General features: G+C 70.8%; 36 protein-coding genes and 1 pseudogene. 9 read left to right on the top strand and 28 right to left on the bottom strand.

All coding sequences use genetic code 11. The features are described from left to right. The first annotated feature begins 1,238 nt into the window (after positions 1 to 1,238). Complete coding sequence (locus ACZ6EM_RS34930) at positions 1,239 to 2,366, top strand: NADAR family protein (RefSeq protein ID WP_465774179.1); 1,128 nt, start codon at positions 1,239 to 1,241, stop codon at positions 2,364 to 2,366. Between the two features lie 367 nt (positions 2,367 to 2,733). Here ACZ6EM_RS34930 and ACZ6EM_RS34925 read toward each other — a convergent pair whose 3' ends face one another. The 9 genes from ACZ6EM_RS34925 to ACZ6EM_RS34885 all read right to left on the bottom strand — a co-directional run bounded on the left by ACZ6EM_RS34925 (position 2,734) and on the right by ACZ6EM_RS34885 (position 14,575). Beyond that, entirely contained in the window at positions 2,734 to 3,204 is a 471-nt protein-coding gene (locus ACZ6EM_RS34925) for a hypothetical protein (protein WP_465774178.1), read from the bottom strand. Positions 3,205 to 3,220: 16 nt separating this feature from the next. Beyond that, on the bottom strand, positions 3,221 to 3,433 hold the full coding sequence (locus tag ACZ6EM_RS34920) for a hypothetical protein (RefSeq protein ID WP_452178750.1): 213 nt from the start codon (positions 3,431 to 3,433) through the stop codon (positions 3,221 to 3,223). A gap of 117 nt (positions 3,434 to 3,550) precedes the next feature. Continuing rightward, on the bottom strand, positions 3,551 to 4,183 hold the full coding sequence (locus tag ACZ6EM_RS34915) for a hypothetical protein (RefSeq protein WP_465774177.1): 633 nt from the start codon (positions 4,181 to 4,183) through the stop codon (positions 3,551 to 3,553). A gap of 3 nt (positions 4,184 to 4,186) precedes the next feature. Continuing rightward, positions 4,187 to 6,139 (bottom strand): helix-turn-helix domain-containing protein, encoded by a 1,953-nt coding sequence (locus ACZ6EM_RS34910; protein ID WP_465774176.1) that lies wholly within the window; start codon positions 6,137 to 6,139, stop codon positions 4,187 to 4,189. Between the two features lie 183 nt (positions 6,140 to 6,322). Further along, on the bottom strand, positions 6,323 to 6,499 hold the full coding sequence (locus ACZ6EM_RS34905) for a hypothetical protein (RefSeq protein ID WP_465774175.1): 177 nt from the start codon (positions 6,497 to 6,499) through the stop codon (positions 6,323 to 6,325). A gap of 1,133 nt (positions 6,500 to 7,632) precedes the next feature. After that, complete coding sequence (locus tag ACZ6EM_RS34900) at positions 7,633 to 7,836, bottom strand: hypothetical protein (RefSeq protein ID WP_465774174.1); 204 nt, start codon at positions 7,834 to 7,836, stop codon at positions 7,633 to 7,635. 357 nt (positions 7,837 to 8,193) lie between these two features. Continuing rightward, positions 8,194 to 9,075 carry a Mu transposase C-terminal domain-containing protein gene (locus ACZ6EM_RS34895; RefSeq protein WP_465774173.1) on the bottom strand — a complete coding sequence of 294 codons (882 nt, stop codon included), beginning with the start codon at positions 9,073 to 9,075 and terminating at the stop codon, positions 8,194 to 8,196. 396 nt (positions 9,076 to 9,471) lie between these two features. Then, positions 9,472 to 11,439: a B12-binding domain-containing radical SAM protein gene (locus ACZ6EM_RS34890; protein WP_465774172.1), complete on the bottom strand. Its 1,968-nt coding sequence runs from the start codon at positions 11,437 to 11,439 to the stop codon at positions 9,472 to 9,474. A 796-nt stretch (positions 11,440 to 12,235) separates the two neighbouring features. Further along, complete coding sequence (locus tag ACZ6EM_RS34885) at positions 12,236 to 14,575, bottom strand: non-ribosomal peptide synthetase (protein WP_465774171.1); 2,340 nt, start codon at positions 14,573 to 14,575, stop codon at positions 12,236 to 12,238. A gap of 581 nt (positions 14,576 to 15,156) precedes the next feature. Between ACZ6EM_RS34885 and ACZ6EM_RS34880 the strand changes: the two genes are divergently transcribed. Then, on the top strand, positions 15,157 to 16,362 hold the full coding sequence (locus ACZ6EM_RS34880) for a MalY/PatB family protein (RefSeq protein ID WP_465774170.1): 1,206 nt from the start codon (positions 15,157 to 15,159) through the stop codon (positions 16,360 to 16,362). Further along, positions 16,359 to 17,651 carry a condensation domain-containing protein gene (locus tag ACZ6EM_RS34875; protein ID WP_465774169.1) on the top strand — a complete coding sequence of 431 codons (1,293 nt, stop codon included), beginning with the start codon at positions 16,359 to 16,361 and terminating at the stop codon, positions 17,649 to 17,651. Before ACZ6EM_RS34880 ends, ACZ6EM_RS34875 begins: the two co-directional genes overlap by 4 nt. 521 nt (positions 17,652 to 18,172) lie before the next feature. On the opposite strand, the pseudogene ACZ6EM_RS34870 reads toward ACZ6EM_RS34875, so the two are convergent. From ACZ6EM_RS34870 to ACZ6EM_RS34780, 19 genes and pseudogenes are all read right to left on the bottom strand, one after another. Beyond that, positions 18,173 to 20,830: pseudogene (locus tag ACZ6EM_RS34870) on the bottom strand (amino acid adenylation domain-containing protein); the annotation flags it as partial. 133 nt (positions 20,831 to 20,963) lie between these two features. Beyond that, the gene (locus tag ACZ6EM_RS34865) at positions 20,964 to 24,404 is read right to left on the bottom strand and encodes a non-ribosomal peptide synthetase (protein ID WP_465774168.1); all 3,441 of its coding nucleotides are present in this window, start codon (positions 24,402 to 24,404) and stop codon (positions 20,964 to 20,966) included. A gap of 55 nt (positions 24,405 to 24,459) precedes the next feature. After that, positions 24,460 to 25,212: a thioesterase II family protein gene (locus tag ACZ6EM_RS34860; protein ID WP_452178759.1), complete on the bottom strand. Its 753-nt coding sequence runs from the start codon at positions 25,210 to 25,212 to the stop codon at positions 24,460 to 24,462. Next, a complete protein-coding gene (locus ACZ6EM_RS34855; protein ID WP_401045699.1) occupies positions 25,209 to 25,424 on the bottom strand; it encodes an MbtH family protein in 216 nt (71 codons plus the stop codon). The genes ACZ6EM_RS34860 and ACZ6EM_RS34855 overlap by 4 nt, the downstream gene beginning before the upstream one ends. Positions 25,425 to 25,460: 36 nt before the next feature. Next, entirely contained in the window at positions 25,461 to 26,849 is a 1,389-nt protein-coding gene (locus tag ACZ6EM_RS34850; protein WP_465774167.1) for a condensation domain-containing protein, read from the bottom strand. 89 nt (positions 26,850 to 26,938) lie between these two features. Further along, a complete protein-coding gene (locus ACZ6EM_RS34845; protein ID WP_465774166.1) occupies positions 26,939 to 27,619 on the bottom strand; it encodes a 4'-phosphopantetheinyl transferase family protein in 681 nt (226 codons plus the stop codon). Between the two features lie 73 nt (positions 27,620 to 27,692). Next, a complete protein-coding gene (locus ACZ6EM_RS34840; RefSeq protein WP_465774165.1) occupies positions 27,693 to 28,421 on the bottom strand; it encodes a hypothetical protein in 729 nt (242 codons plus the stop codon). Continuing rightward, positions 28,421 to 30,127, bottom strand: a complete 1,707-nt coding sequence (locus ACZ6EM_RS34835) for a non-ribosomal peptide synthetase (RefSeq protein ID WP_452178764.1) — start codon at positions 30,125 to 30,127, stop codon at positions 28,421 to 28,423. Before ACZ6EM_RS34835 ends, ACZ6EM_RS34840 begins: the two co-directional genes overlap by 1 nt. Next, positions 30,127 to 30,309, bottom strand: coding sequence for a hypothetical protein (locus ACZ6EM_RS34830; RefSeq protein ID WP_465774164.1), 183 nt, complete (start codon positions 30,307 to 30,309; stop codon positions 30,127 to 30,129). Before ACZ6EM_RS34830 ends, ACZ6EM_RS34835 begins: the two co-directional genes overlap by 1 nt. Before the next feature lie 34 nt (positions 30,310 to 30,343). Then, a complete protein-coding gene (locus ACZ6EM_RS34825; protein ID WP_465774163.1) occupies positions 30,344 to 31,534 on the bottom strand; it encodes a cytochrome P450 in 1,191 nt (396 codons plus the stop codon). Between the two features lie 88 nt (positions 31,535 to 31,622). Further along, positions 31,623 to 32,318, bottom strand: coding sequence for a thioesterase II family protein (locus ACZ6EM_RS34820; protein ID WP_465774162.1), 696 nt, complete (start codon positions 32,316 to 32,318; stop codon positions 31,623 to 31,625). Further along, complete coding sequence (locus ACZ6EM_RS34815; RefSeq protein WP_465774160.1) at positions 32,315 to 33,982, bottom strand: non-ribosomal peptide synthetase; 1,668 nt, start codon at positions 33,980 to 33,982, stop codon at positions 32,315 to 32,317. The genes ACZ6EM_RS34820 and ACZ6EM_RS34815 overlap by 4 nt, the downstream gene beginning before the upstream one ends. Positions 33,983 to 34,014: 32 nt before the next feature. After that, positions 34,015 to 34,788: a thioesterase II family protein gene (locus ACZ6EM_RS34810; RefSeq protein WP_401054391.1), complete on the bottom strand. Its 774-nt coding sequence runs from the start codon at positions 34,786 to 34,788 to the stop codon at positions 34,015 to 34,017. 49 nt (positions 34,789 to 34,837) lie between these two features. After that, on the bottom strand, positions 34,838 to 36,595 hold the full coding sequence (locus tag ACZ6EM_RS34805; RefSeq protein ID WP_465774159.1) for an ABC transporter ATP-binding protein: 1,758 nt from the start codon (positions 36,593 to 36,595) through the stop codon (positions 34,838 to 34,840). Then, entirely contained in the window at positions 36,592 to 38,328 is a 1,737-nt protein-coding gene (locus ACZ6EM_RS34800; RefSeq protein ID WP_452178769.1) for an ABC transporter transmembrane domain-containing protein, read from the bottom strand. The genes ACZ6EM_RS34805 and ACZ6EM_RS34800 overlap by 4 nt, the downstream gene beginning before the upstream one ends. 211 nt (positions 38,329 to 38,539) lie before the next feature. Further along, positions 38,540 to 39,805, bottom strand: a complete 1,266-nt coding sequence (locus ACZ6EM_RS34795; protein ID WP_401052446.1) for a condensation domain-containing protein — start codon at positions 39,803 to 39,805, stop codon at positions 38,540 to 38,542. 20 nt (positions 39,806 to 39,825) lie between these two features. Beyond that, positions 39,826 to 40,968 (bottom strand): acyl-CoA dehydrogenase family protein, encoded by a 1,143-nt coding sequence (locus ACZ6EM_RS34790; RefSeq protein ID WP_465774158.1) that lies wholly within the window; start codon positions 40,966 to 40,968, stop codon positions 39,826 to 39,828. Positions 40,969 to 41,044: 76 nt separating this feature from the next. Next, the gene (locus ACZ6EM_RS34785) at positions 41,045 to 42,118 is read right to left on the bottom strand and encodes a threonine synthase (RefSeq protein ID WP_401044365.1); all 1,074 of its coding nucleotides are present in this window, start codon (positions 42,116 to 42,118) and stop codon (positions 41,045 to 41,047) included. A gap of 277 nt (positions 42,119 to 42,395) precedes the next feature. Next, positions 42,396 to 43,319 carry a TauD/TfdA dioxygenase family protein gene (locus tag ACZ6EM_RS34780; protein ID WP_465774157.1) on the bottom strand — a complete coding sequence of 308 codons (924 nt, stop codon included), beginning with the start codon at positions 43,317 to 43,319 and terminating at the stop codon, positions 42,396 to 42,398. Positions 43,320 to 43,585: 266 nt separating this feature from the next. On the opposite strand from ACZ6EM_RS34780, the gene ACZ6EM_RS34775 reads away from it, so the two are divergent. From ACZ6EM_RS34775 to ACZ6EM_RS34750, 6 genes are all read left to right on the top strand, one after another. Continuing rightward, positions 43,586 to 43,849, top strand: coding sequence for an acyl carrier protein (locus ACZ6EM_RS34775; protein ID WP_401044359.1), 264 nt, complete (start codon positions 43,586 to 43,588; stop codon positions 43,847 to 43,849). 327 nt (positions 43,850 to 44,176) lie between these two features. Further along, positions 44,177 to 46,168: a carbamoyltransferase C-terminal domain-containing protein gene (locus ACZ6EM_RS34770; protein ID WP_452178772.1), complete on the top strand. Its 1,992-nt coding sequence runs from the start codon at positions 44,177 to 44,179 to the stop codon at positions 46,166 to 46,168. Positions 46,169 to 46,431: 263 nt separating this feature from the next. Continuing rightward, positions 46,432 to 47,040: a class I SAM-dependent methyltransferase gene (locus tag ACZ6EM_RS34765; protein ID WP_465774156.1), complete on the top strand. Its 609-nt coding sequence runs from the start codon at positions 46,432 to 46,434 to the stop codon at positions 47,038 to 47,040. Positions 47,041 to 47,105: 65 nt separating this feature from the next. Continuing rightward, entirely contained in the window at positions 47,106 to 49,646 is a 2,541-nt protein-coding gene (locus ACZ6EM_RS34760; RefSeq protein WP_452178773.1) for a non-ribosomal peptide synthetase, read from the top strand. Continuing rightward, positions 49,639 to 54,255 carry a type I polyketide synthase gene (locus tag ACZ6EM_RS34755; protein WP_465774155.1) on the top strand — a complete coding sequence of 1,539 codons (4,617 nt, stop codon included), beginning with the start codon at positions 49,639 to 49,641 and terminating at the stop codon, positions 54,253 to 54,255. Before ACZ6EM_RS34760 ends, ACZ6EM_RS34755 begins: the two co-directional genes overlap by 8 nt. A gap of 32 nt (positions 54,256 to 54,287) precedes the next feature. Continuing rightward, on the top strand, positions 54,288 to 56,550 hold a 2,263-nt coding region (locus tag ACZ6EM_RS34750; protein ID WP_465774154.1), incomplete at its 3' end, for a type I polyketide synthase.

The following is a 56,550-nucleotide window of genomic DNA, read 5'->3' as shown; positions in this document are numbered from 1 at the left end:
GCGCGCCGTCTGCTCCGCAGACATGACGCGCCGTCACTAGCGTGACGGAGCGTTGCGGCGCCCCTCCGGGGCACAGTAGCGGAAAGTGATGGCGGCGCGCCGCGCCGCTGGTTCGTCGGGGTCGGGGCCCGTGGTTCAGTGCTGCTCGCTTCGGGGTGCCGGCGCTCCGCACCGGCGGGCCCATGACACCCCGTCCAGACCCGGCCTGGGCCGTATTTCTGCTGGTCAGTTGGGATTTTAGCGCACTCCGTGCGCCTGGCTGACTGGGAGGAGGGGGTGGGGCCCTTGCCTTCGACGCCGCCCACCCGCCCCACGATGGCCACGGCCCACACCCCGACCATCCTGCATAGTGTCACTGAACCCCCGGCGATGCAAGACCCGCTCTCCCCGTCCACCACTCCCCGTAACAGGTCCAAACCACACTTAGTGGTCTGGACCTGTCTGCCCCGATAGGACCCCCGCACACCCCGAAGAGTGCCTGTGACTCCGTATCAGAATGCCGCTGCCAGCAAATCCCGTCGCACCCGCTACCCCGCCCCGGCTGCACCCGGAGAGTGCATCAACCGAGGCCCTGTGTAGACCCAGGAATCCGCCCCACACCCCTTCAGCACGCCACCAAAACGAGCCCGCTGACGATATGGCGCGGAATTCCGGTGCAACCACAAACCCCACCCCCGAAAGCCCCATGCAAAAAGCCCATCACCACCCCCATGGAAAACCCCCATAAACCCGACGGCATCGAGCGGGCCCCGGCACAGCACTGAGCCGTCGGCAGACCGGCGGGACGGGCGACGAACAGACCCCACCGCCACCCCCAAGACCCAGGGCCCGGACGCAGCACCACCAGAACGGCGACCCGGACGCCAGCGCAGCCGACTCCGGCACGGACAGCCGGGGCGGGGGCGGGAGGTCCATCAACCGGGCCACCGATGCCTCACGCCCTGCTGCGGTGGCTGGCCGGAGCTGGTGCGATTCGAGCGACAGGGGCGCACCGTGCTGTTTCGGCTTCACGGCCACCTCCGGTCCGCTGAAAGAACGCCGTCGCCTGACGAAGGCGAACTGTCCCGTGGATGCAGAACCCATCCCGACACGCCGACCAGCACCACACAAACGACGGAACAGCGGCGACGCCCGGTTACGGCATACACGATCCGGGCGACAACAGCCGTTCAACAGCAAGGCGGCATCACCGATCAGTGGCCGGGCCCGCAGGAGGAGCGCGAACTGCGGCCTCTACGCTGGCGGGCGGGTCAGGATCTCGACGCACTTTCAGGCACGCGGACGGCGAACGCATCCTTGGTACGTGGCGGCACGTGTTCATCCGTAACGGCGGCAACTACTTCCTTACCGATCTACTCATCTACGCCGACGGGCTCATCGACTGCTGGGGCCTGGTCACGGTCGAGGAGTTCGCCGAGAAGCTGCGCAGCGAATGGGTCGCGACGACGTTCGAGGACGGTGCACGGGCATCGGCCCACCATGTGGCCGCGTGGAAGTTCGCGGAGGTCCAGTCGTGGACGACGCCGGAGGAGTTGCTGGGTGAGGTCGGCGACGAGATCGACCGTCTCAATGGCCGGCCTGACTCCACCGGCCGCTGTCTGGCCACCGTCACCGTATTCCGCGCCGAGCCGAGCGAGGAGCAGCGCGCGGTGCTGCGGGAGGCGTACCTGGCCATCCCCGAGCACCTGCGCCGCTACGCGCTGGGCGACATGGACTCCAAAGACTGGCCGCTGAAGGTCCTCGCCGCCGGCCCCGGGGCCCGCCTGCTCGGTGGCGGGCCGGTCGTCACCGACGAGATGTACCAGCATGCGTTGGAGTACTTCGCCGAGCGAGACCAGGCACGCACCCGAGCCGCCGCACGCCGCCCCGTGGACGGAGCGGACGTGGCGCACGCGCCTGCCATCGAACTGGGCCAGGTCGACTATCCCAACGACTGGCCGGCCGATCCAGGCGTCCTGGTCCTGCGCAACGAATACCCGGCACCGATCGAGATCGACGGTGTGGCGTACCCGACCGTCAGCCACGCCTACTGGGCCCTGTCCACCACGGATGACCAGCGCCGGGAGACGATCCGCGCCGCAAAAACCTCCTACGACGCACAACAGGCCGCCAAGGACGTTCCCCCTCGCTCCGGCTGGGAACAGGCCCGCGCTGCGGTGATGGCCCGGCTGCTGCGCGCGAAGTTCACCCAGCATCCGAACTTGGCAAACGTGTTGGTGGAAACAGGAGATGCCACGATCCTCTACACCGACATGCACTCCCGCTACTGGAGCCAGCACGACCGGACAGGGCGTAACTGGACGGGCCGCCTCCTCGAACTCGTCCGCTCCGAAATCGCTGCGGATCGGCATGATCTGGCCCACTGAACCCACAGGCCATGGTGGGGCCGGCAGCAGCCAGCCCCACCACCGGCCGCGCCAGCCTTCGTAGCAGGTGGCAGCAGAGCTTCACCGGACAACGACAGCGCGTTTCAACGCCAACATGCCACCACGCCACCATCTTTCAGGAGCTTCACGCCTTGACCAGCACCAACCAGAACAACGGCGGCCCGGCCGTGGGTGGACGGCGGGCTGGCGCAGCCGACGGGCGACGACGCCGTGTACGGGAGCCGCGGCCCGGCCCGGCCCGGCCCGGCCGGAACGGCGGGGCCGGGCGGGGCGGGGGCCGGTGGTCCGGCGGGAGGAGCGCCGGGGTGGTCGGCGTCCTACCCGTTGTCAGTACACCTTCGGGTGGTTATGAGCAGCGGTCCCCGAGGATGGTGAGGCGCGGTACGTACGGTTCCGACTGACGGGGCTGGCCGACCACCTGGCCCGTACGCGGGTGCTTCCTCGGCTTCGGTCCTGGCGAACGGGTCTCCGACTGGTCTCGGGCTAGGCGTCCTTCGCATCCGGGTTGTACGGATCCTTCCCACCTGGGACGGGTGCCGAGGGGCTCATCGGAATCGGCCGCCTCCTTGGCATCCGCGGCCTGTTCCCGCTCCGCTTCTTCCTCGGTCATGTCTCCCGTACTGACCTGGAAGTCCAACGAGTCCCCGGGGTTCACCGCGTTCATGATCTGGAACCGCGCGCGGTCCTCGGCCTCCTGGGCCTCCCTTTCCTGGGCCTCCTTCTCGCGCTCCGGTTCGTCCTCGCCTATCGGGCCTCTCACGATGTCGAAGTTCCGCTCTGCGAGCTTCGCGCGCAGTTCTTCCTCGTCACCGGCCATGTCTCCGGCCCTCCGGTCAGTCGCTCCTGCCGTCGCCAAGGGTCCAGCCCCGGCGCCCCCACGGGGACCGCGCGTCCTGGCCTTCGCGGTCGTTCTGTTCGTCGGCGTGCTGGGCCGGGGCGGTAGTGGCGAGGCGGCCCAGCAGGTAGAGGAGGCGGTCGGGGGTGCCGGGTGGGGTGGGCGTGCGGGGGCGTGCGGTGGTGGGGTGGAGGTCGGCGCGCCAGTCCAACGACGGCCGCCGTCCTGGCGGACGGTGGCCGCGGGTGCGGGTGCGGGTGCGGGTGCGGGTGCGCCGGGCCCGGCCGCCTGGGTTCCTGGAGTCCAGGGAACCCTGGGGGCCTTGGTGTCAGGCGCCGAGGCCGATGTGGGAGACGTAGGTGTAGGCGCCCCAGTCGGAGTCGAGGTCGGCGATGATGTCGTCCCAGATTTCCGCGAGTTTGGCGGCGTCGGCGGTGGCGAGGGCGTCGACGGCGTCGTCCCAGACGTAGCGGACCTGGATGGTGCGGGTGCGCAGGTTGTCGCGGCGGCGCTTCTCCTCGACCACCTGCTGGTTGATGGGGTGGATCTCCACCTTGGTGCCGCGGCCGTCGCGGTTGAGGTGGTCCTTGAAGATCTGGGGGTTGTTCAGGATGTTGCGGGCGCGCAGTGTCCAGTAGGCGGTGTCGATCGCTTCTTCATTGACGGGGAGGGGGTGCTGGGTGCCTTTGGTCCAGGCGCGGATGGTCTTGGGGACGGCGCTGCTGCCGGCGTCGGCGAGCGCGTCGGAGAGGGCCTCGGGGCCGCCCTGGTGGCTCATCAGGTAGCGCATGCGGGCGGTCAGGCCGCGGCGGGTGCTCGGCGGGGACTTGATCCCGCCCGCGATGATCATGCGTTCCACGGTGTCTTCCAGGGCGCGGGCGAGGGCGATTTTCCCGTGGACGTTTCCGGGGTCGCGGTTGGCGCCGTAGCGGCCGAAGTTTTTCCATCCGTCGGTCGACATTGTTCAGGCGCTCCGGGTGCTGGTGCGGGGCAGGGTGTACTGGTCCTTGAGTTTCATCTGGGTGGTCAGGCGGCCTTCCTCGAAAACACCGCCCGAGGCTTTGCGCCATTCCCCTCCGGTGATGTGGAGTTCGTCGGTGCCGCGCAGCGCGACAATCGTCAGTCCGGCTTTGTGGGCGCGCTGGGACTTGTACCAGAGGTTGGCGAAGGCCTGGGAGCGGATGATGTGCATCCAGTCGGGGCGGCGGAGGTCTCGGTTGAAGGCGGATTCGCCGATGGTCGAGGCGAATTTAGCGTAGATGGCCTTGACGTATTTCTCGGTGACGGTGTCGCCGTCGTGGATGGCGTTTTCGCGGGCCTGGGTGAGGACGCGTCGGAACTTTTCCAGCATTCCTTCGGTGGCGCCGCTGGTCCAGGCCTCGGTGATGTGCGGGGCCTCGGTCAGGCCGAGTTTGTGGCAGCGGATCAGCAGGCGCACGGTGGCCTCGTCCAGGAGCACCGGCCCGGCCTCGTGGCGATTGCCGATCGGGTCGGGCAGGTGCGGGTGGTCCCAGGCCGGGCGCTTGGGCAGGAGGTAGATGCCGGCGCGCTTGGGGTCCCAGCCGCCGTCCGGGCGGTGCTGCAAAGCACCGATCGGCAGGTGCGTCTTCAGCGCGGAGCAGTAGGCGGCGTTGGTGTCCAGGACATCCACCGCGATCTCGGCGAGGGTGCCGGCCTTCAGAGCAGCCATCAGCGGGGCGTTCTCCCACTTGTGGCGGCCCTCCCAGATATCGTCGGCGCCGTTCCGGGACTTCTTGCTCAGGAATTCCAGGCGCTCAGGGTAAACGGTGTGCTCGTACACCGCGCCCACGCGGGTCTTGTCGAAGAGGTCCATTCCGTTCGGAATGGCCTTCTTCTCCAGCGCGGCGGTAGCGGCCTCGGTATCGCCGCCGTGTTCCTCCAGCGCCTCCTCGACCGCCGACGTGATCATGTCGAGGTAGAAGGCCAAGGGCCGGCCAGTGCCCGCGTACTCGGCACGGAACCGCGCCGACGGCGTCGACGGCGTCGACGGCGCCGGGCCGGCCCGGTGAGGCGCAGCGGGAGCGGGCGCAGCGGCGGGGATGGCGGGGATGGCGGGGGCCTGGTCGACGACGGCGGCGGCTCCGACCGCGGGGGCCTGGTCGCCGAGGACGCTCTCGGCGGCTGGGGCGGTGCCCGGCACCGGGGCGGGGACGGTAGCCGGCGGCGCGGCGGGCACAACGGCGGAAGCGGCCGTGGCCTGGTCGGCTGCGGCCTGGACGGGCGCGGTCGCCGGTGCATCGGCGGCGGCGGGGACGCACCAGCCGCCCAGGTGGCTCGGCCGGCCGCCGATTCGGAACCGGACCGGGCGTCCGCAGCGCACGCACGGCGCGGGCGGGTAGGTCTCCGGGTGACCGTCGGGAACGCGGTCAGCGTGGGCGTCGTAGGTGACACCGGTCCCGGCCATGGCGGGGTCCGCCAAGGCTGCTGGCGTCGCCGGGGCGGGCGCGGCCCCGGCGGCCGGATCCGATGCCGCGGCGGGCGGGACCGGGACCGCCTCGTCGGCCTCGTCGGCCTGGGCAGCCGGGGCGGGCGCGGCCGGGGGCTGCTCGGGTGCCGGTGCCGGGAGGACGGTGGGCACCGGGGCGGCGAAGGCCGACGGGACCGGCACCGCGGGCGGCTGCGAGGCGGGCGCGGCGGGCGCGGCGGTACCGGGCGGCCAGGCCAGGGAGAGGGCGGCGTGGGTGGGGCCGGCGAGCAGGTCCAGCGGGCCCATCCCCCAGTGCCGGGCCAGGGCGTCGACCTCGTCCAGCGACCACGACTGCGCCCCGGACTGACGGCGGGACACCTTGTCCTGGGTCAGCCCGAGCGCGGTTGCCAGTTCCCGTTGGCTTTCTGCGGTGCGCTGTCGCAGTGCGGCTACGGTGAGTCGCAGGGTTTCCAGCGTGCTGAGCGTCATGAAAGGCATCTTATCAATCTTCTATGGAATTTTTCCATCAAGAAGTGATTCAGTCACTCGCTTGGATGACTGGACGAGCGGCGCCCAGGCGCCCGGTGTGCGGCATGTCCCCGGCGGCGTGCGCAGGAGGTGTCACCAGAGGCTGCTCCAACCGTCGGTGGACGGGGTTCCGGGCGGACCTGCTCATGCTCCCTTGAGGCGGTACCAGGCCCTGGCGAGCAGGGCGCTGCCGGAGCAGGCGAGCGGGTCGGTCAGGACCGTGTCGATGATGTGCGCGGTGAGCTGGGCGTAGGTGCGGAAGTTCCCTTGGGCTCCCCGGTCGTCGGTCGCGCGAGTTCGCGTGGCGGTATCCGTGCCCACAGGGGGTGGAACGCAGGGAGGACGGTCAGGTCCTGGGCCTGTGTCAGCGGGGGGGGATGGGACAGCGGGCCAGGACGCGGGAGGCCAGTTCCGGAACGCGTCGTACGGCCTCGGTGCCGGCTGTTCCGGCCAGGACCAGGGCGGTTGGGGCATCGGGGTCCTGGACCAGGCGGCACAGGTACTCCAGGCATGGCGGCGGCAGGCGCTGCGCGTCGTCGAGGACCAGCAGGTGCGGTGTCTGCAGGGGCCGCCGCGATCTTGTGGTCGGTGTCGCTTCGCCGATTGGCGTAGCGCACGGTGAGGGCGAGCGTCTCGGCGACAGCGTGGCGCAGGTGGGCGACTGTCGCTCCCACGGGTACCGGGATCCGGCGTACGGCGGGTCCTGCGGGCAGGAGGGAGAGGGCGTAGGAGGGCGACGGTCTTGCCGGCTCCCGCATCGCCGGTCATGCACATCACTCCGCCGGCGGCGGCGATATGCCGGAGGTCGGAGGCGGTGCGGTGGAGTGCTTCGGTCACCACCACGTCCGCTTCGGGCACGAGCAGGTCCACTCCGGGCCCGGCACTGTGGCCGGGGTCTCCTCGTTCGTCGCTGGGGCTGCGGCGGGCCCGGAACAGCGGTGCGTTCAGGTCCGCTGTGGGGCGCGGTCCCCGCTGCCGGCGGGAGCGCAGGCCGTGGTCAGCCGTCACCAGGGCCTCCATGCGGGCCCAGGCCGGCTCGTCCCAGGCGGGAGCGTTCAGGAACCACCCCGCGCGAGTGCAGGGGGACGGGTCGTCGGGGACGTCACGGGCCTGCCACAGCCAGCGCCCCACGGTCTTGTCCGGCACCCGGGCCAGCGCCGCCGCGGTGTTGCGGTGAGGCGGGAACAGGCGCCCGACCTCGTCGATCGCCAGCAGGCGCTGGACCAGCACGGTGTGTGCCAGCATCCCCTCACGGATGACCTGCAAGGGCTTCTCCTTCCGATCGGCGGCCCGAAACGGGCGGGGGTGGATCCCTCGGTGGCAGGCCGGGGGCCGGCCTGGATGGTGTGTCCCTTCGGGGCACGGGTCATCCGAGGCGGCTGAAGGCCCAGCGCAGGAGGTCCCGGTCGATCTTCGGGCGTTCCGTGCGGGCCAGGGCGGTACGGCGTGTGCCGTCAGCTGGGCCCAGGCGCGGAAGTTGCCGTGGGCGGCGTGCTGGTCGGCGAAGGAGATGTCGTCCGGGGTTCGAGTTCGCGCAGGCAGCTGGTCACCGCGACGGTCTTGCCGAAGCCGGCGCCGCCGTGGATGCCCATCATGGCGCAGGCGGCGATGGTGTCGGCGAGGTTATCGCGCACGGCGAGCAGCGCACGGGTGGCCACGACACGGGCCTCGGGCAGGGCGATGTACCGGTCGGTGGATGCGGGCGGCAGGCGAGGGTCACAGGGTGTCCTCGCGGTCGGTTAACGGGGCGGGCCGGGCGGCGGTTCTCACGGCGGCGGGGGTGACCCAGTGGACCGGTGGCGGAGCGGGTGGAATCAGCTCCGGCAGGGCCGGCGAGGCGAGGCCGCTCTCGTGGTGGCGGGACAGCTCCCGGGTCACCTCGGTGGCGGTAGCGGTGTCGAGGCGGTGTGGCGCGGTGGGGTGGTGGCGGGGGCGAAGCGTTCCTGGCGCAGCTGCTCGGCGGCCCTCGCTTCGGCCCGCAGGCGCCGGGTGCGGGCGCGGCGCAGCGCGGTGAGTTACTCGGGGGTGGCCTGGTCGGCGAGGTGGGCGGTGCCCAGGCGGCGGCCGGCGGGGTCGCAGATTTCGGTCTCGTGGGTGTGATGGGTCATGAACCGGACCCTGACCTCGCGGCTGGCCTGCCCGGCCATCCAGGCGGCGAGGTAGTCGCGGTTCGTGAAGCGGACCCCGTGGTTGGTGATGACGCGGGTGCGGCCGTCGTCCTCGAGCGTGAACGACCACAGGTCCGTAGGCGGAATGTCGGTGATGATCGGTGTCGGGTCGTGCGGCCAGGCCTGAAGCGGGGTGTGGCCGTTCAGGCCGTCCGGGTGGTGCTCGGTGTTCCACCAGGTGACCCAGGCCAGTACCTCAGCGGTGAAGTCCTCGAAGGACAGGGCCGGGGCCGTGGGCAGCCGGTCGGGGCGGCGGCCGGGCTGCTCGGTGCGGTAACCGGGCAAGGCAGCGAACAGCATCCGTATCGCGCTGCGGTTCAGGTTCTCGATGCCGCCCTTCGGATGGGGGCTGTAGGCCGGCAGGTCGTCCACGGTCGTTCCGAACGCGCCGAAGGCCGCGGTGACGGTGCGGGAGAGGAAGTCCTTGCCGCGGTCGATCCGCACGCTCTCCGGCCGGCCCCCGATCGGTCCGTAGGGCCCGGTGCGCAGCACCGCGGAGCGCAGCACCGCGGAGCGCAGCACCGCGGAGCGCAGCACCGCCAGGATCGAGGCACGTGAAGGACAGCCCGGCGTCACCGCCACCCCGGTGATTGCTTTGGTCGCACAGTCGATGAACCACGTGACGTACGGCCGCACCAGCTGGCCGTCCGCGTGCACGCGCAGCGGGGCCTGGACGTGATCTCCCTCCCAGACGTGGTTGCGCCAGGTCCGGGGGCGTTTGCCGAACACGTCCTCCGCCTCGGAGCCCTTGCGGTGCCCGGCCCGCTCCCCCGTGACCCACGCCCGGACAGGTGGGTTCGCGGAGGACGGCCCGGGAACAACCCCGGGCGGACGGCGGGCGGACGGCGCAGGCGGCCCGGCGACGGCGGACGGACCGGACGAAGCGGGCGGACCGGACGGCGCGGGGCGGAGGACGGGCCGGGAGAGGTCACTCCCCCCGCACCCGGCGGGGACGGCCCGGGTCGCGTCCCTCGACTCACATCGATCCCGCGGACGACCTCGCCGGCGTTGTCCTACAGCAGCGATCGAGTCGTCACGGGGCTCCGGGTGGGCAAGTCCCGTAGGCCGTCCGGCGGCTCAGCCCTTACAGCCGTGGCCGGAGCCTCTGGGCGCCTTCAGATGTCGTCATGGTCCGGCGTGGACATGCCGGGGACTGTCGGACTGCTCTTCCTGGACAGGAACTGCGGCAGCATCATTGCGGGCCCCGCCCCAGTGTTTCTCGGTCTCCCTGTGAATGTGCCAGATGTCGTCCTCGGTGAGGAGGACGGAGACGACACCGGGGAAAGCTTCCTCGAAGTAGATATAGGGCTTTCGGTTGTCGATGCGCGGGGAGTGGTAGTCGAGTTGGTCCTGCATGCCGTGCTGGCGCGTGACCGGTGTCGCGGGGTGATAGGTGAGTATGTTCGGGCTGGCCAGATCGATCAGCTTGTCGTCGATGAGACGGCCCACTTCATGGATGGTCTCGTCGATACTGTCCCGCGTCTCACCGTCGAGGCCGAAAAGAACGGAAGTTCCCAGCTGCAGGTCCTGCGCCTTGACGAGGGCCGCAGCTTCCCTGACCTTTTCCCCCCAGGGCTTCCGTTCGTCCCGGCGGATATTCTTGTGAATGTTGTTCATGACTTGCGTCGACATGCTCTCGATGCCGATGTAGATGTAGCTGCATCCGGCATCCTTCATCTTTCGCAGGATTTTTGACGACTCTTCAGCCGAATGCAGCGCGACGAGGGTGTCGACGGTCAGCTGAGCACCCCACTGGAGGTCGCGCAGCCGCTGGACATCGTCTTCCTCGCGAACGAATCTGCGGTAACGCGGTTCGAGTGAACCGCTCTCGTCCCGGCGGATCCGGCTGAGCTCTTCGCAGAAATTCTCGATGTCCCGGTACCGACCGCTCCAGAAGACGGAGTCGTCGAAGAAGAGCGACTCGGCGCCATAGCTGACGTATTCACAGACCCGCTCCGCCGCCGCACCTATCGCATCGTCCTTGAACCGCTTGAGCCCGGTGCCAAGTTGCGACGACTCGGAGCAGAAGTTACATCGGTACGGACAGGCGTTGGATACCATGAAGTGCGCGGTGCGCATCACCTCCCCCGTCCCGGGGCGAGTGAAGATGGGGAATCGGGATCGGATCGCGAATGCCTCGTACGGCGAGGGTAAGGACGCGAGGTCGAGCGTTCGGCCACGGAGCGGAACGGCGTCGAAGGTCTCCCCCGTCGCCAGGACGACGACCGACGAGCCGGACACGGGACCCTCTTCGGCGAGCAGCCCCTGCAGGCACGGCAGAACCTGGTCACGGTCCACCCAACGCCGGTCGAGATCGGTGGCAAGGGCGAGGGCCCGCATGAGCAGGTCCACAGCGAAGTAGGCCTCGCCGCCGACGACGGCGTCGACCACTCCGGGAGCCTTGCCCTCCTGAATGACTGTCACCGTGCTGCTGGGTTCGCACACGAGGGCCCGGCCGTCGGGGGTGCAGGTGACGGTCTCGTCCACATGACGGCCTCCGAGTATGACGAAGGCATCCGGGACCTCGCGCTTGACCAACCTCGCGATTTCGAGCGCGTAGCGGTGCGCGGGTGACACGGCGCTGATGAGCACGACCCTGGGCTGGACCTCGCGCAGTAGCCGCAGCCATCTCGTGCGCGCCGCGTCGTCCCAGACCCGGGGGTCGAACACCGTCTGGTCGGTGTTGGGTGACGTGCCGTAGGCCCGGTATCCGTCGTCACTGGCGGAGAGCCGGTACTCCTTGGACGGGAACCGGGTCCACTCGGGCGCGAGGTCGCTGTAGTGCACGGCGTCCTCCAGCGGGCCGGCGTCCGCCACGGCACGGTGCACGGCAGCGCTCAGCGCCGTGTAGAGACACATCGGGTCGCCCGGATAGGTGATTTCACCCTCGGATTGGGTCATGACGGGCGCCAGTACCGACAGCACAGGGAAATAGCGGGTGCCCGTTCTCGCACTCGCCAGGTCATCTAACAGCCGGCGCCTGCGCGTCAGACGCCGTTCCCGAAACGCGTCCAGATCGGACACTTCCCCCTGGCGATGCATCTGAATTCCGCCGCGCCCCGAATGCATCCTCTGAATAGCGTGCGTGGCCATCGGTCCTCCGGATTCTGGTTCTTCCAGGATCTTATCCCCGAACACGGACATCGATGACGCGATTACTCCGGCGGGCCATCGATGGACATTCCCGTCCTTCTGCTTTCCCGAAAAACACACATCCCAATCCGTCGCAGATCGGGACATTCTCAAAAGCCTGGCCGCATTTTTCTTGTGGCGGTCCAGCAGCTCTTCAATCGAGGGCCCACCCGGCACGACCTCGAACTCACCCGTGATCTTACTCGACCTTACTGGGCCGTGTCTTCAAATTTCACGTCCGCATCACTCTCGGTCATTCACGTACGCGCGCCGGCCAAGGGCTTCGACCGGGGTTTCCGCGAACGCGAACCGGCCGACCGAACCAGGCAGTTCCGGGCCCGCATCGAAGAACTCACCCGGCAGCTCGGCGAACTCGACGCACCCGGACCACCCCGCCTGCCAGCAGATCCTCACCGCCCCGGCCGACACAGGCGGCCCGATGCGCGCCCGCGACCTCGCCAGGCCCTCGACCTGCCGACATGACCAGGCATGTTCGTGGCTGTTTCGACGACCGATGCAGTTGTCGAGGTGTCCGTTGTCGCTCCGCCCCCGTTCCGGTGAGCAAGTCCCTTATCTGACCGCTCAGATCGCGCGGGCGAGCAACCCGGGCGGCACGACGGCGATGTGGGTGGGAGACCGGCGGGACGGGCTGTGGTGCGACGAGGACTTCGCGGGCTGGTACCCGCGCGACGGACGCCCGGGCATCCGGCCCGCACGGCCGGCCACCGCCGGTATGCCGCGGTTCCTGCTCGGTCCGTCAGACCGAGCAGGCATCGGAGTTCCCCACCCCGGGCGGAGCGGCCGTGGCCTGAAGATACGCGGCCAGGCTCTGCAGCGTCGGATGGCGGTGCAGAGCCACCAACGTCAGCTCGGGCACCTGCGCCATACTGCGCATGGCCGTCATCGAGTCGCCGCCCAGGGCGAAGAAGTCGTCGTCACGCCGGATCGCATCGATACCCAGAACGTCCTGCCATGCCGCGGCGATCCGCTTCTCCCACGGACCGCTGGGCTCGGCACCGACGGGCACGGTGCCGCCACGGCGCTCCTCGTGCGGTGAGGGGGCCGTGGGAAGCGACGTGCGGTCCAGCTTCCCGTTGGGGCTCAGCGGCATGGCCGGCAGCACGAGCACAGTGCCGGGAACCATGTGCGCCGGGAGGCTGGCCGCGAGGGTCCTGCGGATGTCCTCCGGGTCCAGGACTTCGCCGTCGCGCGGCACGGCATATCCGACCAGGACCGGGACGCCGACGGCATCGGTCTGTGCGGTCACCGCCGCTTCTTTGACCTGAGGATGGTCGCGGAGTACGGACTCGATCTCGGTCAGCTCCACCCGCAGCCCGTGAATCTTCACCTGAAGGTCGGTCCGGCCGATCAGTTCGATCAGTCCGTCGGCACCGAACCTCGCCAGGTCGCCGGTGCGATACAGCCGCTCGTCGGCCACCGTGCCGTACGTCCACTCGATGAATCGCTCGGCGGTGAAGGCGGGCCGGTCCAAGTAGCCGAGCGCGAGGCCGACGCCGGCGAGGTACAACTCGCCTGTCACACCCGGCGGAACGGGTTGAAGCGACTCGTCCAGGATGTAGGTGCGCTGATTGGCCATCGGGCGCCCGTACGGAATGCTCCTCCAGGTGGGGTCGGTGGCCTCGACCTCGAATATCGTCGAATAGATCGAGGCCTCGGTGGCCCCACCGAGGGAGATGAACCTGGCATCGGGCGCGGCTCCGCGGGCGCGTCCGGGCAGCTTCAGCGGGATCCAGTCTCCGGCGACCATGATCAGCCGCAGTGCGTTCACCGGTGAGGGCCCGCCACCCCCGCCGCGCTCGACATGATCGAGTACCAGTTCCAGCAGCGCCGGTGCGGTGTTCCACACCGTGACGCCGTGGTCCGCCGCCAGTTCGGCCCAGTGCGCCGGATCCTTGGCCCGGCCGGGCGCGGGAAGGACGAGAGTGCCGCCTGCCGCCGTCATCCCGAGGAATTCGTAGACCGACATGTCGAAACTCGGGGATGACAGGCCGAGGACACTGTCGCCGATGCCCACCGCGAAGCGGGAGTTGAGATCCTCGATGTTGTTCACCACGCCCCGGTGGCGCAGCGCGATCGGCTTCGGCTTTCCGGTGGAACCGGAAGTGTGGATGACGTAGCAGAGGTTGTCCGGCCCGGCCTGGGCCTTCGGATCGTGATCGGGCCGAGCGGACAGGGCGGCGGTCTCGCGGTCCAATAACACCAGGAGTTCCTGCCGTACGGAGTCCTCCCCGGTCAGAGCGGCAGCGAGCTTGCTGTGGCTGATCAGAGCCACGCAGGAAGCACCGGTGATCATGGTGGACACCCTGGCCTGCGGATAGCCGGGGTCGAGTGGCACATAGGCCCCGCCGGCCTTGAGTACCCCGAGCATCGAGATCAGCAGATCGGGCGAGTGCTCAAGGTAGAGGCCGACGCGGTCGTCGGGGCCGACGCCCAGGTCCCTCAGATGATGTGCCAGCCGGTTCGCCGCGACGTTGATCTCCTGGAACGTCAGCCGGGTCGCTCCTTGGATCACGGCGACGGCCTCGGGGGACCGCGCGGCCCGCTCCTCGAACGCCTCGTGCAGACAGCTTTCCTCGCGGGGCAGCCGGAGTGCGGTGTCGTTCCATTCCACGAGGATCCGGTGCACCTCGGGCCCGGTGAGAAGCACGAGATCCGCCAGCGCCTGGTCCGGCCGGTTCGCGCCGTCCTCGAGCAGGTTCTGGAAGTGGGCGAGCAGTTGGTCGCCGGTCGCCGTTTCGAAGAGTCGCTCGTCGAAGTGGAGAGCGGCCGACCGGGACGCCGCCTCGGCCACAGGCAGCACGAGCTCGACCTCGTACGGCTGATCGCCCTCGCCGGCCCGATCCGCACCGAAACGTACGCCGATGCGCGCGGGCTCCTTCCCGGGGGCCGCCGCGGTACCGGCCGCACCGGTCAGTCCGCGGAGTGTGCTCTCCCCGGTGACGGAGAAGCGGAGCAGCGAGTCCTCACCTCCTTCGCGGCGCACGTGGAACTCGACCTGGTTCTGGCCGGAATACCGGTACAGCAGCGCGGCGAAGCCGGCGAGCAGCACACTCTCCGGGGCGGTCGCACAGGACACCGCCACATCCCTGACGGCGCCGGCGTAAAGACCGGGAATTTCTCGGCGTACTGCCCCCGTGCAACGGGGTGCGTCGACGCCACGCGGCCGGTCCGCAGGGATTTGGGCAGCATGGGAGGGCAATTCCTGTCTCCTGTCACAGATTCTCGACATCGCAGATGTAATTCGACTGTGAATATCGGATGGGCGCATGTGCGCACCGACTGCCGGGCCAGGAGGCTCCAAGCTTTGCGAGCGACCAGCCTCAGCGTCTGATCCGGGCTGAGGAAGGCGCTGTTGGCGACAGTATCGGCGGGTTACGAACGCCGCAATGTGGCCGACGTCACACGTTCGCGGTCGAAGGCTGCCGTATACCCTTGTGTGCTCCCGTCATTGGGCAACCATGAAGTTCTCGGGGAACTCCCGTGTGGCCCAACAGGGTTATGGGGATGCGACTGGAGGGCCGGGGGCCCGCAGGAGGTCTGCCGGGCGATCGGTTTCCTGTCGCAGGCTTTCCGTACCGGCCTCCTCTCCGTCGTGCGGCACCGCACCGGCATTGGTCCGCACAACGCTGTGCCATCGAACCGACACGGAACAGGACTATGAAGGCCGACACTTCGTCAACTGCTCTCGACTCCCTCGAACTGAGCCGCCTGTCACAGCGGGACGGGGAGAAGTGGGCCACCGCGGGCGACGGCATGCTGGCCTCCTGGGTCGCGGACATGGACTTTCCGACCGCACCCGCGATACGCCAGGCCCTGCTGCGCCGCGCCGACGGCGATCTCGGCTACCCCCCGTGGTTCGACGAGAGCCGCGGCGGCCCGCTCGGCGAGGTGTTCGCCGAGCGGACGCGGCACCGGTACGGCCACAGGCCCGATCCCACGCACGTCCGGCTGTTCACGGACATCAACCAGGCGATGCTCGCGACGCTCCAGGTCGCCACCGACCCCGGCGATGCGGTACTTCTGCACACCCCCGCTTGCCCGCCGTTCGTCGATGTCATCGAGAGGATCGGCCGCAGGGCGCTGACCGTTCCGCTCCAGGAGGGCGAGGGCGGGTGGGAGTTCGATCCCGCGCTCATGGAGCGGACCGCGGCGGACGGGGGCTCGGGCCGCTGCCGTGTGCTTTTCCTCGTCAACCCCCACAACCCCACCGGCCGGGTGTTCCGCCGTGACGAGCTGGAGTCACTCGCGGAACTCGTGCTCAGGTTCGACCTGTTGGTGATCTCCGACGAGGTGCACGCGGATCTGACCCATGCCCCGCACCGGCACATTCCCTTCGCCTCGCTCAGGCCGGCAATCGCCGCCCGCACGGTCACCCTCACCTCGGGGAGCAAGGCATTCAACCTCGCCGGGATCCGCTGCGCGCTGGCGCACATAGGACCGCGGGACGTACGGGATGCCGTCGACGCCCGGCGCGGGCTGCTTTTCGGCCAAGTGGGAGTGCTCGCGGTCGAGGCCCTGAAGGCTGCCTGGACCTCGGGCGATGCCTGGCTGGACGACGTGCTGGCCATCTTGGACCGGAACCGGCGGCTGCTGGCCGAGCGGCTCCCGGAGAGGATCCGATGTCGGACTCCGGAGGCCACGTTCCTTGCCTGGCTCGACTGCCGGCAGCTGGGGATCGGTCCGGACCCCATGCCCTTCTTCCGCGACGAGGCCAAGGTGCTCCTCTTCTCCGGTCCGGCCTTCGGAGCCGGCGGCGATGGATTCGTGCGGCTCAATTTCGGCACGTCCCCACAGGTCCTGGAAGAGACCCTGGAACGCATGAGCGCCGCGTTGCGACGGCACGGACAAGGAGCTTTCCTGTGACTGACCACGCGACGGTGCGGGTTCAGCCGGCCTCCGCCCTGGAGATGCAGCTCTGGCTCGGTGACCAGATCGACCCGGCGAGCCGCGCCGGCTGGATCCTCGCCCAGGTCCGCGTCCACGGCCCGCTCGATCTCCCCACCCTCGACGCAGCGCTGTCGGCCGTGGCGCGCCGCCAGGAGGCGCTGCGCACCGCCTTCGTCTTCGAGCACGAGCAGGTGGTCCGCAAGGTCCTCGCGGAGCCGGTCGCGGAGCCGCTGCTGCGCCTCGGGTCCGGCACCGGCTTCGAGGAGGCGGCCGCCACCCTGCTGAACGCCGACACCTTCGATCTCGCCGCGGGCCGCGTCTACAGGGCCGCGGTCGCCCCGGACGCACAGGGCGCCACCGTCTTCCTGGCGGTCCATCACATCGCTTTCGACGGGCTCTCCCAGGAGGTGTTCGCCGCCGATCTGGCGTGCGCCTACGCACGGGCCGTCGACGGCGTCGCGACCGATCTGCCCGTGCTGGAACGAGCGGAGGCCGCAGAACTCACGCCGGCGCAGCACGCCGAACTCACCGCACACTGGCGCGCCTTGCTGACTGGGGCGGCCGACCTGCCCACCCCGGACGGCAGCCCGGCGCCGAACCAGCACGAGCTCGCTGCAGGTGGGTCGGCCGAGCTCCGAACCACCTGTCCGCCCAGCACCTGGCAGGCGGTGCGCGACCAGGCCAGGCGCAGCGCCTGCTCACCGTTCGCGGTGCTGCTGGCCGCGTACGGCCGGGCTCTGGCCGAGATCACCGGCGGCTCCGACTTCTGCGTCGGCACACCGGTGGCCACCCGCTCGGCCGGGCAGGCGGACGAGCTCGGCTGCCTGATCGACATCCTGCCGGTGCGGATGCCCGAGCTGTCCGCACCCGGGGTGGTCGAGCGGGTCTGGGCCGCCGTGCGGGAGAGTGTCCTGGGCTCCGCGCTGCCCCGCTACGAAATCGTCCGGGCCGTACACACGGTCCCCGGTGGTCGGATGCCCGTCTACCAGGTGCTGTTCGCCTTCGAGAACTGGCAGCGCGTCGAGCATTCGGCCGGTCCGGTAAGGATGCACGCCGTTCCGGTGCCGCCGGTCGGCGCGGTCGCCGAGGTTCAGCTCCAGGTGTGCGAACTGCCCGACGGGACCCTGAAATGCGTCGTCCAGGCTCCGCTGACCGGTTCCTGGCCGCAACGGCTCCCCGATCTGCTGCGCGCCTTCGACAGCCAACTCGCCGAAATCGCCCCGTCGGCCACGCCTCACTCCTTCTCCTCGGACGCTCCCGCGTGACCACCGCGTTGACGTGCCCGCCGTACGCCGGTCAGGGAGCCGGGGCCCACCGTCCCCGGCAGCTGCCAGGGGTCCGCCGTGCTGCGAGCCGCTCCCGTCCAGGTGCCCGGACGGGGGGGCGGTTCGACAGGGGCAGGACTGTCCGCCGGCCTGGGCGTTGCCGGGATCGCCACAGGTCCCGAAGGGGACCGCGACGGGCCCGACGGCCCGGCGGACGTGTTCGGAGTCCCTCGGCCCGGCGGCCCGGCCCCTCGGTTGCCGTGTCGGTCGAACCGGAGGGTGGTGACCTTGTCGACGGCCGTGCGGCGGCGGCGCGCCGTCCACGGACGCCCCCTCCCGGCATGACCGACCAGAAGATCGTCCCACCCGGTCGGTCAACGTGACAGTGCCCCTCCGGGATGCGTGGGGCGGTGGCGCGGGTCCCGGTCCAGGATCAGCAGTCCGGACACGGTCGGTTGTCCCCTCATCAGCCCGGAAGGGCGGTGCGGCACCGCGGAGGCGAGCATCGACGCGCGGAAGGGTCATGCGTCGGGCGAGAACGGGGCTCCGTCGGATCCATGGGCCAGCAGTTCGGCGAAGGCGGCCACTGTCGGGGCCTTGAACAGGCTCGGGACGGTCACTCCGACACCCAGCGCCTCACGGATCCGGGCCACCAGGCGGATCGCGTCGAACGAGTTGCCGCCCAGACGGAAGAAGTCGTCGTGGATCCCCATGTCGGGTGCGGCAAGCACGTCGGCGAACAAGGAGCGGAGCAGCACCTCGGTCGTGTCGCGCGGAGCGGCCGGTCTCCCGGTCGGGCCGCGCCGGGGCGCGGGCAGTGCCGCCCGGTCGAGCTTGCCGTTGGCCGTCAGGGGAAACGCGTCGACGATCACGAAGTGGTCCGGAACCATCTGTGGCGGGAGCCGGAGCTCCGCTTCTCGCCGCACGTCCTCGACATACAGATCCGGGGACGACCAGCCCGACCCACGGTACGCCGGTGCGGCACTCTCCCCGCCGTCGGAGGCGGGCTGCCCGCCGCGGACTGCGTAGAGGGTGACCAGACCGGTCTCCGAGAGCATCGCCAGCCCGTCGACGGTGACCCGGTACCCCCGCTCCTCCAGTTGGCCCCGGATCCAGTCGATCCGGCCCGGGGCGTTGTGCGCTTCGATCACCAGCTGGCGGACCAGGTTCCAGTGCTCCTCACGGAGTCCCAGAAGCACCGCGCGTTCGCTCTTCTCCGCATCGATCTTGAGCAGGTCGATCCGTTCCACACCGGTCTCGTCGATGACGTCCGACAGCGTGCGCAGCTCGCAGGTCACGTCGGTGTGCTGCAGCCGCTCCGTGAGCAGACTGTCGAGATCCGCCGCACCGCTCTGCGGAAGGGCTTCCCGCATCGGCTGCTCGTTGCGGACGAAGGCCTCCAGGACACCGCGCTCCTCGGCGATGTCACCGAATCGCCCCGACATTATCGAAAGTTGCGGATAGTAGGTGAACGACGCCGTACCCGCCTCTTCGGCGAGGCCGCACGGGTACAGCCTGGCGTCGACTCCGTGCAGCCGGGTGTTGAGTTCGAGCATGCGGAACAGCTGCGGAATCGGCTCGAACGAATGGACCACGCTGCCGGGACGGGAGCGGGCCACCGCGAGCGAGAAGAACCCGATGTGCGCGCCCACGTCGAAGACGCAGGCCCCGGTGTCGGGCAGCGTGATCCCGTGCCGCAGGTACTCGCCCTCTTCGAAGATCTCGCGGTACAGGAAGTCCGCCTCCGACCGGTTGGACGCGACGACGGCCATGCCGTTCGGCAGGGTCTGCAGGTCCTTCCGGTCGAGGAGCCCGGCTTCTTCGAGGCGGCACAGGTTCCGCAGCGCGGCGGCCTCGACGGGGTCGGGTACGAGGTAGGCGGTCAGCCGCGTCCCGCCGGCCTCGTCGGGCCTCGCGGCCACCACCGCGTCGGCGACCGCGGCGTGCCGGGCCAACGTCGCTTCGATCTCGCCGAGTTCGATGCGCACGCCGCCCACCTTGACCTGGTGGTCGTCGCGGCCCAGGTAGTGCAGGACCCCGTCGGGGTCCCGCCGGGCGAGATCCCCGGTCCGGTACATCCGGCTGCCTTCGGGGCCGTAGGGATCGGGGACGAATCGCTCTGCTGTCAGCCCCGGCCGGTTGACGTACCCGCGGGCCAGCTGGACACCCGAGATGTAGAGCTCGCCGGCCGCACCGGGCGCGGCCTGGTTCAGCTGCTCGTCCAGAACGTACAGCCGGGTGTTCCGCACCGGGGCGCCGATCGGCACCGGGCCGGGTGGGTCGTCGGGGCCGCAGCGCCAGTAGGACACATCCACCGCGGCCTCGGTGGGCCCGTAGAGGTTGTGCAGTTCGGCGTCCAGGAGGCGGAAGAACCGTGACCGCAGATCGGCCGAGAGCGCCTCGCCGCTCGCGAACACCCGGCGCAGCGAATCACATCGGGCCGTGGTCGGCTCTTCGAGGAAGTGACGCAGCATGGACGGGACGAAATGCACGGTCGTGATCCGCTCCGCCCGGATCAGCTCGGCGATCCGGGTGGGATCCCGGTGCTCGTCCGGCCCGGCCAGGACGAGGCGCGCACCGACGCACAGCGGCCAGAAGAACTCCCACACGGAGACGTCGAATCCGGCGGGGGTCTTCTGCAGGACGTGGTCGTCGTGGCCCAGCGGATATTCCGCCTGCATCCAGCGCAGGCGGTTGACGATGGCCGCGTGGGACACGGCCACCCCCTTGGGCCGGCCGGTGGATCCCGAGGTGAAGATGACGTAGGCGGTGCTCGACGGGTGCGGCGAGGGCCACCCGGTCTCGTCCGCCTCGGGCGCGCCCTCCTCCGACATCCGCCGGACGTCCTCGCTGTCGAGCATCAGCACGGGCCGTGCATCCTCGGTCATCTCCCGTACCCGCTCGGCGGGCAGCAGCGGATCGACCGGAAGGTATGCGGCCCCGGCCCTGTGCACCGCGTAGAGGGCGACCACCAGTTCCACGGATCGCGGCACCGCGACCGCCACGACCGTTTCGGGCCCCGCCCCCTTGGCCATGAGCGACCGCGCCAGTCGGCCGGCCCTGGCATCCAGCTCGGCGTACGTGAGGGATGCATCGCCGCCGACGAGCGCGACGGCGTCAGGGGTACGGGCCACCTGGGCCGCGAACAGCTCGGGCAGAGTCTCTGCCGCCGTGTCGTGAGCCGCGGTGTCGCTCATGACGTCACTTCCCATCGTTGTCGAACTGACCGCCGTTCCGCGACCGCCACGGCTCGGAAGGGCGGTCCTGTTCTCGGGGTGTCCGCTCACGCGGATCGTCCTCTCTTGAGGTCGGCTACGGAAGGGGCGCCGCGGACGGTTGGAAGGCCGCCCGGCGCAGTGCCTCGATGTGCGCGGCCAGCGTCTCGACGGTCGGTGCGTCGACCAGGGCGCGCACCGGGATGTCCAGTTCGAGCTCGGCCCGCAGTCGGCTGACGACCGCCAGCAGGGAGAACGAGTCCCCGCCGGCCTCGAAGAAGTTGGCCCGCACGTCCACCTCGGCGAACCCGAGCACCTCCGCCCAGGCCGCCGCGACGGTGCGCTCCGTCTCCGTGCTCGGCGGCGTCACGGCGGTCGGAAGCACGGGAATCGGCTCGGGTCGGGGCAGCCGCTGGCGGTCCACCTTGCCGGTCGGGGAGAGCGGCATGGCCTCGAGCCACATGAACACGGCCGGCTGCATGACGATGGGCAGCTTCGGGGCGAGGTGGGCACGGAGCGCGGCCTCGTCGAGCCCGCTGCCCGGTGTCCTGACCACGTGGGCGACCAGCCGCTGGTCGGGCTCCAGGACCACCACGGCGTTCGCCACCTCCGGGTGACCGCGCAGCACCGATTCGATCTCCTCCAGCTCGACCCGCACGCCGCGGATCTTGACCTGGTTGTCGACCCGGCCCAGGAACTCCATCTCCCCGTTGGGCAGGCGGCGCACCAGGTCACCCGTGCGGTAGAGGCGTCGGTCGGGCCGGGCCGGGTCCGGGGCGAACCGGTCGGCGGTCAGGGCGGGCTGGTTGCGGTAGCCGCGAGCGACGCCGTCACCACCGATCCAGAGCTCGCCGGGCACGCCGATGGGCTGCAGGTTCCCCCAGCGGTCGACCACCGCGCAGGAGGCGTTGGCGATCAACTCACCCAGCGGCATGGAGCTGCGCTCCAGCGGCTCGTCGCCCATCCGGCCGACCAGGGCCGCGCCCGCGGTCTCCGTCGGCCCGTACTCGTTCCAGATCTCGCACCCGGCGGAGACGACCGCGCGGGTTCTCGCCACCAGGTCGGCGTCCAGGTTCTCTCCGCCCATGGACACGTGCCGCAGCGTCGGCATGTCGAGGCCGGCGTCGGTGATGCCGCGCATCTGGGTCGGCGTCAGGTACAGCATGTGGATCGACTGCTCGTTGATGAACCGGGCGGTGGCCCGGCCGTCGGCCTTGACCTCACGGGGCAGCATGACCAGGCAGGCGCCTGCGGTCAGTGCGTGGAACATCTGCTCGACAGACCAGTCGAAGTGGTAGGAGAGGTTGTGCACCACCCGGGTGCCGGGCCCGATCGGACGGATGTCCTGGGCCCACTGGATCCACGGGGTGATCGCGGTGTGCGGCAGGCCGACGCCCTTGGGCCGGCCGGTGGTCCCGGACGTGTACATCAGGTACACCAGCTGCGAGGGATGCAGCGCGGACCCCGGGGTGCCGTCCTGCGCGCCGTCCTGCGCGGTGCTCACCACGTCCACGTTCTCCAGGACGGCCGCCGGCAGCTGGTCCCGCAGTTCCGGGGTGGTGACCAGGATCTTCATCCCGCTGTCCGCGACGACGTACGACATCCGGTCGACGGGGGCGAGCGGATCGATCGGCACGTAGGCGGCACCGGACTTCAGGATGCCGAGGATGCCGACGATGAGGTCCACCGACGGGTCCGCGCACAGGCCGACCAGATCGTCGGTGCCGATGCCGCGCGCCGTCAACTCGTCGGCCAACCGGGATGCTCTGCGGTCGAGTTCGTGGTAGCTGACCCGCTCGTCGCCACTCTCCACCGCGTCCGCGCCCGGGGTCCTGAGCGCCTGCGCCTCGAACAGCCGGTGCAGGAAGAGGTCCGTGGGGTACGGACCGCAGTCGGCGGTGGACCACTCCTGAAGCTGACGACGCTCCTCCTCGGGAAGGATGGTGAGCTCGGAGAGGCGCTTGGCGGGAGCGGCCACCGCGTCGGCCGCGAGCACGGCCAGGTGGTCGAGGATGCGCCAGGCCTTGTCCTCGAGGAACAGGTCGGTGTTGTAGTCGACCGCGAGGCGGTACGTGAATTCGGTCTCGACGACCCGGAACACCAGGTCGAACTTGACCGCCTTCAGGTTCAGGCCCAACTCGACGTCGTTGACGGTGATCCCGGCCAGCTCCGGCGCCGGGACCGCGTGCTGGTACGCCAGCATGACCCGGAACGGCCCCTGCCGGGAGGAACGGTCGGTCGAGACCGCGTTGACCACCCGCTCGTAGGGGACGTCCTGGTGGGCGAAGGCCTCCAGGATCCTGCCCCGGACCCGGCCGAGCAGCTCGGCCAGCGTCGGGTCGCCGGACAGGTCGCTGCGCACGGCGAGGGTGTTGAGGAAGCATCCGAGCATGGAATCGAGCTCCGGCAGATCACGGTTGGCGCTGGGGATGCCGACCACGATGTCCGTCTGGCCGCTGTACCGGCTGAGCAGCACGTTGAGCAGCGTGAACATGGTCATGAACGGAGTGGCGTTGTGCTCCCTGGACAGCTCGCGGATCCTGCGCGACACCGCTCGGGGCAGCTCGATGTCCACCGACGCCCCCTGGCTCGTGCCGCTCTCCCGGGGCGGCAGGTCGGTCGGAAGGTCCAGCACGGGGAGCGGGCCGCGCAGTCGGTCCTTCCAGTGGTCCAGTTGGCGTTCGAGCGTGGTCCCGGTGACCGTGCGCCGCTGCCAGGCGGCGTAGTCGGCGTACTGCACCGGCGGCTTCACGGCCTCCGGGATCCCGCCGTCGGCGGCGGCGGCGTAGAGCTCCAGCAGCTCGGCCATGGCGAGTTCGAAGGAGTACACGTCGGTGATGATGTGGTGCAGGTTGATGAGCAGGACGTGCCAGTCCTCGTCCAGCCGGTACAGCTCGACCCGGAGCAGCGGCCCCCGCTCCACGTCGAACGGCCGCTGGGCGGAGTCGAGGAGCAGACCGGCCAGAACCTGCTCCTGCTTCTCCTCCGGCTCGTCCCGGAGGTCGACCACGGTCAGCGGCAATTCGGCCTTGGCCTGAATCACCTGCTCGGGGATGCCGTCGACCGCCTTGATGGTGGTGCGGAAGACCTCGTGCCGGTCGACCAGCGCCTGGACGGCCTGCCCCAGGGCCGTGATGTCGAGCGGGCCCACGAGCTCGTTCGCCATCGGGATGTTGTAGCGGGAGCTCGGACCCTGGATGTGCTCGTCGACCCACAGCCGCTGCTGGGTGAACGAGGTGGGCGCGTGGAAGACCTCGCCCGAGCGCCCGTCGAACGGCTCGATGGTCTGTTCCGCCCCGGGCTCCGTCTCCCGCATCGCCTCGATGGCCGCGGTCAGCTCGACGAGGGTCTGTGCGTCGAAGAGCACGCTGAGCGGAATCCGGATGCCCAGCTCCTCGCGCAGCTGGCTGATCGCTCTGGCACCTTGCAGTGAATTGCCGCCCAGCGCGAAGAAGTTGGCGTCAGGACCGGATATCTCGGTGTGCAGGACAGCCGTCCACACATCCGAGACGACGTCCATCACGGACCGCTGCGACATGTCGTTCCACCTAAATCCGTCGATCGAGAGGATGGTTGTTTCGAAGGGCTTCGGGTCAGTGGCCGTGCTGCCGGGGCACGGCGGCGAGCCGCCCGGCGATCTCGGCGAGCACGGCCGGACGGGCGGAGTGCAGGAAGAAGTGGCCGCCGGGAAACATCCGCAGGTCGAAGCCGCCGGCTGTGAGCTCGCCCCAGCGCGGCATCGCCGCGATGCCCGCGGGATCGTCCTCGGTCCCGCCGAACGCCGTGACCGGGCAGGTCAGCAGCGGCCCGTCGGTGAACCGGTAGGTCTCGACCACCGCGAGGTCGGCCCGGATCACCGGGAGCATCAGGCGCATCAGTTCCGGGTCCGCCAGAACCGCTTCCGGTGTCGCGGACCAGGAGCGCAGTTTCCCGATCAGCTCCTTCTCCGGACCGGCGTGGTACGCGCTCTCCTTCCGGGCTTGGGGCGGTACGCACCCCGAGACGAACAGCCGGGTGGGCGAGCCGATCTCCATCCGCTGCAGGGTGCGGGTGAGGTTCCAGGCCATCAAGGCGCCCATGCTGTGTCCGAAGAATGCGAACGGACGGTCCAGGTGCTGGATGACCGAGGGCACCAGGACGTTGAGCGCCGCGCCCATCCGGTCGAACAGCGGGGCGCCCAACTGGTCTTCTCTGCCCGGAAGTTGTACCGACCACGGCTCGATGTCGGCGGGCAGGGCGGCGGCCCAGTCGCGGAACACCGAGGCACCGCCGCCGGCGTACGGGAAGCAGAACAGCCGCGTGGCCGCCTGTGGCCGCTCGGCGAGCGGCCTGACCGTCACCCTCATCGGCCGGTCCCGCCCGCCGTCTCCCGGCGCAGGGTCAGCGGACGCATGTCCGTCCACACCTCGTCGATGTGCGCGAGACAGGCCTCCTTCGAGCCCCGCTCGCCCGTCTCCCGCCAGCCGGCGGGCAGCTCGCGGCCCTGCGGCCAGATGGAGTACTGCTCCTCGGAGTTGATCACCACGACGTAGCCGTCGTCGTCACGCTGTCCGTCCATGGGCCCTTCCTTTCGGTGAGATGGCGCAATACCGGCTCAGGCGTTCGGCGTCCCGGGCCGGGAGGCTCGCAGGGCTCCCAGCCGACGACGGCCGGCGGGTACGGTCCGCGCCGCCCGCCGGGCCCGCGCCAGCGGCTCCGCCAGGGCGGCCAGCGGGACCGTCACGTCCTCGACGACCGTCCGCAGGACGGCCAGAAAGGCCGACCGGACCTCCTCGGCCTCGGACTTCGCCAGCCGTCGGGAGTTGTAGTTGAGCCGCAGACCGAGCCGGTCGCCGTCCGGCTTGCCGAACAGGCAGAGGTCGAGCTGCGAGGTCTGCCGGGCCGGGGGCAGGAAGTCCGCGAACTGGAAGGAGGTCGAGAAGACCGGGTTCCGGCCGGGTCGGGATTCCACATCGAGCTTCTCGAGCAGCAGGGTGAACGGATAACGGCTGTGCGCATAGGCGCCGATGCTCACGGCTCTGGTCCGGCGCACGACCTCTTCGAAGGGGTCCGCACCCGACATCCGCACCCGGACGGAGAGCGGGTTGACGAAACTGCCGAACATGCCGTTCAACTCCTTGGTGTCCCGGCCGGAGAACGGGACGCAGACCACGATGTCGTCGTCGGCGCTGATGTCTCGCAACGCGACCGCGTAGACGCTGAGCAGCAGGATGTGCGGCGTGACGCGCAGCTTCTTGACCAGTGCCGCCAGCCCTGCGGCCGTGTCGGCCTCGACGTCGAACTCCAGCGTCTCGTTCACCACCTCATCGGCGGGCGCGTCGTAGTCCCCGATGCGCAGCCGCGGCAGCGGGGCGGCCAGCTGGTCGAGCCAGTACACCTCCATGGCCTTGCTCCGGTCGCTCGCCAGCCACTCCCGCCGGCCCCGTACGAAGGCGTCGTAGGTCGTCGGGAGTGGGGGCAGCTCCGGCTCTCCATCCGCGGCGAAAGCTCGGTAGCAGAGCAGCAGTTCGCGTATGAGGATGCCCATGCTGGTGCCGTCCGCGATGATGTGGTGCACGTTCACGTGGAGGCAGTGGTGGTCGGCGGCCAGCTTGAACACCTTGAACCGCACCGGCGGGGTGGCGAGTTCGTCGAAGGGGGTCGCGTTCTCGTCCCGGACGCGCCGATTCAGTTCGGCCGTCGGATCAGCCGCGCCGGTCAGGTCGACGAGCGGCACGTCCGGGTCGAATTCGGGCAGGACACGCTGGCGCGGACCCTCCGGAGTGTCCCGGAAGGACAGCCGCAGCGCTTGGTGCCGGTCCGTCAGGAAGGCTGCGGCACGGCGCACGGCGACGATGTCCACCGCCTCGTACAAGTGCTGCCAGTGCGGAAGGTTGGATTCCGCCCGGCCCTCGTCCAGCTGATGCTGGAGCCACAACCCCCTTTGACCGTTCCACAGTTCGAACCAGGCCCTGTCACCCTCGAAATCGTAGGGGTCTTCCACTTGGCCAGCCAATCTTCACATCAATGGTTTACAGAATTCCCGGACCGACGTGACCGATTCAGAGAGGATTTCCACTGCTTCCGAGGATTTCAATGGGGCGGGCCGGAGGTGCACGGCCGACCCGGAACGGCGCTCGCGGCCTGGACCAGCCCGTCCGCCACCCGCCACCGCCCCTCGAAGAAGACCGGGCCGGCCCCGTCGGCCGTCGACTCCGAAGCCGGCAGCTGGGCGGTGAAGGTCCCGTTCTCCGGGTCGAGGACGACTTCGGCGTCGACGAAGTCGAGCACGATGCCGCCCAGGGGGTACCACGCCTTGTAGACGCTCTCCTTGACGGCGAAGAGCAGCGTGTCCCAGTGCACCTCCGCGTCCCGGCGGAGGAGCTCCGCGAGGTGGCGCCGTTCGGCTTGCGACGTGATCAGGCGCAGGCCCCCGTCGGGCAGCGGCTGGTGGACCTCCGCGTCGATACCGAGGGAGCGGAATGGCCCGGCCCGGGCGACCGCGGCCGCCCGGTAGCCCGAGCAGTGGGTCATGCTGCCGACCACGCCGCACGGCCACTGCGGTGCCCCCGCCGTGCCCCGGAGGATCGGGGCCGGGGGGATGCCGAGCCGACCGAGGGCGGTTCGGGCACAGTGCCTGACGGTGGCGAACTCGCGGCGCCTGGCGACCGGTGACCTGGCAACCGCCTCGGCCTCCCCCGGCTGCAGCGGGACGTCGGGCAGATCACCGTGCGCCTCCTCGACCTCCACGCCGGGCGGCAGGAGGGTGATCACGAGGCGGCCCCGTCGAGTTCGGCCGTCACGGCTTCCACCGCTTCCGGGGTGGGTACGTCGACGGCGTCACGCTCTACGAGGGCAGGCTGCACGGCTCCTCCTTCTCCCCGGTGGCCAGCAGGTTGGTGAGCAGGACCTTCACGGCAGGCGCGTGGAACAGCTCCTCCGCCGTCACATCGACCCGGTGCACCGCCCCGGAGCCCGGCCAGTCGAGCGCCTCGCTCAGCAGGACGTGGGTGGGAGCCGGCGGGGCCTGCGGGGGCACCGCCGCGGTCAGAGTGAAGCTGAGCCAGGCCCGCTGCCCCTCGGTCAGTTCGACCAGGATCTCCTCGTCGAGCCCGGGCGAGCAGCCGACGATCACCGAGAGCAGGAAGGAGCCGGCCAGGGTGAGCGCGTCACCGGACGGCAGGCCGGTGATCACGGGCACCTCGGCGGACTCGTCCATGGCCAGGGCGAGGTCGTCCAGCAGTTCCTGAGGAGTCTTGGGATCGGCCGGTGCCGGGTCGAGCACGATGAGCGGGACGTCCGGCCCGGGCAGCGCCTCCACCAGCGCCGAGGCCAGGCCGACGGCCGAACAGTAGGCCAGCACCGCGACCGGGAGCGGCCCGGCGGCGGTGATCCGCTCGGCCCAGTGGGCGGCCTGCTCAGCCGTCCCGACGACTCCGTCGGCGAGGCCGGGGTAGTGCAATGGGTCGATCCTGAGGGTCCGCTCCCGCCAACCGTCGGGCAGGATGGCGCCGAAGGTCCTCCGGGGCACCTCGTTCCCGAACTCCAGTATGACGAGGGGCCGTTGGTCCTGCATCACTCTGCACTCCTGACGGCTTCGTCGACCTCGGCGGAGAAGTCCGCGAGGACCGGATGGTTGAAGATGGCCTGCAGCCCGATCTTGATGCCGAACTGCTCACGCGTCCGGGACACCGCCCGGGCGGCGATCAGCGAGTGCCCACCGATCTCGAAGAAGCTGTCCCCGGAGCGGGGGAGGTTCCCGGTCAGCTCGGACCAGATCTCGGCGATCCGCGCCTCGGTGGCGCCGAGGGGGGAGGGCTCGGCCGCGGCTGCGACCGGAGTGTCCGGCAGGGCCTTCCGGTCGATCTTGCCGTTGGGTGTCAGCGGCATCGCGACGAGCCGGTGCAGCCCGGTGGGGAGCATGTACGCGGGCAGCCGACCGGTCAGTGCGGCGCGGATGTCGCCCGGCTCGGCCTCGCCGCAGAAGAAGGCGCGCAGCGATCCGCCGTCCTGGTCCGGCACGTGGACGACGGCCGTCTGGTCCACTCCGGGAACGGCCAGGATCTCCTGCTCGACCTCGGCCGGCTCCACCCGGTGACCGCGGATGCTGACCTGGGCGTCCCGCCGCTCGACGAACTCCAGCTCGCCGTCGGCCGTCCAGCGGCAGAGGTCGCCGGAGGAGTACCAGCGGTTCTCGTCCTGGTCGGCGACGAACCTGCGGCCGGTGAGCTCCGGGTCGCCCCGGTAGCCGAAGGCCAGGACGTCGCCTCCGATCAGCAGTTCCCCGGGCACACCGGGCTCGGCGACCTCGACCCCGTCGGCATCCACCAGCCGGACCTTCGCGCCGGCGATGGGGCGTCCGATCACCGGCGCGCCCTCGGTGGGGCAGCGGCGCAGGTCCGCGCTGGCGGTGGTCACCACGGTGGCCTCGGTCGGCCCGTAGTGGTTGAAGACCGCGGCGGGGAAGCCGGCCGGCGGGCTCACCCGAAGACGGTCCCCGCCGGTCAGCAGGACGGCCAGGCCGACGGGCGGGGCCGGGAGGGCGAACAGTTGCTCGGCGAGCGGGGTGCTCAGGAAGCAGTGCGTGATGGCGCTCCGCTCGATGAACTCGGCGATCACCGCGCTGTCGACGATCAGCCGCTCGGTCGGCAGCACCAGCGTCGCCCCGCTCGCGAGAGCCGCCCAGACCTCCCAGACCGTGGCGTCGAACCCCAGCCCGGCGAAGGCTCCCACCCGCACCCCGGGCCGGGTGCCGTAGGTCTCCCGGTGCCAGGACACCAGGTTCGCCAGGCCCGCGTGGCCGACCTCGACGCCCTTGGGCGTACCGGTCGAACCGGAGGTGTAGATGACGTAGGCCAGCGGGGCCGGCGACACCGACGCCGGGGCCGCCCCGGTGCTGTCGAGTACCGGAACACCCGCGGGCACCCGTCCGGCGAGCCCCTCCTGCGCGAGCACGGCCACCGGCCGGGCGTCGTGCAGGATCGCCTCCACCCGGCCGTCCGGCAGTGCCGGGTCGAGCGGCAGGTACGCGGCACCCGCGAGCCAGCTTCCGAGCTGTGCCACGATGCCCTCGATGCCGCGCTCGAAGAGCAGACCGACGAGGCAACCGCTCCGGTGGCCCTCGGCCTGCCGTATGCGTCCGGCCACCGCGGCAGCCGCGTCCCAGAACTGACGGTAGGTGAGCTTCTGCTGGCCGCACTCGACCGCGACCACGTCCGGATGCGCGTCGACGATCGCGCCGAGCATCCGGACCACCGTCCGTTCGTTCACGATTCCCTGCATCAAAGACCACTCCTGTCCCCGGTAAGCAGTTCCTGGTCCGCCCGGGCGACGCGCTCCACCACGTCCCTGTCGCCCCGGTGATCCTGGTGGGTGAGGAACTGGCGGAGGTGGTGCCGCGACACCCGCTCCCCACCGATGAGGCTGTCCGCCGACTCCGGGGAGCCGCTCGTCACTCGTGTCATCCCAACTCTCCTTTCAGGGATCTGCGGTCGGCCGTCAGGAGGCCGTGCCGCGCACGGCCAGGCGTTCCAGGAGGGTGATGCCGAAGTGCTGCCTCGTCACCGGCGGCCCGTCGAGGGCGAGATCCGCCCACCTGCCGGCGAGGCGCTCCAGTACGATCTCGGACTCCATCCGCGCCAGCCCCGCCCCCAGGCAGTAGTGCGCGCCGAAGCCGAAGCTGAGGTGCCGCCTGATCTCGCGGTCGTAGTCCAGAAGGTCCGGGTCGGCGAAGGCGGCCGGGTCGCGGTTGGCCACGCCGAGCATCAGCAGGACGAGATCCCCCTCCGCGATCAGGTGACCGGCCGCCTCCACCGGCGCGGTGGCCACCCGGGCCACCTGCTGGACCGAGGTGTCGAAACGGAGCAGCTCGTCGACCACCGAGCCCGGTTCACCGCTCCGCAGGTCGGCCCAGGCATCGGCGTGCAGCGCGGCCCGAACGGCCTTGCCGATGAAGGTCGAGGTGGTCTCGAACCCGGCGTAGATCAGCAGGCTCGCCGTGGCCCAGACGTCGGCGGCCTCGATGACGCCCCCCCGGTGGGCGTTGCGCAGCAGCCAGAGCCCGGTGCCCTCGTGGACCTCCGAGCGCAGGGCCTCGTCCACCACGTCCGCGATTTCCCGCAAGGCGCGATGACCCCTGGTCCTGACCTCCGGCAGGTAGTCCGCCATCAGCAGCGCCGCGATGTCGGGCGCCCAGTCGTGCAGCCGGGGCGCGACCTCCCCGGGCAGCCCCAGGATCCGGCAGATGACCCGGCTGGAGAGCGGGACGGCGAGTTCCGCCATCACCTCCAGCCCGTCCGTCCGCCCCGCCAGGAGCTCGTCGACGAGCTCTTCGACGACGGGACGCATCGCGGCGAGCCGGTCGGCCGCGAAGAGCGGCGCGACGACCCGGCGGGCCGCCGCGTGCTCGGGGTCGTCGTTGAACATGAACCACCTGCGCACGACCTCTGCGGCCCGCCCCCCGCCCTCTCCCTCCCGGTGCAGGGTGGTGGTGCCCCGCTGTGGCCAGGCAGCCGACAGTGCGGGGTGCCGCAGCAGGGCCGTCGTCTCGCGGAACCCGGAGACGATCCACACCTCCAGGTCCTCGTCCCAGCGGACCGGCTCCTCCTCCCGCAGCGGGAGGTAGTCCGCGCAGGGGTCGGCCGCCGGACGGTCGTCGTCGCGGTAGGGGCAGCGTGGGGCCCGTGTCACGGTCACTTGGTACTCTCCGGGTTCTGGTCGACCCGGCGCGGCGGGGCGACCGACGACTGGCCGGGGGTCACCGGTGCGGCGGCCGGGCTCAACACGGCTCCCCCTTCGTACAGATCGCCTCGACGGCGGCCACGAGCTGACGCTCGGCGGAGTGCAGGAAGAAGTGGTCGCCGCGGATTTCCTCTGCTCGGAAGGGACCGTCCGTGTAGTCCGCCCACGCCTCGACCGAGGACAGGTCCGCCTCGTCGTCCGTGTCCCCGTAGAACGCCACCACCGGGCAGCCGACCGTACCCGGGGTGCCGGTGCCGTACTCGCCGAGGATCCGGTAGTCGGCGCGGATGACGGGGAGGTAGATCTCCATCAGCTCCTCGTTCTCCAGCAGCTCCTTCGGAGTCCCGCCCAACGCGGCCAGTCGCTCGATGAGTTCGGCGTCGGAGAGTCGGTGGCTGTCCGCGTCGGCGGCCGGCAGCCGGGGTGCGCGGCTGGCCGAGACCAGCAGCGCCGACGGCTCCGGAGCGCCCTTGGAGCGGAGCAACTTGGTCAGCTCGAAGGCGATCACGGCACCGTAGCTGTGGCCGAACAGCACGTACGGCGAGGCCGGGTCGAGCTGCCGGTACAGGTCCGCGAGCAGGGCTGCCAGTTCGTCGATCGGCTCCTCCACGCAGCGTGAGCCCCGGCCGGGGAGCTCCAGCGGCACGACGGTGACGCGGTCCGGCAGGTGCCGCTGCCACGGGTCGTAGACGCGTGCCGAGCACCCGGCGTAGGGAATGCAGTAGAGGTTCAATTGGGCATCTCCGTACGGAGGATGTGGTCGGTCAGCGAGGCGACGGTCGGGTGCCGGAAGATCTCCTTGATCGGCACCCGGATGTCGAGGCCGTCGGTGAGCCGCTTCTGGAGCACCGTCAGGAGGACCGAATTCCCGCCGGCGTCGAAGAAGTTGGTGTTCTCGTCGACGGAGTCCGCGGCGAGCGTCTGCCGCCACGCCTCGGCCACGAGTGCCCGGACGTCCCCCGGGGGCGCCGCGGCGGGCGTTTCGGCGGCCTGCACCGCCCGGTCGCCGGCGGCCGGGCCGGCCGCCAGCCCGATCCGGTCCACCTTTCCTGTGGTGGTGCGGGGCAGCGCGGACAGGGCAGTGATCCTGGCGGGGTGGTGGCTCGACGGCAGCCGGTCCTTCAACCAGCCCTGGAGGTCCGCCTCGGCGCGCTGTACCACGAAGGCCACCAGCGCCGCGGTGTCGGGCCGGTCGGCGTCCTGGACCAGCACGACGGCCTGCGAGACCTCCGGGTGCTCCTCCAGGACGGCCTCCACCTCGCCCAGCTCGATCCGGTGTCCGCGCAGCTTGACCTGGCTGTCCAGGCGGCCGAGGAACTCCAGTGCGCCGTCCGGTCCCCGTGCGACCCGGTCCCCGGTGCGGTAGACGCGGCGGCGGCCGTCGGGGGTGTCGCCATGCAGGAAACGCTCAGCCGTCAGCTCCTCCCGGTTGAGGTAGCCGTGCGCCAGCCCCTCCCCGTAGAGCAGGAGTTCACCGCTCTCGTCGGTGAGGAGGCCCACCCCGGCCACCGGCTCGCCGAGCGAGATCCGCTCGGCGGAGTCCACCCGCGCCGCCGTGGACCAGAGGACTCCCTCGGTCGGGCCGTACACGTTCCAGAGTTCACCGCACCGCGGCAGCAGCTCCCGGGCGAGACTCGGGGTGAGTGTCTCTCCGCCGGTCCACAGTCGGCTACCGGGCGCACCCTTCCAGGCGGAGGCCGTGAGCATCCGCCAGAAGCTGGGGGTGGCCTGGACGACGTCCGGCGCGGCCCCCGCCACCAGCTCCGCGAAGGCGAGCGGATCCGCCCTGGTCTCCTCCGGGACCACCGTGAAGGAGGCCCCCACGGTCAGCGGAAGGAGCAGTTCCACCAGCGAGATGTCGAAGGACAGCGCGGCCATCGCCAGCACGCTCTCGCCGGCCGCCAGCCCCGGCCGCTCGGCCAGGCCGGCGAGGCGGTCGATCAGGGCCTGGTGGCCCACCATCACGCCTTTGGGCTGCCCGGTCGAGCCGGAGGTGTACAGGATGTAGGCGATCTCACCCAGGTCCGGTTCCCTCGGCGGCGACGGAAGTCCGTTCCCCTCCAGGGCGAACTCGCCCTCGGCCAGCTCGCGCAGCAGCAGGGCGGGGCGGGCGTCGTCGAGGACCCGGGCCCGCCTGGCCGGCGGGCTCTGCCGGTCGAGCGGCAGCACGGCGCAGCCCGCGGCGTTCGCGGCGAGGATGCCGACGGCCCCGCTGAACCGGCTGGACGCGTCGAGCGCCACGACGGAGCCCGGCCGGACCTTCGCCGCTATCCGCTCGCCGAGGTCTCCGGCCAGCGCGGCGACGTCACGGTAGGTGTAGGTGCGTGCCGTCCGCGCGGCCACGGCCTCGGGCGTCCGCTGCACCTGAGCCTGGACGACATTCCACACTGTCTCCACGCGAGCCCCCTGGGTTCGAAAAGAAGTACTGGTCAGTGGCCGACGGCCGGGAGCGCCCGGGACACGCTCCGGAGCACGGCCTCCCGCTCGTCGTTGAGGAAGAGGTGGCCGCCGGGGAAGACCTCCACCTCGGTCCGGCCGGTGGTCAGCTCGGCCCAGCCCTGGAGGTGCTCCTCGGCGACCCTGGGGTCCGCGTCGCCGCCGAAGGCCGAGACGGGGCAGGTGAGCAGCTCGCCCGGCCGGTAGACGTAGCCGGCGAACAGCGAGAGGTCGGCCCGGAAGGTCGGCAGGATGAAGGCGGCGAAGTCCGGGTTCTGCAGCAAGGTCTCCGGCGTGCCGTTGAGACGGCGGAGCTCGTTGATCAGCTCCTCGTCGGAGAGGTCGAGTTCGCTCGGCTTCCTGGATTCGTGGGCCGGTAGCGCCCGGCAGCCGGACACCGTGATCCGGACCGGCTCCAGCCCCTGCTCACGCTGCAGCCTGCGGGCGAGCTCCCAGCTGACGATGGCGCCCATGCTGTGCCCGAAGAAGGCGAACGGCCGGTCCAGGTACGGGAGCAGGGCGGGGAGGAGGACGTCCAGCAGCTCTTCCAGGTCCGCGATCGGCCGGTCGAAGAACCGGTCCTCGCGACCCGGCAGCTGCACGGCGTATGCCTCCACTCCTTCCGGGAGTCCGGCGCCCCACCCCCGGAAGACCGAGGCGCCTGCCCCGGCGTACGGGAAGCAGAAGAGCCGGAGGGCGCCGGGCTCGGTCCGGCCGGGAATCGGCCGGACCCAGCTCTGGGCGGTCTGCGGTGGTGCCGAGTGCATGGGGTTCCGCTCCTACTGGTCGGGAGGGGTAGGGAGGGCTGGGGCGTGCTCAGGCGCCGTGCCAGGACTTCCACAGCGCGGCGTACCCGCCGCCGGCCGCCAACAGCTCGTCGTGACTGCCCAATTCGGTCACCCGGCCGCCGTCCATGACCGCGACCCGGTCCGCGTCGTGGGCGGTGTGCAGGCGGTGGGCGATGGCGATCACGGTGCGTTCCTTGAGCACGGCCGCCAGCGAGCGCTCGGTGTGCCGGGCCGTGGTCGGGTCGAGCAGGGAGGTGGCCTCGTCCAGGATCAGCGTGTGCGGATCGGCCAGGACCACCCGGGCCAGGGCGAGTTGCTGGGCCTGCTGGGCGTTCAGACGGAGCCCGCCGGCGCCGAGTTCGGTGTCCAGCCCGTCCGACAGCTCGTCCACCCAGTCGATGTCGACGGCGGCCAGCACCGCGAGCAGGTCCTGGTCGGTCGCGGCGGGCGCGGCGATCAGGAGGTTGTCCCGGACGGTGCCGAGGAAGACGTGATGCTCCTGGGAGACCAGGACGACGTGTCGGCGCAGCTGGGCCGGGTCGAGCTCGGCGACGGGCACCTGCCCCACCGTCACCCGTCCGGTGCGGGGCGTCTCCGCGCCGGCCAGCAGCCGGCCCAGAGTGGACTTGCCGGCTCCGGACGGGCCGACGATCGCCAGCCGCTCGCCCGGACGGACGGTGAGGTCGACGCCGTGCAGGACGTCCCGCTCACCCTGGTAGGCGTACCGGACGTCGACCACGTCGATCCGGTCGTCCTCGGGCCGGCCGCCGCCGGTCACGGCCGGGGCGTCCACCTGGCCGACGCCCTCGACTCGGGCGAAGGAGGCGTTGCTGCGCTGGAGTTGGTCGAGCCAGAGCAGGACCTTGTCCAGCGGCTCGGAGAGCTTCCAGAAGTAGAGGGCGCAGGCGACCACCGCGCCGGTGGTGACCGCGCCGGTGTCGCGCAGGGCGGCGCCGAGCAGCAGGATGCCGGCGACCGGGGCGATGTACGAGAACTCGACCACGGGAAAGAGCACGGTGCGCAGGCTGAGGGTGTAGGTACGGGTGCCCCGGCAGCGCTCGACGGCCTCGGCCGTGGCGGCGATGCGGCGGTCCTGGAGGCCCAGGGCCTCGACGGTGCGGGCCCCCGTCGCGGTGGAGGTGAGGATCTCGATCAGCGCGGAGTTGGCGGCGCCTTCGGCGAGGTAACCCGTGTGTGCACGGCGCAGGTACCAGCGGGTGGCGAACCAGATCCCGGAGAGGCAGAGCAACCCGCAGATGCCGAGCAGCGGGTTGACCGCGAGCATGGCGACCAGGATCAGGAGGATCTGGACGAGCGCCACGGAGACCTCGGGCCCGGCGTCGCGCAAGGTGGTGCCGACGGTGGCGACGTCGGCGGTGCCGCGCGTCAGCAGGTCACCGACGCCGGCGCGTTCGGCCACCGAGGCGGGCAGGGCGAGGGAGCGGTCGACGAACCGCTCTCGGATCCGTGCCAGGGTCCGCTCGCCGAAGCGGTGGGCGGCGTAGCGGGCGAAGCGGCCGAGGAGCAGCTGCGCGAGCGCGAAGCAGAGGATGCCGAGGGCGAGTCGGTCGACGTGTCCGGTGCCGGCGCCGCCCCGGACGTCGTCGATGATCCGGCCCAGCAGCCAGGGGCCGCCCAGACCGGCGGCCGCGGCCAGTCCGTTGAGGGTCAGCGTCGCGGCGACGGCACGGCCGTCCTGCCTCATCAGGCGCACGGCGGCCCGGCGGACCTCGGCGGGACCGGCGATCGGGAGCCGTCCGGGGGCGGTCTCGGTCTGAGCGGTCATCGGACGGCCTCCTCGGCGGGCGTGGACTCGGTGGCGGTTTCGCCGCGAGCCACCAGCGCGCGGTAGCCGGGCTCTGTCGCGAGCAGTTCCTGGTGCGGGCCGGCCGCCGCCAGACGGCCGTCGACGAGGTAGCAGACGGTGTCGGCCTGCTCCAGGAGGACGGGGGAGGTCGAGGTGAGGGCGGTGGTGCGCCCGGTGCGCGCCCGGCGCAGCCCGGCGGCCATGGCGGCCTCGGTGTGGGCGTCCACGGCGGAGGTGGGCTCGACCAGCAGGAGCACCTCCGGGTCCGCCAGCAGGACACGGACCAGCCGCAGCCGCTGGCGCTGACCGCCGGAGAGGTTGCTGCCCTGGGCCTGGATCATGGTGTCCAGGCCATCGGGCAGTGCCTGCACGATGTCCTCCGCCGCGGCATCTCGGACGGCCTGGGCGATGGACGGGCCGGTGTGCTCGGACCGGCCGTCGACCACGGTGCGCAGCGTGCCGGAGAAGAAGTCGGCGTCGTTGTCCGCCACCACGATCCGCCTGCGGATCTCGGCCAGGGCGATCTCGGCGAGCGGCACGCCGCCCCAGGTCGCGGCGGATGCGCTGTACCGGCCGAGCCGGTCGACCACGGCCGCGGAATCGGCTGGGCGGGCGCTCACGATCGCGGTCAGCCGGCCCGGGGCCAGTTCCACACCGGTGTCGGCGTCGTGCAGGGCCGATGGCTCGTCATGGGCCGGCCGCAGTGTTGCGGCGTCTTCGAAGGCGGGCTTCAGGTCGAGCATCCGGACGACCCGTCGAGCCGCGACCAGACCCCTGGTGAGGTCGTATCCGCTCTCGATGAAGCTGGCGACCGGTACCACCAGGACGGCGACGTAGCCGTAGACGGCGACCAGCGTGCCGATCGTGATGGTGCCCTCGGCTGCCATCCGGGCGGCCAGCCAGGTCACCAGCGCGAGGAAGAGGGCGGGCAGGCCGACCGAGAGTGCTTGGATCCAGCTGGTCACGGCGCCGACCCGGTAGCCCTCGGCCTGCAGGTCCTGCGATCCGCGCAGGTAGCGGCCGGCCAGCATCTCCTTGCCGCCGATGCCGTTGAGTACGCGCATGCCGCCGATGATGTCCCCGAGCCGGGCGGTCAGCGCCCCCTGCTGCGCGCGGTACTTGGACTCCGCGCCCTGGAGGCGTTCCAGCAGCGGCCCGACGACGACCGCGAGCAACGGCACCCCCAGCAGGACCACGAGGGCGAGCGCGACGGAGACCGACAGCAGCAGCGCGGCCGCCACCAGGTACGCCACGACAGCGCCGACGCCCGGGCCGGTGATCGTCAGTGTCTGGCTCATCTGCGCGACGTCGCCCACGCCGATGCTGGCCACCTCGCCGGCCGTCACCTTGCGGGGCAGTTCGGCACCCAGCCGGGTGGAGTGCGCGACCACGACCTTGATGGTCCGGAAGGTGGCGTCCATCCGGACCCGCGTCATGATGCGGTGGCGCATGATGCCGAGCCATGCGTTGAGCAGCGCGGCGCCGATCAGTGCGGCCACCCAGCCGACCAGGACTCCGGTCTTCCCCCGCTGGAGCCCGTCGTCGATCGCACGCTGCATGAGGTACGGCGGCAGCAGGAGGCCGACCATCCAGAGGGTGCCGATCACCGCACCGCCCGTCACCCGTCGGCGCTGACTCATGGTCAGCCACCACAGGTAACGTGCGGCACTTCGGTGATCCGGGGTTCCCGGATCGGCATACGAATCCGTCATGAGTTAAATCCTAACCATCTTTCCTGGGCCTTATCCAGATTTTCCTTCCACCTCCCGACCGTCTGTGGCTATAGTCACCACGGACAGGAGGTGGTCATGATGAAGAAGCAGCTTCGAGGAATCTGTGCAGGCTTCTAGTACTGGCTCGACCAAGCCCAGGGATGCCGAAGTGCGGGGGGAAGAAGCGTTTCTCCCCGCATTCTTCCGCTCTTCAGAACATTCGCCAAGGATTATCCAGTGAAACTTCCGCCAGGGAGTTCTCGGACCCCTTGGACATATTGATGAGACCAGCCTCGATCGACGCCGCGAGAACGGCTGGGAGATTTCCGTCGAGATAATCGCGGCTCGCGCCCACTCCGATGAGAATTCCCTTCCCCGTGGCCACTGCCAGGTGGAAGTTCGGCCCTGACCGCTGGGTGGACGGACGCCACTCGATCCCGGTGCGCAGGGAGGACCCGGCGGCCGGCTCGGCGTCCACATCGCCGAGGAAGTTGTAGTGCTTGGCGAAGGCGGTGGGGTCCGTCTCCGGGAGGCCGGCCTCCCGGAGACTCTCCTTCAGCGCGTCGACGTCGTAGCAGCCGTTCATGTACGCCGTCATGGACTGGACGTAGCAGGCCCGCAGATACTCCAGCGGGTGGGCCTCCTCGTCGACCGTGACGGTCACCGGGGCGAACTGGTTGAGCGAGCCGACCAGCGGCGCCCACCGGGTGGTGAGCCGGTTGGCGGCCATCAGCGCGAAGGTCATCCGCTCGGTGCGCTTGAGCCGGGACAGCGCGAGCGCGCCGACGCCGAGCACCACCGACTGGACCGAGATCTTCAGCCGGTCGGAGAGCTCCTGCGCGGCGGCCAGTCCCTCCGGGCTGTAGAGCGACGCCCGGCGTCGCTCGGTGGCGTCCTCCGGATCCCGGTCCGCCGGGACGAGCCGGCTCCAGGCCTCGGTCCAGTGCCGGACGCTCCGGGTGCCCGGTTCCTCCTGCTGCTCCTGCGCCATTTCCAGCGGCTGCACCACCGGCCCGAGCGCCCCGCCCTCCAGGAGGACACCGAGTTGCTCCTCCAGCACCCGCAGCGCACCGTTGTCGGCCGCCACGTGGTGGATCACGGTGACCAGGTGGAGCGCATCCCCCTGGTGAGTGGTGACGAACGCGCGCCACGGCAACTCGGTCTCGATGTCGATCGGCTCGACGGCCGCCTCGGCACCCAGCCGCAGGGCCGCCGCGAAGCTGTCCTCGGCCAGCTCCAGCGCAGCCACCCGGGACGGGCGGTACGGGTGGACCGTCTGGGCCGGCGTCGGGCCGCTCAGGTCGTAGGTGGTCCGCAGCGACTCGTGTTTCTCCACCAACTGGAGCCAGGCGTCCATGACTTGGGCCGCGCCGAGACCGAACGGCACCTCCCAGACACTGACCAGATTGGCGACCGCCCGATGGTCGGGGCCGTGTGTCTCCAGCGAACGCAGGACCGACAGCTGACCGTATGTCACCGCCCCCGTCCGGAGCTCGCTCACAGCCGGGCCGCCCGGACGGCGAACTGACCGAGCATGGTCTGCTGGATCTGCGTCGTGCCCTCGATGATCTCCATCACCTTGGCGTCCCGGTAGTGACGCTGAACGGAAGCCTCCGCCCCGATGCCCTGGGCACCGTGGATCTGCACCGCGTCGGCGGCCGCCTTGACGGCGATCGTCGAGGTCCGGTACTTCGCCAGCAGGGTGTGGTTGACGGACTCCGTCTCCCCCCGCTCCTTGCTCACCCCGGCGTGGTAACAGAGCAGCCGGGCCGTGATGGTGTCGGTGAGCATGTCGGCCAGCAGCTGCTGGACCAGCTGGTGGTTGCGGATCTCGGTGCCGTACTGGGTGCGGCGGCCGGCGTACTCCGTCGAGGCCTCCAGACAGGTCTGAGCCAGACCGACCGAGCCCCAGGCGGTGCTGTAGCGGCCGAGGTCGAGGGCGCTGGAGGCGACGAAGGTGAGGCCGAGGCCGGGACGCCCGACCAGGTTGGCGGCCGGGATCCGGCAGTCGTCGAAGGTGATCCGGCCGAGCATCGAGCCGCGCAGGCCGAGCAGACCCTCGATCGGCTCCACCGACAGGCCGGGAGTGTCCCGCTCCACCAGGAAGGCGGTGTGCTGCCCGTCGAACGTGGCGAAGACCAGGAAGAGGTCCGCGATCTGCGCGAAGCTGATCCACTTCTTGGTGCCGCGCAGGACGACATCGGCGCCGTCGGCCGTCGCCGTGGTCCCGACGGCGGCGGCGTCACTGCCGACGTCCGGCTCGGTCAGGGCGAAGGCCGCCAGCGTTCGGCCCGAGGTGATCCGGGGGAGCCACCGCTGCTTCTGCTCCTCCGTTCCCCACTTGTGGATCGAGTGGGCGACCATGTCCTCCACGGCCACGAGGTTACGGATCGACTGGCAGCCTCGGCCCAGTTCCTCGGTGAGCAGTCCGTATTCGACCCAGTCCATGCCGAGGCCGCCGAACTCCTTCGGGACGGGCGCGCCAAGGTAGCCCTGCCCGGCCAGGTCGGCGACGATCTCCCGGGAGACCACTTGCTCGCGGTCGCAGCGGTCCGCCTGCGGGACCAGGACACGGTCGGCGAAGGCACGGAACTCGGCGTGGCGCTCGGCCTGCTGCGGGGTGAGGTGACTGAGTATCAACGCATTCCTTGCGAACGTGGGGGCGGGCGCATCACTCCGGTGGGAGCGGTGGCATCCGGCTCGGAGAGGGGGAGGCTCAGCCGGCGGTGGCGGCGGCGAGGGCCGGTGCGGCGTCGGCGGCGGTGTACCGCTCACGGCCGGTCAGGTTGACCAGGACGACCTGGTCCGGGGTGATCCGCCGGGCCGCGGCCTCGTTGCGCAGCGCGGCAATGGTCGCGGCCGAGGAGTGGCAGACGTCCAGCCCCTCCAGCTCGCGGAGCATCGTACGGGCTTGGACCAGTTCGTCCTGGCTCACCGAGACGATGGAGCCACCACTCTCGGTGGCGATGTCCCGCATGTAGGGATAGGTGGCCCGGCCGTCGCCGAGCAGGATGGCCCGGGCCAGACCTGTCGGGTGCTCGATGACGTCGTCCTCGGTGAGCTCGGCCCGTCCCTCCCGCCAGGCCACGGCCATCGGCGCGCAGGTGTCCTGCTGGACCATCACGAAGCGGGGCGAGGAGGTGAGCCGGCCGCAGGCGAGGTACTCTGCCACGCCCTTGCGGACGGCCATCATCCCCATGCCGCTGCTGATGGCCTGGACGACGACGTCGGGCTTGTCGTCCATGGCGTCGAAGGCTTCCAGGTAGGTGAGCTTCAGGCCCTCGCGACGGGCCCAGTTGAAGAACCCGCCCTCCCAGACCAGCCCCTTCCGGGCTGCGAACTCCTGGGCCGCCCGGGTGGCTTGTGCGTAGGTGCCGTCCACCACGGTGAGGGACACCCGGTCGCCGGTCTCGATGTCGTGGTCGCCGGTGAAGTCACGGCCGCAGAAGAAGTGTGCCCGCATCGAGTGGTCCTTCTGCACGGCGCGGGCCAGGGCGGTGGAGCTGTTCCCGGTGCTGGAGGCGACGAACTCCTTGATCCCGAACTGCCGGAACACGGCCAGGACCACGGAGGCCAGCCGGTCCTTGGTGGTCCCGGTCGGCTGCTGGGACTCGTCCTTCACCCAGAGGCGGGGCAGACCGATGACCGCTCCGAGGCGCGAGGCCGGACGGCAGGGGGTCCGCACACTGATGTCGGCGTCGAGTAAGTGCTCGGATTCGACCGGAAGGAAGTCCAGGTAGGTCAGCTCAGGCCGGCCACCGTCACGCTCGGCGACGTTCTCCAGGTTCATCCTGGGATCGAGCGCACCCGAACACCGGGGACATCGGAGCCGGAATTCCGGATCGGATTCCCAGCCACAGTCGACGCATAACAGGCGGTACTTGGGTGACGCTTCGGCTTTTGCACAGTGGTCGACGACCGGCATTTTGCTTTTCCCCCACAGAAGTTACCGGAGAATGGACCGACTGGCCCGAATCTATGCCGGAGCCACGATGCCAGTACATCTACATATGACCGAGTTGACCTGCATGGACCACCTGATCGCCGTGGCGTCACGGCGCGGCCTCTCAGGCCAGCGCTTCGCACCGCTCTCCCATGAGGGCACGCGACACGAAGCCGTCGGGCCCGCGGGGCACGTCGCCGACGACGGTGGTGCGGTGCACGATCCGCTCCTCCTGGAACATCAGGCCGTCCACCGGACCGGCATGGGCCACGGCGCGGTTGTCCCACATGACGAGGGTGTCCTGCTCCCAGCGGACCCGGGCGTGGATCTCGTCCCGCCCGGCGAGCTCGTCGAGAAGGAAGTCCAGCAGGGCCGCGCTCTCGCGGGGCTTGAGACCGCGGATGGCCTGGAGGAAGACGGCGCTGACGAGCAGGCTGCGCGCACCGGTCTCGGGGTGCACCCGCACCAGCGGGTGCACGGCCGCGAAGGGGCCGGCCGGCTTGCCGTCGAAGCGGGGCGCCGCCGTCGGGACGTGTCGGGAGTGTATCGCCTGCAAGGTGTCGACGTACCCCCGGAGGGAAGACGACAACCCTTCGTAGAGCGCTTCCAGATTGGCGAAGAGAGTGTCGCCGCCGACCGGTGGAATCTCGACACCGCGCAGAATGGTGATGGCGTTCGGATTGACCACGAAGGTGCTGTCGACATGCCACTCGGTCCGCAGGCGCCGCGGTGTCGTTCCCTTCAGCGGATGACTGAGGCCGGCCTCGGCCTCGACCAGCGCCCGTCGCTCCTCCGACAGTGCGGTCCGCAACACGGCGGGGGCTTCGCTCAGACCGTTCACGATGGGATGTGCCGCGGTGGCACCACCCAGAGCATTGGTGAGTTCAACCTGTTGCGCGTCACTCATCGGCTGATTCCGGAAAACGAGAACTTTGTGACGCACCAGGGCCTCGCGAAGGCGGGCCACTACGGCCGGCGACAGCTCCGCCGCGAGATCGACGCCTTCCACCTCCGCGCCAGTGATAGGCGTGAGAGGCCGAAAAGTCATTTCTGACACCAGATCCCCCAGCGGTGTGTGCCTGTGCGATCAAACGTCGGCCACCCTACCCCAGGGCACCCACGTCCTGTCGAGCCTTCGACCAGGGAAAGCGCGCCGACTTGACAAACTGTTGCTTTACTACGCCCGTTTCACACCAATCTCGCCCACCTGACCCAACGCTACACAATCTGGACATCAACCATCTCCCAAGCAAAAAAAGAGACTTGACGATGTCTCAGCAACACCATAGGGTCAATTACCTGGATAGGCCTCGAATGCAAGAGATCTGGGAACACAAAATGTCGAACGCACAGTCCGACGACTTGATGTCGGTGATTTCCGAAGTATTCGCCCCCCTTGAAGTCGCGCTGGACAGCACTTTCGACGACCTCGGAGCCACCTCCGTGTCGCTGCTCCGCCTGATGGTCTCGATCCAGAGCACGTTCGACGTCGATCTGGACGTCGTCGACATGTTCACCGTGGCCAACGTCGGTGAACTGGTCCAGCTCGTCGAGGAGCGGGTCCCCGCTTCGAAGTAGTCCCGCCACGGACGGACCCGAGCGATCCCGTCGCTCGCCCCGGGGCCGGCGCACACACATGAGGACGCGGGGTCGGAGTCCGTCCCCGCCGTCCCCGTCCCGAGGCCTCGCAGAAGGTCGAAGTCCCCGTGCAGGCCGCCGCCGGAGCTCCGGCTCGAGGCCCGATCGCACCCGACCGGGACAGTCTGTCGCACCTGACGTCGCCGGTGGACACCGACGCCCGGCCGAGCCGGCCCTGGCAGCCTCGCGACCGCCTGCGCGGGCCGCTTCCAGGACCGTCCGGCCCGAAGAGCCAGCAGCCACTGTCCGACCGCCGAAAGAGACATCGTGACCGCGTACCCAGCCGCGAAGTACTTCCTGTCGAGCTACATCTCCCCGCCCGGCGGCTTATCCGTCATCGCACCGCGCCATGACCAGAACATCGCGCTCTGGCGCAGTCACGACTCGCGGGTCGAACTCGTCAGAGTATGGGAGCTCGAGCGCGTCAGCGGACAGAAGCACCACTTCTGGCCGCTCTTCACCGTCGACCGCTACAACAAGGTGCTGACCGAACTGCTCGCGGCCGAGGGGCTCTCCCCGGAGGACGTGAGCCTGTCCTGGGGCACGCCCGGCCTGCCGCACCACGCCGACATCAAGCTGCCGGCGGGCACCGAGGACTTCCCGGTCCACAGCCTCGCCCACCTCTACAGCGGACTGCTCCTCGACTCCGAGGTGTTCCGCAGCGAGACCATCATCGGACTGGCCCTGGACGGCCGGCCCGACTTCGGCCTCGACCGGACGGGCAAGAAGTACTGGTACACCGGCTGCGTGTCGGCCAAGGGCGACGTCGACTTCGCTCCGGTCGAATCCCCGGCCCCGATTTACGACGCCGCGTCATCGGAGTTCGGCAGGGAGCCGGGCACCCTGATGGCCCTGGCGTCGGCCTGCCCCACCGAAATCGCCTTCGACACCGAGGCGGCGGTGCGGGAGCTGGAGCTGTTCGGAGGCCGACGAGTACCGCTGGTGGACACGCTTCCCTTCGTCCAGGCCGTGATTCGTGCGGCCGAGTCCCAGTTGCCGTCCATGGAGCTGGACAGCCGCTTCACCCACCAGGAGCACCTGCAGTCCGCGGTCATGAAGATCGTCCAGACGGCCTGCGAGCTCGTCATGGTGCGCAACGTCGACCGGCTGCTCGAGTCGGCAGGGGTGGACCCGCGCCAGGCGTACCTCTCCCTGAGCGGGGGCTTCGCCCTCAACTGTCCGACCAACTCCTTCCTCCTGCGCCGCTACGGGTTCAAGGGCCTGCTCACTCCGCCGAGCGCGAACGACTCCGGCCAGTCCCTCGGGATCGGCCTCCTCGGCCTCCTCGGCGAGGGACTGCTCCCGGGCGGTGGTTTCCGGCTCACGTCCGCCTACCACGGCTCCGAGCTCACCGACGTCGAGAGCGCGCTTCAGCACTTCGACGACTTCATCGAGGACGTCGAGGAATTCACCGAGGCCCGGTTCGTCGAGGATCTCTCCACCGGACCGCTGGTGTGGGCGGACGGAGCGGCCGAGATCGGTCCGCGCGCCCTGGGCCACCGGAGCATCCTCGCCGATCCCCGCTCACCCCGGTCGAAGGAGCTGCTGAACGACTGGAAGAGCCGACAGTGGTGGCGCCCCGTGGCCCCGATCGTCCTGGAGGAGTACAGCGGCGAGTGGTTCGAGGACCCCTGGCCCTCGCCCTACATGCTCGAGACGGCGTACGTGACCGAGTCCAAGCGCCGGCTGGTCCCGGCCATCCTCCATCTCGACGATTCGGCCCGGCGTCAGACCCTGTCCGCCGAGACCAACCCCCTGCTCCACCGGGCGATCGAAGCGTTCCGGCAAGCCACGGGGGTGCCGATGGTGTGCAACACCTCCCTGAACGACAAGGGTGAGCCGGTGGTGGACACGGCGGCCCAGGCCCTGAACTTCGCCATCCGCAAGGGCGCTGCCGTCGCCTACATCGCGGGCCGCCGCGTCCGGTTGCGCACGGAGGCCGCCGGCCGGAGCCCGGTTCCCACGCGTCGGCACGATCGTCGCGAGGAGCTCTTCGCGGGCCAGGAGCAGGACCGCGACGCGATCTGGGAGTCCTGGGTCGAGTCGGGCTACACCACTGCGGCCATGGTCCTGATGTCCCGCTCCCCCGAGCTGCGCGATCAGGCGTTGGCGAAGCCCGCCGTGGTCAACCAACTGGCCGAGGTCGCGAGCGCCCGCGACGCGAGCGGCACGCTGGCCCTCGCCGCGGCGAAGCACGCCCGGATGTTCGGCCCGGACGCCGTCTTCGACACCGAGTCCCAGGAAGGCGCGGCTTTCTGATGTGACATCAGTTCCCGTGCGCCGGGACGGGACGGATGTCACGCACGCACCGCCGGCTCCCAGGGTTCTCCCGGTCCGGAGGGTGACGGGGAACCGGGTGCCGCGCCCGCGGAAACCCTGGAACGGCCCTCCAGACCGTCCACCGCCCGACGGCCCTGGTCCGGCGGCGTCCCGCGCGCGCCCGGCACTCTCCCAACAGCCACCGTCCGGACGGCCGTGCCGTCATGACCGGCTTCGCTCCAGCAGTACGGAGGATCAACGCAGTGAACACGAAATCGCTCTGGGCGCACACCTCTGACATGGCTCACATGGGCGAGGAGTCCCGGGCCGGACACCCCTCGCACGCGGTCGTGACCGAGCGGATCGCGGCACTGCACGGCGAGGAACCGTTCGAACTGCTCGACTGCGGTGTCATCTCCGGGGTCACCTACCGCCACCTGCTGACGGCGGGCCTGGAGGTCGACTTCACCGGCATCGACATCAACGAGGCCGCCATCGACGACTGCCGCGGGCTGCACCCCGAGGCGCGGTGGGAGCAGATGAGCGTCACCGACCTCACCTTCCCCGAAGGCTCGTTCGACGTGGTGAACTGCCGGCACGTGCTGGAGAGCCTGCCGTACTACGAGACCGCCGTCCGCGAACTGTTCCGGGTCTCCCGCCGCACCGTGGTGATCTGCATGTTCCAGGTGCCGCGGGAGACCGAGGTGCTGCTGCGGCGGGAGACGGCCGACGGCTACATCTGGCTCAACCGCTACGCCGCCGGCCCGTTCGAGGCGCTGCTGCACTCGCTCTCGGAGTCGGTCGAGATCATCGACGTCCCCGCCGACCACCGCCGCAACCAGGTCTATCTCTGCACCAAGCGATCCGCGTAGCCGTGGCCCGTTCCGGCGAGACGGGTGACGTACGTCCTGCCCCCAGACTCCTCGAGGCAACCCTCATGACACTGCGCCACCCCGCACCTCCCGTGCCCGGCCCCGATGCCGAAGGGCGCCCCGCCGAGCTGCCCGCCGCCCCGGAGCTCCCGTTGGACCGGACGCCTCCGGCCCGGCGCGACCACCGGGCCGGCTCGGTCCCCCTCGTCGTCCCCGCCGGGGCGACCGCCGCCCTGCGGCACCTGGGTGAAGCCTGCGGAGGAGGGCTCCCGGCGGCGGCCTTCGCCCTCCACCTGGCCCTGCTGCACCGGTACGGCGGACAGACCGAGCTCGCGGTCGGGGTGACCAACGGCGCCGGGGTGACCACGCCGGTCCGCGTCGAGGCCGGCGGGAGCTTCCGGGACCTGGTCCGGCGGGCAGGCGCCGCGCTGGCGGCGGCCGAAGAGGTCCGCACCGGCGCGGCCGTCCACCTCTGGCCGGGTTTCTCCTTCCGGCCGGAACCGCGCGTCGCCCCCGAGACCACCCACTGCGACCTGGATCTCCAACTCTGCTACGTCGACGGCGAACTGACCGGTCAGCTGGTGTTCGCCACCGACGTCCTCGACCCGGCCACCGCCCGCCGCGCGGTGGACCACCTGCTGCGCCTGCTCGAAGGCGCGACGGCCGATCCGGACCGGTCGGTGGCCGAGCTGCCCCTGCTCACCGCCGGGGAGGAACGCGTCATCGAGGCGCTGAACGGCGTCCCGGGCGAGCCGACGGACGTGGGCTTCCACCGGCTCTTCGAGGAGCAGGCCGCCCGCACCCCCGGGGCGATCGCCGTCCGTTCCGAGGGCGCCGCCCTCAGCTACCGCGAACTCAACTCCCGGGCCAACCAGTTGGCCCACCTGCTGCGGGAGAGCGGGGTCGGCCCCGAGGTGACGGTGGGCCTCTGCGCCGATCGCGACGTACGGCTGATGGTGGCCGTGCTCGGCATCCTCAAGGCCGGCGGCGCGTACGTACCGGTGGACCCGAACGACCCGGTCGAGCGGCGGGACGGCATCCTCGCGGACGCGGCCGTGCGGATCGTGGTGGCGACGGCCCCGCTCGACACCGGACACCGGGTGGTCGAGCTCGACGCCGGGCTGACCGTGCTGGCCGGCCGGCCGGACGAGGACCCGCCGGCCGGGCACTCGGCCCCGGGGGACGCCGCGTACCTGCTCTACACCTCCGGCTCCACCGGCAAGCCCAAGGGCGTGGTGATCGAGCACCGCCAGCTCGTCGGCTACACCCGCGCCGTCGTCCGGCGGCTCGGCATCGACGGGCCGCTCAGCTACGCGATGGTGCAGCCGCTGACGGTGGACTCCAGCGTCACGGCCTTCGCCCCGCCGCTGTGCACGGGCGGCGAGGTCCAGCTGATCTCCCGTGACGTCGCGCTGGACGCGGAGAGACTGGCCGACTGGGTGCAGACCCGGGGGGTCGACTGCCTGAAGATCGCGCCCTCCCACCTCCGGGCCCTCCAGACCTCGCCGCGCTTCGCCGAGCTCCTGCCGCGCCGCCTGCTGGTCATCGGCGGCGAGGCCTCCGACTGGCGCTGGCTGCGCGCCCTCCAGCGCCTCGTCCCGCACTGCCGGGTCTTCAACCACTACGGTCCGACCGAGACCACCGTCGGTGTGCTGACCCTCGCCGTGGCCGACCACCCGGAGGCGGAGTGGGAGACCGCGCCGATCGGCGTTCCGCTCCCGGGCACCCGGGCCCACGTGGTGGACCCCGCGGGCCGTCCCACACCCGTCGGCGTCGCCGGAGAGCTGCTGATCGGCGGCGACAACCTCGCCCGCGGCTACCACCTCCGGGACGACCTCACCGCGGCGGCCTTCGTCCCGGACACCCTCGGCGGCGGGCCGGGCTCCCGCCTCTACCGCACCGGCGACATCGTCCGCCGCCTGGCCGACGGGACGATCGCCTTCCTCGGCCGGCGCGACGACCAGATCAAGGTCCGCGGCTTCCGGGTCGCCCTGGGCGAGATCGAGGCCGGCCTGAAGAGCCACCCCGAGGTGCGCCACGCCATCGCCGTCGTCCGCGAGGACGTCCCCGGCGACCGCCGGGTGGTCGCCTACATCGAGCCGCACGGCCCCGGGTTCAGCACCGCCGGGCTGGAGCGCCACCTGCGGGAGCGGCTCTCCCCGCACATGGTGCCGCAGGCGATGGTGACGCTGGACCGGCTGCCGCTCTCCGGGCACGGCAAGGTCGACCGCGGCAGGCTGCCCCGGCCCGCCGAACCCGCCACCGCGCCGCTGCCACCACGGAACGAACTGGAACGACTGGTGGCGCAGGTGTGGCAGGAGGTCCTCCACACCGAGGCGGTCGGCACCGACCAGAACTTCTTCGACATCGGCGGGCACTCCCTGCTCATGGTCGGGCTGCACCACCGGCTCCGGGCGACGACCGGCCGGGAGGTCGACCTGCTCGACCTGTTCCAGCACACCACCGTCCGGGCCCAGGCCGAGCTGCTCTCGCAGCAGAGGCAGGGGGTGGCACCGGCCGCCACCCGCGGCAGGAGCGCCCAGCAGAACGCCCTGCTGAAGCGCCGCCAGCAGCAGCTGCAAGCGAAGCGAGGTCACCATGAGTGAGTACTCCCCCGAGCTCGACCCCACCGTGGACGCCGAGCTGGACTCCGAACAGGCCGACGGCTTCTCCGAGTTCGACGACAGTCTGGACATCGCCATCGTCGGCATGGCCGGCCGCTTCCCCGGCGCCCGGACGGTCGAGGAGTACTGGAGCAACCTCAAGGCGGGCGTCTGCTCCGTCACCCGCTTCGAGGACGAGGAGCTCGCCGCCCGGGGCGTGGACGCCGCCACCCTGGCCGACCCGAACTTCGTCGGCGCGGGCTACCCGCTGGCGGACAGCGAGAAGTTCGACGCCGCCTTCTTCGGCTACTCCCCGCGCGAGGCCGAACTCATGGACCCGCAGCACCGGGTCCTGCTCGAATGCGCCTGGGCCGCCCTGGAGAGTTCCGGATACGACACCGATCGGCAGGACGGCCCGGTCGGCGTCTACGCGGGCGCGGGCAACAACACCTACCTGCTCTTCAACATCGCCTCCCAGCCCGGCGCCGCGCAGATCCTCGGCGACAAGCAGACGGTGATCGGCAACCGGCCGGACTTCCTCGCCAGCCGGGTCTCCTACAAGCTCGGCCTGGAGGGCCCCGCCCTCAACATCCAGTCCGCCTGCTCCACGTCACTGGTCGCCGTGGTCGAGGCGTGCCAGGCGCTGCTGGCCTACCAGTGCGACACCGCACTGGCCGGCGGCGTCGCCGTCGACGGGACCAGGAGCAAGGGCTACGTCTACCGCCCGGACGGCATCTTCTCGCCGGACGGCTACTGCCGCACCTTCGACGCCCGCGCCCAGGGGACGGTGGGCGGCGACGGCGTCGGGATGGTGGTGCTCAAGCGCCTCAAGGACGCGATCACCGACAACGACCACATCCACGCGGTCATCAAGGGCTCCGCGCTGAACAACGACGGCTCCCGCCGGGCCGGCTTCAGCGCGCCCAGCGCCGCCACCCAGTCCGCCGTCATCTCCACCGCGCTGGCGAACGCGGACGTGCCGGCCGAGAGCATCGACTACATCGAGCTGCACGGGACGGCCACCATCCTGGGCGACCCGATCGAGTTCTCCGCACTCGCCTCGGCCTACTCCGGGGTCGGGGAGCGCAGGTGCGCCCTCGGCTCCGCCAAGACCAACATCGGCCACCTCGACTCGGCCGCCGGGGTCGCCGGCCTGATCAAGACCGTGCTGGCGGTGGAGCACGGGCAGCTGCCGCCCACCCTGCACTTCGAGCGGCCCAACCCGCGGATCGACCTGGCCGGCAGCCCGTTCTACGTCAACACCGAGCTGCTGCCCTGGCCCGAGGGCGACGGCCCGCGCCGCGCCGGGGTCAGCTCCTTCGGCCTCGGCGGCACCAACGCCCACGTCATCCTCGAACAGGCCCCGGAGCTGCCGCGCGAATCCCGGCAGGCCGACGGCGCCGAGCAGCTGCTGGTGCTCTCCGCGAAGAGCCCGGAGGCCCTGGAGGCGGCCACCGACCAGCTGCACGACCACCTCCGGGCGCACCCCGAACTCCCGCTGGCCGATGTCGCGTTCACCCTCCAGCAGGGCCGCCGGGCGTTCCCGTACCGACGGATGCTGGTGGCCGGCGGCACCGAGGAGGCGCTGGCGGCGCTCGACGCCCGCGACGACGGTCGGCTGCTCACCGCGACCGCGCCCGAGGCCCCGCACCGGCCGGTGGCCTTCATGTTCACCGGCTTCGGCTCCCAGTTCCCCGGCATGGCGCGCGAACTCTACGCCCAGGAGCCGGAGTTCAGGGAGGCGATGGACGAGTGCGCCGGACTGCTGGAGCCGCTGCTCGGCACGGACATCCGCGAACTCGTGTTCACCGTCGACGAGTCCGCGGACGCCGCCCCCGGGCAGCTCTTCGACTTCAGCAGGCTGCTGCTCCAGCCGGAGCGCAGCGAGCACCCGCTGGACCAGCCACGCCTCGGCTACCCCGCGGTGTTCGCCCTCGAGTACGCCCTGGTCAAGCTCTGGGCCGCCTGGGGGGTCGAGCCCGAGGTGATGATCGGTCACAGCCTGGGCGAGTACGTCGCGGCCTGTGCAGCCGGGGTCTTCTCGCTGCCCGACGCCCTGCGCCTGGTCGCGGAACGCGCCCGGCTGATCGAGGAGCAGGGCGAGGGCGCGATGCTCGCCGTGCCGCTCTCCGAGGAGGCCGTCGCACGGTACACCGACGCGGAGGTCTGCCTCGCCGCGATCAACGGCCCGCAGACCTGCGTGCTCTCCGGCACCGTCGAGGGCATCGAGCGGGTGGCCGGCGAACTGCTGGCCGCCGACATCGCCACCCGCCGGCTGACCACCCGCTTCGCCTTCCACTCCCCGATGATGGACCCGGTCGTCGAGCGCTACGCCGAACTGGTCCGCTCGGTCCGGCTGAACGCCCCGGCCGTGCCGTTCGTCTCCAACCTGACCGGCACCTGGATCACCGACGACGAGGCCACCAGCCCCGAGTACTGGGCCCGGCACGTGCGGGAGAGCGTGCGGTTCGCGGACGGCCTGGCCACCCTGTGGTCCGTCCCGGACATCGCGATCGTCGAGATCGGCCCCGCGCCGGCCCTGACCCCCGGGGCCATCCAGCACCCCGCCGCCGCCGGCACCGACCGGGTCGTCCTCCCGTCCCTCCCCGGCGCCTTCCTCGGGCAGAGCGACCGCACCGCACTCCTGCGGGCCGCCGGACGCCTCTGGCTCGCCGGCCGGGAGCGCCCCTTCCCGGCCACGCCCGGCGCCCGGCGGGTCCCGCTCCCCTCCTACCCCTTCGAGCGGCGCACCTACTGGCTCGAACCCGGCACCGCCCAGCCCGGCAGCGGCTCGGCCCAGCAGCGGCGCGGCGACCTGCCCCAGTGGCTCTACACGCCGTCCTGGCAGCGGCTGGCCGGCGCACCGCAGCCCGCCGAGGTCGGCCTGGCCGACGAGCGCTGGCTCGTCTTCGCGGACGGGACCGGTGTCGGCCACCACCTCGCCGACCGCCTCGAAGGTCTCGGCGCCACCGTGCGCACGGTCTCACGGGGAGCCGAGTGGCACCGCAAGAGCGAGCGCGAGTACGTCCTCGACCCCGCCCGGCCGGAGCACTTCGGCCGACTCGCCGAGGCGCTGCGCGCCGAGGGGCCGCTGCCCGGTCGGGTGGTGCACTGCTGGAGCGTCGGCGACGACGCCGACCGGGCCACGGCGCCCGAGGACGTCCGGGCCCTGCTGCACCGCTCCTTCGACAGCCTGGTCCACTGGGTCCAGGCCACCGAGGCCGAGCTGATGACACGGCAGCAGCGCTGGGACGTGCTGTCCTCCGAGGTGCACGCCGTCCTCGGGGACGAGCCGCTCTGCCCGCCGAAGGCCACCGTCCAGGGCCTGTGCAAGGTGCTGCCGCAGGAGTACCCCTCGCTCAGCTGCGTCCACTTCGACCTGCGCCCCGAAGGCCCGCAGGCCGTACCCGGGCTGGTCGACCAGCTGCTGGCCGACCTCGCCGCCCCGCCCACCGAGCGCACCATCGCGCTGCGCGGTCGGCACCGCTGGGCGCCGACGTACGTGACCGGCGCGCCGCGCCCGCGGGGTGGGTCCCCGGTCCGCCCCGGCGGGGTGTACCTGGTCACCGGCGGCCTCGGGAAGATCGGCCTGCTGATGGCCCGTGCCCTCGCCGACCGGGCCGAGGTGCGCCTGGTGCTGCTCGGACGGACGGGTCTGCCGCCCCGGGAGAGCTGGGCCGATCCGCAGCACCCGGAAGCGGTCCGGTCCGCGATCCGTGCCGTCCAGGAGATCGAGGCGCTCGGCTCCGAGGTGCTGGTGACCGCCACGGACGTCTCCGACCGCACGGCCATGCTCGCCCTGAAGGAGCGCGTCCTGCGGGAGTTCGGCCCGATCGACGGCGTGCTGCACTGTGCCGGCACCACCGGTACGGCGGCCCACCGGGAGGTCGCGGTCCTGGGCGCGGAGGAGGCCTCCTGGCACTTCGGCCCCAAGCTCTACGGCACGCAGGTGCTGCACGAGGTACTGGCCGACCAGCAGGTGGACTTCGCCGTCATCTGCTCCTCGATCGCCTCGCTGCTCGGCGGGCTCGGCTTCGGGGCGTACGCCGCCGCGAACGCCGCGCTCGACGCCTTCGCCCAGCGGCACCACAGCACCTCCCTGCCCTGGACCAGCGTCAACTGGGAGGCCTGGCACTTCTCCCAGGAGGACCGGGCGAATTCCGAACTCGGCGCGGCAGTACGCGAGTTGGCACTCACTCCGGCCGAAGGCCGACAGGTGTTCGACGCCCTGCTCGACGCGGTTCCCCAAGCGCAGATCATCACCTCCACCGGTGATCTGACGCTGCGTCAGGAACTGTGGGCCGACCCGGTGGCCGAGGCGCCGGCCCCGACCGCACGGCACGAACGCCCCAACCTGCGCAACCCGTTCGTCGCCCCGAACGGCGAGACCGAACACCGGGTGGCGGAGATCTGGCAGGAGCTGCTCGGCCTGGAGAGCGTCGGCGTCCAGGACAACTTCTTCGAACTGGGCGGTAGTTCACTGCTCGGCCTGCAGGTCGTCCACCGACTGCGTCAGGGGCTGGCGGTGGCCGTACCGCTGACCATCGTCTACGAGGGCCCCACCGTACGCACCCTCGGCGCGCTCATCGACAACCTCCGGGCGGCGCAGTGATGGCGGCGCGCGGCGGTGTCGCGATCATCGGGATGGCGGGACGCTTCCCCGGCGCGGAGGACCTGACCGAGTACTGGTCGAACCTGCGCGACGGCGTCGAGTCGATCGTCGCCCTGACCGACGAGGAGCTGACGGCGGCCGGGGTGCCACCCGAGGTCTTCGGGCAGCCGAACTACGTCAAGGCCGCGCCCGCCTTCGCCGGCAGCGACCTGTTCGATGCGGAGTTCTTCGGGTACACCGCCCGCGAGGCCGAGGCGATGGACCCGCAGCACCGGCTCTTCCTGGAGACGGCCTGGGCGGCGCTGGAGCACGCCGGCTACGACGCCGCCCGGTACGAGGGCAGCATCGGTGTCTTCGGTGGCGCGGGGGCCAACCGCTACGTCCAGCACGTCTACTCGCACCAGCAGATCGTGGACACCCTGGGCCAGACCCAGATCCTGGTGGCCAACGAACTCGCCTTCCTGGCCTCCCGGGTGTCGTACAAGCTGGACCTGAAGGGCCCCGCGGTCTCGCTGCGCGCCGCCTGCTCGACCGCGCTGGTCGCCGCCCACACCGCCTGCCGGAGCCTGCTCGCCGGGGAGTGCGACCTCGCCCTGGCGGGTGGCGTCCACGTCGACCCGAACCCGGGCACCGGCTACCTGCACCAGGACGGGTCCTTCGTGTCCCCCGACGGGCACGTCCGCCCGTTCGACGCGGACGCCCGGGGCACGGTCTTCGGGACGGGTGTCGGTCTGGTCGCGCTGAAGCGGCTGGAGGAGGCGCTGGCCGACGGCGACACCGTCCACGCCGTGATCAGGGGCTCGGCGATCAACAACGACGGCGCGGTGAAGGTCGGTTTCACCGCCCCGAGCGTCACCGGCCAGGCCGCGGTCATCTCCGCCGCGCTCGCCGGCGCGGGCCTCGCACCCACGGACATCGACTACGTCGAGGCGCACGGCACGGGCACCTCGCTGGGCGACCCGATCGAGGTGCAGGCGTTGTCACGGGCGTTCGGCGACACCGGGTCCTGGGCCCTCGGCTCGGTCAAGGGGAACGTCGGCCACCTCGACGCCGCCGCCGGCATCGCGGGCCTGCTCAAGACCACGCTCGCGCTCAAACACGAACTCCTCCCCGCCTCGCTGAACTACACCCGCGGCAACCCCGACATCGACTTCGCCAACAGCCCGTTCCACGTGCAAGCGGAATCGACTCCCTGGCCACGCACCGAGAACCACGTCCGCCGCGCCGGGATCAGCGCCTTCGGCTTCGGCGGCAGCAACGCCCACCTCATCCTCGAAGAAGCCCCCCTCACCCCGCCCTCCCCGGCCGGCACACGCCCGACCGAAACACTCATCCTGTCCGCCCGAACCCCGCAAGCACTCGAAGAAGCCACCGACCGACTGGCCGCCCACCTGCGCCGCGAACAGCCCAACCTCGCCGACGCCGCCCACACCCTGGCCACCGGCCGCCGCACCTTCCCCCACCGCCGCACCGTCACCGGCACCACCCCCGACACCATCGCCACCGCCCTGGAGACCCGCGACCCCGCCCACGTCACCACCAGCCACACCACCCGCGAGACCGCACCACTGATCTTCCTCTTCAGCGGCCAGGGCTCCCAGCACCCCGGCATGGCCCACGACCTCTACCAGCACGAACCCGTCTTCCGCACCTGCGTCGACGAATGCGCCGAACTCCTCGCACCACACCTCGGCGAGGACATCCGCGACATCGTCTTCACCCAGGACCCCCGACTCGACCAGACCCAGTGGGCCCAACCCGCCCTCTTCGTCATCGAATACGCCCTCACCCGGCTCTGGCACTCCTGGGGCATCACCCCCACCGCCATGCTCGGCCACAGCCTCGGCGAATGGACCGCCGCCTGCCTCGCCGGCGTCTTCACCCTCCCCGACGCCCTCCGCCTCGTCGCCCTCCGCGGCCGCCTCATGCAGGCCCAGGCCCCCGGCGCCATGCTCAACATCATGGCCGACCGCACCACCGTCGAAGCCGCCCTCCCCCACGACCTCTCCCTCGCCGCCCACAACGGCCCCCGCGACTGCGTCGTCTCCGGCCCCCACCACGCCATCCAGGCCTTCACCACCCTCGCCAAAGAACACGGCTGGCCCACCCAACCCGTCACCACCTCCCACGCCTTCCACTCCCCCCTGATGGAACCGGCGATCACGGAATTCACCACCGCCGTCGCAGACGTGCCCCGCCGGACACCGAACACCCCCTTCATCTCCAACACCACCGGCACCTGGATCACCGACCAACAAGCCACCGACCCCGCCTACTGGGGCCACCACATCCGCG

Source organism: Kitasatospora sp. NPDC041917 (assembly GCF_055589745.1).
The sequence above is the reverse complement of the archived record's forward strand: the minus strand, read 5'-3'. Positions and strand labels throughout refer to the sequence as shown.

Bases quoted from the DNA above. Each gene is read 5' to 3' on its own strand.
- ACZ6EM_RS34925 (WP_465774178.1), bottom strand. From the start codon at position 3,204: ATGGCCGGTGACGAGGAAGAACTGCGCGCGAAGCTCGCAGAGCGGAAC.
- ACZ6EM_RS34915 (WP_465774177.1), bottom strand. From the start codon at position 4,183: ATGTCGACCGACGGATGGAAAAACTTCGGCCGCTACGGCGCCAACCGC.
- ACZ6EM_RS34910 (WP_465774176.1), bottom strand. From the start codon at position 6,139: ATGACGCTCAGCACGCTGGAAACCCTGCGACTCACCGTAGCCGCACTG.
- ACZ6EM_RS34890 (WP_465774172.1), bottom strand. From the start codon at position 11,439: ATGGCCACGCACGCTATTCAGAGGATGCATTCGGGGCGCGGCGGAATT.
- ACZ6EM_RS34880 (WP_465774170.1), top strand. From the start codon at position 15,157: ATGAAGGCCGACACTTCGTCAACTGCTCTCGACTCCCTCGAACTGAGC.
- ACZ6EM_RS34865 (WP_465774168.1), bottom strand. From the start codon at position 24,404: ATGTCGCAGCGGTCCGTGATGGACGTCGTCTCGGATGTGTGGACGGCT.
- ACZ6EM_RS34860 (WP_452178759.1), bottom strand. From the start codon at position 25,212: ATGAGGGTGACGGTCAGGCCGCTCGCCGAGCGGCCACAGGCGGCCACG.
- ACZ6EM_RS34855 (WP_401045699.1), bottom strand. From the start codon at position 25,424: ATGGACGGACAGCGTGACGACGACGGCTACGTCGTGGTGATCAACTCC.
- ACZ6EM_RS34840 (WP_465774165.1), bottom strand. From the start codon at position 28,421: ATGCAGGACCAACGGCCCCTCGTCATACTGGAGTTCGGGAACGAGGTG.
- ACZ6EM_RS34835 (WP_452178764.1), bottom strand. From the start codon at position 30,127: ATGCAGGGAATCGTGAACGAACGGACGGTGGTCCGGATGCTCGGCGCG.
- ACZ6EM_RS34830 (WP_465774164.1), bottom strand. From the start codon at position 30,309: ATGACACGAGTGACGAGCGGCTCCCCGGAGTCGGCGGACAGCCTCATC.
- ACZ6EM_RS34810 (WP_401054391.1), bottom strand. From the start codon at position 34,788: ATGCACTCGGCACCACCGCAGACCGCCCAGAGCTGGGTCCGGCCGATT.
- ACZ6EM_RS34805 (WP_465774159.1), bottom strand. From the start codon at position 36,595: ATGACCGCTCAGACCGAGACCGCCCCCGGACGGCTCCCGATCGCCGGT.
- ACZ6EM_RS34800 (WP_452178769.1), bottom strand. From the start codon at position 38,328: ATGACGGATTCGTATGCCGATCCGGGAACCCCGGATCACCGAAGTGCC.
- ACZ6EM_RS34785 (WP_401044365.1), bottom strand. From the start codon at position 42,118: ATGAACCTGGAGAACGTCGCCGAGCGTGACGGTGGCCGGCCTGAGCTG.
- ACZ6EM_RS34780 (WP_465774157.1), bottom strand. From the start codon at position 43,319: ATGACTTTTCGGCCTCTCACGCCTATCACTGGCGCGGAGGTGGAAGGC.
- ACZ6EM_RS34775 (WP_401044359.1), top strand. From the start codon at position 43,586: ATGCAAGAGATCTGGGAACACAAAATGTCGAACGCACAGTCCGACGAC.
- ACZ6EM_RS34760 (WP_452178773.1), top strand. From the start codon at position 47,106: ATGACACTGCGCCACCCCGCACCTCCCGTGCCCGGCCCCGATGCCGAA.
- ACZ6EM_RS34755 (WP_465774155.1), top strand. From the start codon at position 49,639: ATGAGTGAGTACTCCCCCGAGCTCGACCCCACCGTGGACGCCGAGCTG.